Source organism: Oceanicaulis sp. (assembly GCF_965284345.1).
Taxonomy (GTDB): Bacteria; Pseudomonadota; Alphaproteobacteria; order Caulobacterales; family Maricaulaceae; genus Oceanicaulis; species Oceanicaulis alexandrii_A.
The window spans coordinates 2821435-2877900 of the sequence record NZ_OZ260073.1 but is presented as its reverse complement, the minus strand read 5'-3'; the positions used below and the strand labels follow the sequence as shown (position 1 = coordinate 2877900).

Here is a 56466-nt window from a genome sequence, read left to right as displayed (position 1 = left end):
GCGTGCAGCGGCGCTCGCGCATGATCCGCGCCAAGCTGGGGGAAATCCGTCTGGAAGCAGGCGACGTCTTGCTGCTCTTTGGAGGGGCGGACGCCATGCGGCGCTTGCGTGCGGATCGCGACGTTCTTTTGATGGATTGGGCGACCTCTGATCTGCCCGACATCCGCAAGGCCTCAATTGCACGCGCGATTCTGGGCGGTGTGGTGCTGGCCGCGTCCACGGGTCTTTTGCCCATTGTCGCGGCCTCCTTGATAGGCGCTGCGGCCATGATCGGCACAGGGTGTCTGAATGTGCGTCAGGCGGCGCGTGCGTTTGACCTCAAGCTCTATCTCCTCATCGGCTCAGCCTTCGCGCTTGGAACGGCGATGGAAGCCACGGGCGGCGCGACGGTGCTCGCCATGGGCGTGGTGCATGTGTTCTCGCCGCTGGGCACCACGGCGCTCGTCTCGGCCTTGTTCTTCCTGGTGATGGTGTTGACCAATGTATTGTCCAACAACGCCACCGCCATTCTGTTCACCCCCATCGCGGTGACGGCGGCCAATTCCGTCGGCGCAGATCCAACCTTGTTCGCCCTGACCGTGCTGTTCGCCGCCAATACCTGCTTTGCAACGCCAATCGGCTATCAGACCAATCTTCTGGTGATGGGCCCTGGAAAATACCGCTTTGCGGATTTCTTCCGAGCTGGCGCGCCCCTCGCTGTGTTGATCTGGCTTGCATACACAGTTTTGGTGGCGATCAGTTTCACCTTGGCCTAGCTCAGGTTAGGATGGCCGGACCTTAGCGTTTGAGAGGATGCTCGTGACTCGCCCGTTTGCGACCCGTCAATTGCCCTTCTTCCTGACGGCGCCCACCGCCTGCCCGTATTTGGAGGGCCGGATGGAGCGGAAGATTTTCACGCGTGTGGATGGCGAACAAACAGCGCATCTGAACAATATCCTGACCCATGCCGGCTTCAGACGCTCACAATCCATTCTGTACCGGCCGGCCTGCGAGATGTGCTCGGCGTGCAAATCCGCCCGCATCCCGGTGTCTGAATTCAAGCCCTCGCGCACGCAGCGCCGTGTGCTGAAACGTAATGCCGGGCTATTGCGCCTGCCCCGTCCCGCCGAGGCGATGCCTGAACAGTTTGCGCTGCTCAGCCGGTATCTCAACGCCCGTCACGGCGATGGCGATATGGCGGGTATGGATTTCTTCGACTTCGCGTCCATGATTGAAGACGGCGCTGAACACACAGAGCTGGTCGAATACCGGGACGCGCACGGTCAGCTGATCGCGTGTGTGCTGGTGGATCGGCTGATTGACGGCTTCTCACTGGTTTACAGCTTTTTTGCGCCCGACCGGGCCAAGGACAGCCTCGGCGCCTACATCATCCTCGATCACATCGAGCGCGCCCGCGCTGAGAACCTACCGTTCGTCTATCTGGGATACTGGGTGCAAGGCAGTCCGAAAATGGACTACAAGGCACATTACAAACCGCTTGAAGTGCTTGAACCTGAAGGCTGGCGGACCTTACGGCCGCCCTCACACGCACAAGAGCGATCAAAAGCTGACATCACGGACAAGAACTGAGCCATAATCAGTCTGTCCGGCCTGGGGAGAAATAGATGGATCGTCGTACATTTTTGTCCGGCGCCGCGGTGGTCGCCGCTGGCGCCGCATCGGCCTGTTCACAAGACACGGGCGCGGAGACGGCGACTGCCGCGCCGGCGGTGAACCGCAATCGCACGCGACGCCTGCGCATGGTCACCACCTGGCCCACCGGTTTTCCAGGTCTTGGTTCTGCAGCCGAGCGTACGGCGCAATTCATCACCGAGATGACCGGCGGCGCGCTGGAAGTCGAGGTTTACGGCGCAGGTGAAATCGTCGGCGCGTTTGAAGTCTTTGACGCGGTCTCCAACGGCGTCGCCGACATGTATCATGGCGCTGAGTATTATTGGCAGGGCCGCTCGCCCGCTTTCAACTTCTTCTGCGCGGTGCCCCTGGGAATGACCGCCCATGAAATCATGGCGTGGGTGGAATATGGCGGCGGTCAGGCGCTGTGGGAGGAGCTTTCGGGGCAGTTCGGCCTGATCGCCTTCCAGGCCGGCAATTCAGGCCACCAGATGGGCGGCTGGTTCAAGCGCGAGGTGAACACGCTGGAAGATTTCCGCGGCCTGCGCATGCGCATTCCGGGCCTTGGCGGCTCGGTGCTGCGTGAGCTGGGCGGCGCCGCGGTGGCGCTGTCAGGCGGGGAAATCTATCAATCGCTTCAATCCGGCGCGATCGACGCAACGGAATGGGTCGGACCCTGGAATGATCTCGCCTTCGGATTTTACCGCGAAGCGCCGTATTATTACGGTCCCGGCTTTCATGAGCCGGGCTCGTCTCTGGCGGTCGGCCTTAATCGCGGCGTCTGGGATTCCCTGCCCGCCGATCAGCAGGCCGTCGTGCGCGCCGCAGCCCGCGCCGCCAATAACCAGTCGCTCGCTGAATTCACCTACCAGAACGGCCTCGCCCTGCGCACGCTGACCGGCGAGCACGGCGTGCAGCTGCGCGAATTCTCCGACGAGATCTGGCGAGAAGTGGGACGCATATCAGAAGCCGTGGTCTCCGACACCGCCAATGCGGATCCTTTGAGCCGCCGGGTCTATGAAAGCTATCGCGATGCGCGGCGTCTGGGTCGGGACTGGGCCAATGTGTCTGAAGCGCCCTATTACCAGAAACGTGAAATGGTGCTTGGCCGATAGACCATGAAACTTGCGGATCGCCTTCTGCTCGCCGTGATCGCCGTCACGGCTGTGATGCTTATTGCCGACGCCCTGACAGGGGGCGAGATCGGCGCTGTTTTGGGCGGCCATATCAGCGCGGTCGCTGCACTCACAGGGCGCATTCTGGGCTTTGTCGGCTGGGCGATCAGCCCCTTCCTGTTGATCGCCCTGGCGTGCGCACTCTATGGACGGTTCAAGGGTCTGCCTGCGCCGGTGTCCAAGCTGTTGCGACGGCTGATCGCGGTCTTTGACACGATCTCCGTGACGGTCGGCGACATGGTGCGATGGGCGGCGTTGGCGCTTGTGCTGGTGACCGGGCTGATCGTGGTGCAGCGCTACGTGTTCGGCGTCTCGCTCACCAAGCTGCAAGAGAGCGTGATCTATCTGCACGCCATCCTGTTCCTGCTGTCGAGCGCCGCGACGCTTTATAATGGCGGTCATGTGCGGGTGGATATCGTCTATTCCAAGCTTTCTGAACAAGGCAAAGCCTGGACAGACCTTCTGGGGGTCTATCTCGCCCTCATCCCCATGTGCTGGCTGATCCTTATCACTGCAGAGAGCTATGTGGGCGGCGCCTGGCGCATCCTCGAGCGATCCCGCGAAAGCGACGGCTTGCCGCTGGTCTTCTTGCTGAAAACCGCCATTCCCGTCTTCGCCATTATGATGATCGGCCAAGGGTTCGCCCTGGCTTCACGCGCCGCGCTGACGCTATCAGGCGAAACGCCGCCCCTTGCGGGTCATGATAATGCAGAACATGAGCTTTAGAGACTAAATTATGGATTTAATTGTTAGTCTCCTGCCTTTCGCCATGTTTGCGGCGGCCTTTGTCGCCTTGCTGCGCGGCTTTCCAGTGGCGTTCACCCTGGCGGGTGTCGGGCTCGCTTTCGCCCTGATCGGTCTGGCGCTGGGTCTGTTTGACCCCTTCCATCTGCGCGCTTTCCCGCAGCGGATCTACGGCAACATCATGGAGATGGACAAAGCCATCCTGGTAGCCGTGCCGCTCTTTGTCTTCATGGGCGTGATGCTGGAAAAATCGCGCATCGCCGAGCAATTGCTCGACGCCATGGGTTCGCTGTTCGGCACGCTCCGCGGCGGGCTGGGCATCTCGGTCGTCATTGTGGGGGCGCTGCTTGCGGCCTCCACCGGCATTGTCGGCGCGACCGTGGTGACCATGGGACTCATGTCCCTGCCCACCATGCTCAAGCGCGGCTATTCGCCCTCACTCGCCGCAGGCTCCATCGCCGCGGCCGGCACGCTGGGCCAGATCATCCCGCCCTCGATCGTTCTGGTGTTGCTGGGCGATCAGCTGTCGTCCGCCTATGCCGAGGCGCAACGGGCGCAAGGCATATTCTCTCCGGACATTGTGTCGGTTGGTGATCTCTTCGCCGGCGCGCTCATCCCGGGCCTGCTGCTGGTCGCGGTGTATATCCTCTATCAGGTCGGCGTCGCCATCCTGCGCCCAAGCGCGTCCCCGGCGATCCCATCTGAAGAAACCCATGCGGACTGGGGCAAATTGCTCGGGGCCCTGATCCCGCCGCTGATCCTGATCATCGCTGTTCTGGGCTCGATCCTGGGCGGGCTCGCCACGCCCACGGAAGCGGCCGGCGTTGGCGCGCTGGGCGCGATCTTGCTCGCTGGCTATCGCAATAGCGGCGGCCAGACCAATCCCGCCTTTGGCCAGGCCGTGATCGTTATCGGCTCTGTTGCGCTACTCTTGTTATTGCTGTCGCCGCTTGTGTACGACCTGCGCGCGGGCGGTACGGCGCTACAGATGGCGCTGGCCTATGGGCTCTCGGCGCTCTCGGGTCTGGGGGTCGTGTCCGCTTGCATCCGTCTATTCCGGACCGAGGTTCTGGATCAGGTCATGCGCTCGACAGCGCAGATTTCTTCCATGGTCTTCGTCATCCTCATTGGCGCCAGCCTGTTCGCCCTGGTCTTCCGCGAGCTGGGCGGCGATCACACGGTCCGCGCTGCGCTCGAGGCCGCCCCCGGCGGCGCGACCGGCGCGCTGATCGTGGTGATGGTGGTGATGTTTCTTCTGGGCTTCTTCCTGGATTTCATCGAGATCACGTTTGTGGTCGTGCCCATCGTGGCGCCTGTCCTGTTCATGATGGGGGTCGACCCGGTCTGGCTGGGTGTGATGATGGCGCTGAACCTTCAGACTAGCTTCCTGACGCCGCCGTTTGGCTTCGCGCTGTTCTATCTGCGCGGCGTGGCGCCGCCCACACTGAGCTCGGGCGCGATCTATCGGGGCGCTGCGCCTTTCGTCATAATTCAGCTTCTGATGATCGCTATGGTCGCGTTAATGCCATGGCTGGCGACCGCGCTTCCAGGATTGCTGTATGACTGATCAGACCGAGACCGACACATCCTCCAAGGGCAGCAACATCTCCGCCCTGATGTCTGATCGCGAAGCCCTGCAGCGTCTGTTTATCGTGGTGCTGGCGCTCGGCATTTCGGTCATCTTCATCTGGATGATCCGCGGCTTTCTCAGCCCGCTCTTCATGGCGGCTGTGTTCGCCATGTTCCTGCATCCTGTCCACCGCTTCATGAGACGTGTTCTGTTCGGCTCCAGCTCCGCCGCCGCCGGGGTGGTGCTGCTTTTGGCTGTGGTGGTCGTGCTGATCCCGCTGGCCGCCATCCTGGTGATTGTCGCCGATCAGGCCGTACAGGTGACCGGCGCGGTCGCACCCTGGCTGCAAGAGCAGATCGCCGCGATCCGCGAAGGCGGTCTTGAAGCGCTGCCCGCCTGGCTGCCCTTCCGCGAAAGCCTGGCCCCCTATCAGCAAGACATCACCAGTCAGGCCGCGCAATTCGCGTCGAACGCCGGCGGTTGGTTGGTGGACGCCTTGCGCCGGGCGACCTCGGGCACATTCGGCGCCTTTCTCAATCTGGTGGTGATGCTGTTCGCCTTGTTCTTCTTCCTGACCCAAGGCCCTCGGCTCGCCAGTCAGGGCCTGAATCTGATGCCCATGCCGTCTGAAGACCGCGACCTGCTGGTCGAGCGCGCCATGTCCACCATCCGCGCCACGGTGAAAGGCACATTCGTCATCGCCATCATTCAAGGCGTTCTGACGGGCGGCGCGCTGGCGCTGGCTGAGGTTCCCGGCGCTTTGTTCCTGGCGACGCTCACCGCCGTCCTGTCGGTCATTCCCGGTATCGGCCCGCCGCTTGTGTGGGGGCCGGCCGGGCTCTGGCTGATCGCTAGCGGCCGGTATGTCGAAGGCGGCTTGTTGATCGCCTGGGGCGCACTGGTGGTGGGGTTGATCGACAATCTCCTGCGACCGCGTCTTGTGGGGCAAGACGCCAAGCTGCCCGATCTGATGATCCTGATCTCGACTCTGGGCGGTTTGACGCTGTTTGGCGCGGTGGGTCTGATCGTAGGGCCGATGATCGCGGCGCTGTTCGCCTCGGTCTGGTATCTCTACGCCCAGTCCTATGCGCCGCTTTTGAACGAAGACCACCCCGAAGACGGCGTCGTACCGGGCAAGGACTAGACGGACGGGATTGAGGTTTCGCGCTGGCGACGACGCCCGCCCGCATAGGTCTCAAGCACCTCGATGCGTTTCTCGATCGGCGGATGGGTGGCGAACAGGCCGGCGAAGCTGACCTTGGATTTGTTCTCGATAAACATCTGTCGCACCTCTTCGGGCGCGGACTTGATCTCGCTGCGGCCTGAGATTTTCTCCAGCGCCGAGATCATGGCGTCAGGGTTTTTCGTCAGCTCCACAGCCCCGGCGTCCGCCATGTATTCGCGCGAGCGTGACAGGGCGAAGCGGATCACGATGGCCAGCCCATAGGCGACCGCCACGATCAGCGCCGCCACCAGCAAGATCACACCGGCATTGCCTGACCGTCCGCGACGCCCACCACCGGCGCGCGCCAATGAGCCATGAAACAGACCCCGCGCGGCGATCTCGACGGTGAAGGAGATGATCCCCACAAAGATCACCGCGATCACCAAAAGCCGCACATCACGGTTGATCACATGGCTCAGCTCATGAGCCAGGACCGCCTCTAGCTCGTCCGTGTTCAGCGTGGTCATCAGGCCTCGCGTGACCGTGATGACGGCTTTCTTTTCGCTCAGCCCCGACGCATAGGCGTTCAGCGCATCGGTCTCGATGATACGCAGAGACGGCATGGGCATGCCGCGTGAAATCGTCAGGTTTTCAAGAAGGTTATAAAGTTCGGGCTCATCGGTGCGGCTGACTTTACGCGCGCCGGTCGCCGCATCAATCATCGCCTGATGGCCCAGCCAGGCGATGACGAACCAGATCGCGACGCCGATCATCACGAACGGAAAGGCGCTGAGCGTCCAGTCGAACGCCGCGAGCATCACGCCCTCACCCGCCCCGCCCTTGACGGTTGGCGCGCTCGGCTCGGCCAGGATCAGCGCGGCGGCGAAGACCAGCGCCAGCACCAGAACCGGAAACCCGGCCAGCAGCGCGATGGATTTGAGATTATTGTTCCAGATATGGGTGCGCAGGCCGGCGGCGGCGATCATGATGCGCCCTCCTCCAGCCTGCGCATGGCCCTAGAACTTCACGGACGGGCCAGCATTGACCGCGGCGCGTTCATTGGCGGCGACTTCAAAGAAATCCGCCTCGTTAAAGCCAAAGGAGTTCGCCAGAACCACGGCGGGGAATTGCTCGCGCGCGGTGTTGTATTCGCTGACCGCATTGTTGAAGAAGCGGCGGGCGGCGGCGATCTTGTTCTCAAGATCGGCCAGCTCGTTCTGCAGCGACAGGAAGTTCTCGTTCGCCTTCAGATCGGGATAGCTTTCAGACAGGGCGAACAGCTGACGCAGCGCGCCGGACAGCACATTTTCAGCGGCGGCCAGATCCTTGACCGAGCTGGCGTCCACGGCTTGCTGGCGGGCCTTCACGACGCTTTCCAGCGTCTCTTTCTCATGGCTGGCGTAGCCTTTGACGGTCTCAACCAGGTTCGGCACCAGATCATGGCGCTGCTTGAGCTGGACGTCGATATCGCCCCAGGCCTGGCGCGTGGTCTGACGCAGCGCCACCAGACGGTTGTAGATCGTCATGACGAACAGGCCGATCAGAACGATCAGACCGAGGAAAACGATCGAAAATTCCATGAAACGCTCCTTAAAGGCGCTGAGGGGAAACCGGCTAAAGCCTTACTCCGATTGCGGGTGAAGGCCAAGTGACAGCGCGGTGAAGGGCTTAAGCCTCTTCGTTTGTGGTTACCGTCCGCCAAAGCTCTTATTGGCGAAGCCGCGCGGGGCGAGTTTGCCGGCGCTGGCGCGCTTGCCTTCATAATAGCGCCAATCCTCAACCAGATGACGACGGCCAGCCGGATCGACGCGCACCAGGCCCTCTTCTGAGTTGAAGATGCTGATATCGGCTACATCGCCGGACTTGCCGCCCAGCAGGCGCACGCCCTTGCCGCGCACCATTTCGGGGATTTCGTCGGCGTTAAAGACCAGAAGCTTCTTGTTCTCGCCCAGCACCGCGATCCGGTCGCCCGCAATCGGCAGGGCCATCATGGCCTTGTGACCGTCGATCACATTGAGGACCTGACGCCCGGCGCGCTTGATCGCCGGCAGGTCTTTTTCCGCCACCACGAAGCCATGCCCTGAGGTCGAGGCGAGCAGCAGCTTGCGGTCCGCCTTGTATTTGAACAGGGCGATCGGCTCGGCGCTTTCATCCATGTCGATCAGCAAGCGCACCGGCTCGCCAAAGCCGCGCCCGCCGGGCAGCTTGGACGCGTCGAGCGTATAGACGCGGCCATCGGTGGTCAGCATCAGGATCTTGTCGGTGGTCTCGGCTTTCAGCGAGAACAGCGTCTCATCGCCATCCTTGTGCTTGATTCCGGTCACATCGTCGGTATGGCCCTTCAGCGCCCGGATCCAGCCCATACGCGAGAGGACAATCGTGATCGGCTCGCGCGGGATCAGCGCCTCTTCCACCATGTCGGCGAAGTCTGCGTCCGGCGCGTCGGCGAAGGTCGTGCGGCGCTTGCCCAGCGGCGTGTTCGGGCCAAAGCGCTTCTTGACGTCAGCGACTTCGCTGTCGACCTTTTTCCATTGCAGCTCTTCATCGCCGATCAGGGCCGTCAGCGCGTCGCGCTCGCCTTCAAGCCGGGTCTGCTCGTCGCGGATCTCCATCTCCTCAAGCTTGCGCAAGCTGCGCAGACGCATGTTCAGGATGGCTTCGGCCTGACGATCGGTCAGCGAGAAGGTGGTGATCAGCTGGTCTTTGGGATGGTCCTCGAACCGGATGATGCGGATCACTTCATCGAGATTGAGATAGGCGACCATGAAGCCCGACAGGACTTCCAGCCGGTCCTCCACCTGCTCCAACCGGCGGGTGGCGCGGCGCACCACCACTTCACGGCGATGGTTGAGCCAGATCTGCAGCGCTTCTTTCAGCCCCACCACGCGCGGCGCGCCGGTCGGGTCGAGCACGTTGAGATTCAGCGCAAACCGGATTTCGAGATCGGTCAGCTTGAAGACGGATTCCATCAACAGGGCCGGATCAATCGTGCGCGATTTCGGCTCCAGGATCAGGCGCACATCTTCCGCACTTTCATCCATCACATCGGCCAGCAATGGCAGTTTCTTCTGGTCGAGCAGCGAAGCGATGCGCTCGATCAGCTTGGCCTTCTGGACGAGATACGGGATTTCGGTGACCACGATCTGCCATTGACCGCGGCTCAGCTCCTCAACCTCCCAGCGGGCGCGCAGGCGGAAACCGCCCCGGCCCGTCTCATAGGCGTCGAGAATGTTCTCGCGCGTCTCCACGCACACCCCGCCCGTGGGGAAGTCTGGTCCTTGCACATAGTTGAGCAAGGTTTCAGTGGCCGCGCCGGGCGTCTTGATCAGATGGCGCGCGGCGTCGCACAGCTCTGCGGCGTTATGGGGCGGGATATTGGTCGCCATGCCAACCGCAATACCCGCCGAGCCATTGGCCAGAAGGTTTGGAAAGGCGGCGGGCAGAACCAGTGGTTCGCGGTCTTCGCCGTCATAGGTCTCGCGAAAATCGACCGTGCCGTCGTCGTAATCCTGCAAGATCAGCTGGGCGGCTTCGGTCAGGCGCGCTTCGGTATATCGCATGGCCGCGGCGCCGTCGCCGTCCACATTGCCGAAATTGCCCTGGCCTTCGACCAGCGGATAGCGCGAGGAGAAATCCTGCGCTAGACGCACCAGCGCTTCATAGACGGCCTGATCGCCATGCGGGTGAAAACGGCCGATCACATCGCCGACCACACGGGCGCATTTTTTGAAGGCGGTGTCCGGCGCCAGTTTCAGAAGGCGCATGGCGTACAGCAAGCGCCGGTGAACCGGCTTCAGGCCGTCGCGCGCATCAGGCAGCGCCCGCTGGGTGATGGTGGACAGGGCATAGGCGAGATAGCGCGAGGAGAGCGCGTCATTAAAGCTCTCATCAAAGATACGGCCGCCATCGCCCGGAAATTGCTCGCCCATCCAAATGCCCTCAGGTCACCTTAGTGATTCGATTGGGAGCCAGTATGGAGCGGATCGCCCTGTCAGGGCAGGCCATGACGCAGGCTTTTCAACAGTTGAGCCGCGACGGGTTACAGACGCCCTTCGGTCTCAAGCCGTTCGATCATACGGGTACGCGCGTCCGGCAGCATGCGGTCGGTGGGCCAGAGCACGCGGCGCTCGATGAAATGGGCGGTGAGCTTTAATCCCGCGCCCACATCGCCTTCGGTGATCGCGCCGCCGCCCTTCATGAAGTCCGGCAGCACCAGCATGCGGTCCTTATAGGGCGCGCCCGCTTTTGCGCTGACAGCGCGGCCTGACTTGGGGCTCACATAGACCAGATCCGTCTCAACGCCCGTCGCCGCACAGCGGCGCAAGTCCAGCCCGTATCCAAGGTCAGAGAGCAGCCCCGCCTCCCACCGCACATAGAGCGCGGGCCAGACGCCGGGGTCTTCCAAAGCGGCGATCAGAACTTCAAACGCGTTCGCGACCGCCGGATGCTCTTCGCGTTCGGGCAGACACAGGGACGCCATGGCGCAGGCGGCGTTGAGCCCCGACAGAGCCAAGGGATCATCCATGACCACGCCGGCGGACAGGTCTTCACCCTCGACCTGAAACCCGCCCAGATGGCTTTCAAGCCGGGCACGCCAGACGGCCCGCACGCGGTTTCCAGGCTGAAGGATGGGGCGCATGGCGCGAGAGCGCCCGCCCCGCACCAGACCCGCATGCCGCCCATGCTCCGCCGTCAGAACCTCGATCACCGCGCTCGTCTCCCCATGAGGGCGAACGGCGACAATCCGGCCTGAGGCGGTCCACTCCATCAGGCGTCGAAATCGAGCCCGAGCGCGTTGAAACGGGCGCGCTCATCACCCCAGTTCGGACGAATTTTGACGAACAGGAACAGGTGCACCTTACGGCCCAGCTGTTCTTCCAGATCGGTGCGCGCGGCGGTGGACACCCATTTGATGGTCTGCCCGCCCTTGCCCAATATCATCGGCTTGTGAGCTTCACGCTCGACATAAACCGTCTGCTCGATCCGAACCGAGCCGTCACGCTGATCCTTCCAGCCTTCCGTCTCCACCGTCAGCGCGTAAGGCAGCTCGTCATGAACGCGCAGATAGAGCTTCTCGCGGGTCACCTCGGCGGCGAGCATGCGTTCAGACAGATCCGCGATCTGGTCTTCAGGATAGAGATACGGGCTTTCCGGCATCAGGGTGACCAGGAAGTCCGCCAGATCCTTGATCCGGTCGCCATTGCTGGCGCTGATCATGAAGACATCGCTGTAAACACCCGTTTCAAATAGCTTTTGAGACAAGGATAGCAATTCATCACGCTTGATCAGATCAATCTTGTTGAGCACCAGAACGGCTTTCAGATCATGCGCCTTCAAGCCGTCGATCACGCGCTCCACATCTTCCACCGTGCGGCGCGCCTTGCTCAGCTGGGCGGCGGCGTCCACCACATGCACGATAGCGTCCGCGTCATCGGCGCCTTCCCAGGCGCTGGCGACCATGGCGCGATCCAGCCTGCGTCGCGGTGCGAACACGCCAGGCGTGTCCACCAGCACCAGCTGGGCTGCGCCATGCATCATCACGCCGCGCACCTGAAAGCGCGTGGTCTGGACCTTGGGGGTGACGATGGAGACCTTGCGGCCCACCAAAGCGTTCACCAGCGTTGATTTGCCCGCGTTCGGCGCGCCGATAATGGCGACAAAGCCTGCACGCGTGGCGTTCTGATCAGCCATCTACGGCCTCCCGTTTGAGCATTTCCGAGGCCGCAGCGCGCTGGGCGTCCTGTTTGGACCCGCCCTCGCCGCGCGCCGGCGCGACACCGTCGAGCCGGACTTCAATTTCAAACATAGGCCGGTGGTCCGGCCCTTTGCGCGCCACAGTCTCGTAGACCGGAACACCATAGCCTTTTTGCGCCGCCCATTCCTGAAGTTGGGATTTGGCGTCCTTGGGGCGGCGGGTCAGCTTATCAAACTCGTCCGCCCAGAAGGTGGTGAAGAACGCACGCGCGGCCTCCAGACCGCCATCCAGATAGAGCGCGCCGATCACCGCTTCGCAGGCATCCGCGATGATGGATTCTTTCTCGCGTCCGCCCAGGCGTTCCTCGGCCGCGGACAGACGCAGCCCCTCACCCAGATCACAGCGGCGAGCGGCGCGGGCGCAAGCGGATTTGTTCACCACTGCATTCAAACGCTGGGCCAGCCCGCCTTCTTCAAGATGGGGGAATGTCTCATAGAGCTTCTGGCTCGCCATCAGGCCCAGAACCCGATCGCCGAGAAACTCAAGGCGTTCATTCGAGGACGCTCGCGAGCGGCCATCGCCGTGCGACGCATGGGTCAGCGCGCGCTCGAGAAGCTCCCGGTCCTTGAACCGGTAGTCGATGCGCGCTTCAAAATCTTTGATCCGATCACTCATGATACGGGGGTTCATTCTCTCAAGTGTCTCTTGGGTCAACCGCTTCAATCACCACAAAAGCCTGCGCATAGGGCGGCTCATCGCTCATGGTGAGATGAATGCACGCGCTCTGCCCGTCAGAACACAGGGCGTCGAGCTGGCTTTTCGCTGCGCCGTAAAGGTCGATGCTCGGTTTGCCGCCTTTCAGGTTCATCACCTCGATATCTGTGAAGCTCACCCCGCGCCACAAGCCGCCGCCCAGAGCTTTCGCACACGCCTCTTTTGCGGCAAACCGTTTTGCATACGTGTTTATTCGCCCGGGCCTGGCTTCCGCCCGGGCCTGTTCAGCGGGGGTAAAGATCCGATCCAGAAACCGCTGCTCAAACCGGGTGATCGCGCGCTCTATACGGCGAATATCGGTCAGGTCTGATCCAATCCCCAGGATCACCGGGCGCGCTCCGCCTGCGCTTCATCCATCAGGGCGCGCATACGTTTCACGGCCTGATCGAGACCTGTAAAAATCGCCTCGCCGATCAGGAAATGACCGATATTGAGCTCGGCGATCTCCGGAATGGCGGCGATCGGCTTCACATTGTCAAAGGTCAGGCCGTGGCCGGCATGGGGCTCGAGCCCGCGTTTGCGCGCCTCGACGGCGGCCAGACGAATACGCTCCAGCTCAGAGGACGCCGCGTCCGCACCGCCTTCCAGCCACAACTCTGCAAAACGCCCAGTATGCAGCTCAATCACCGGTGCGCCGAGCACTTCCGCCACAGCGATCTGCACGGGGTCGGGCTCGATAAACAGAGAAACCCGGCACCCCGCATCCGCCAGTCGCCGCACCATGGGCGCGATCTGGTTATGCAGGCCCGCCACGTCGAGCCCGCCCTCGGTGGTGCGCTCCTCGCGCTTTTCCGGGACAATGCAGGCGGCGTGCGGCTTGAAGGCCACCGCGATCTCGGTCATTTCCTCGGTCGCGGCCATCTCAAGATTGATCGGCAGGTCAGACGCTTCACGCACTTTTTGCAGATCCGCGTCCTGGATATGGCGACGGTCTTCGCGCAAATGGATCGTCAACCCGTCCGCCCCGGCCGCATGCGCCATAGCCGCCGCCCGCGCAGGGTCGGGATGAACGCCGCCACGGGCGTTCCGAATGGTCGCCACATGGTCGATATTCAGTCCCAGGCGCTGGCGCGGCTCCGTCATCAGGCGAGCCCCCGGCTGCCCGGCTTGATCGCCGGAATGCGTTCCAGCTCTTCAGGCAGAGCATCCGCAGGATAGGCGGGGAAGTTCACCGTCGCGAGCGCCACCAGCGGCACGCCCACATCGGCTTTGCCGCCGGACCGGTCCACCAGACACCCCTCAGCCACGACTTTGGCGCCGGATTTCTCAATCGCGGTGATGCATTCGCGCGAGGACAGGCCCGTGGTGACGATGTCTTCAATCACCAGAACCCGGTCGGCGGCGGTCAGCTCAAACCCGCGGCGCAGAGCGAATTCGCCATTCTCGCGCTCTACGAACATGAAGGGCAGTTCCATGTGACGGCTGGTTTCATAACCGGGAATGATTCCGCCCATGGCCGGCGAGACAATGGCGGTGAACGGGCCGTGACCGGCCGCTTTCAACGCGTCCGCCAGCGCTTTGCACAGGCGCTCGGTGCGCGCCGCATCGCGAAACACCAGAGCCTTTTGCAAAAAGACCGGGCTGCGCAGCCCGGACGAGAGAATGAAATGACCTTCAAGAAGCGCACCCGCCTCTTTGAACTCCGCCAGCACGTCCTCGGTGGTCATGCGGTCTCCTTTAACGCAGGGTCTTCAGTGAAGCGCGCGCGCTCCGCCGACACCACCCGGTCACTGGTTTTCAGCGCCGAGACAATATTGGACAGATGGCGCGCGTCGAACACTTCCACATCGAACGCCATCTCGAAAAAGTCACGCGTGCGCGACAGGGTTTTTACATCTGTGATGTTGCCGCGCGCATCGCCGACCACGCCGGCGATCTCGGCCAGCACGCCCGGCTCGTTGCGCACGGTGGCGTGTATGCGTCCAACGGAGACGCCGCGCGTATCCGCTTCCGGCGTCCATTTCAGATCAATCCAGTTCGCCAGGCTGGCGTCGTCTTCAAACTCAGCCAGACGTTCGCAATCAATCACATGAACCACGACCCCGCGCCCCGGCTGCATCACGCCGACGATCCGGTCGCCAGGCATGGGCGAACAGCATTCGGCGAAATGCAGCGAGACGCCCGGCGTCAGCCCGCGACCGTGAACAAAGAGCGAGCCCTTGCCATCTTCAATCCGCTCGCGATCAGACAGTGTGTCGCCGCGATATTCGCGTTGCCCGGGAAAGACCGCGTCCAGCATTTCAGATGAGCTGACCGTGCCCCGCCCCAGAGCGATCATCAGGGCTTCGACACTGTCGAGCTCAAGCCGTTTGAGCGCATCGCCAAGCGCGTTGTCTCGGAACTCCTTGCCCTCGCGCGCGAAAGCATGTTCCGCGATCACCCGGCCGATCCGAGCGAACTCTTCGCTTTCAGATTCGCGGATCAGCTTGCGGATCGCGGCCCGGGCGCGGCCCGTGCTGACCATGTCCTCCCACCCTGCGGGGGGATGGCGCTCGCCGCCTTTGACGATCTCGATCACATCGCCATTGCCCAGACGCGTCCGCAAGGGCCGCTCGCGTCCATTAATGCGCGCGCCGATAGCGGAATAGCCAAGCTCGGTATGAACGGCGAACGCAAAGTCCAAGGGCGTCGCGCCATTGGGCAAAGCGATCAGGCGACCCTTGGGGGTGAAGCAATACACCTGGTCTGAGAACATCTCGAGCTTGGCGTGCTCGAGAAACTCGTCCGGATCGCCGCCTTGCTCAAGGATTTCCACGAAGGGACGCAGACGATCCAGCGGGTCTCCCCCCGCCTCGCGCGCCGCCTTGGGATCATAGGCATAGCCGTCGTCGGTTTTGTAGCGCCAGTGCGCCGCGACGCCGGTATCGGCCACGAGCTCCATCTCTTCGGTGCGGATCTGCAATTCAATGCGGACATTTCCCGGACCGATGATGGTGGTGTGAAGCGAGCGATAATTATTGGGCTTGGGCGTTGAAATATAATCGTGAAACCGCTCGGGCACGCAGCGCCAGGTGCGATGGACGACGCCCAGGGCGGCGTAACAAGCCTCAGCATCCTCCGTCAGGATCCTGAAGGCGTAAATGTCAGCGATATCGTCAAACGAAACGCCTTTTTTCTCCAGCTTGCGCCAGATCGAGTAAGGCCGCTTTTCACGCCCGAAGACGCGGCAGTCGATGCCCGCCTCTGTCAGTCGTTCCGAGAGTGTTGAAGAGACGATCGAGACGGCGTCCGCGCGAGTTTCGCGCAACTCGGTCAGACGCCGGGTGACGGATTCATACGCCGCCTGATTGACGTTCTGGAAGGAGAGGTTTTCAAGCTCGACGCAAACCCGGTTGACCCCAATCCGCCGTGCCAGAGGCGCATAGATTTCAAGCGTTTCGCGCGCAATCCGCTCTCGCTTTTCAGGCTTGGGCACATAATGCAGCGTACGCATATTGTGCAGCCGGTCACACAGCTTCACCAACAGGACGCGCACGTCGCGAGTGATGGCGACGACCAGTTTTTGCAGGTTTTCCGCCTGCTTGGTGCGCTTGGAGCCCAGCTCCATCTGCCCCAGCTTGGTCACCCCGTCCACCAATTGCGCCACGTCCGCGCCGAACAAGCGCTCGATATCGGCAAGCGTCGCCGGCGTGTCCTCAACCGTGTCATGCAACAGGCCGGTACAGATGGTGGAGACATCCAGACGCAGCTCGGCGAGCAACATGGCGACGGCGACGACGTGGGAATAATAAGGGTGACCCGACTGACGCGACTGCCCTTCATGGCTGTCGCGCGCAAAGTCATAGGCGCGTCGGATCAGATCCGCGTCAGCTTGCGGATAATAGGCCTGAACGCGCGCGATCAGATCGTCGGCGCTCGGGATCGCGTCGGCGGAAGCGAGCGCAGACGGAGACGCCAGCGCACTCATAAGGCTTAGAGTCGGCCGTCAGCGGGGCCGTCACGGTCAGACTGCAACGCCTTGAGCATAGCGGTCTCATCCATTTCAGGCGCAGGCAAAGCCGGGGCGGCAGGCGCTTCGGTCTGCGGCACGCGCTCTTCAATACCGCCGTCTTCATCGTCAGACGGGATCACGCGCTGCAGGCCGGAGACCAGGCTTTCACCCAGCGTATCGAGATCGAGCTTTTCATCAGCGATCTCACGCAGGGCGACAACCGGGTTCTTGTCGTTGTCACGATCAAGGGTCAGCTCGGCGCCGGCAGAGATGTTCCGAGCGCGGTGCGCGGCCAGAAGAACCAGACGGAACCGGTTGTCGACCTTGTCAATGCAATCTTCGACGGTAACGCGAGCCATGCCGGGGCGCTCCTTGAATACGTAAAACTTGAAAGACTGCTGATAGCTTATGTGGCGCCACGCTTCAACCTGTGCGTCGCAGCATGAAGCACACCCCCCGCAGGGCGGCAGCCCTTGCGGTCATTCCAGCTCAGCCGACTGATCAGCGTGTCGATGAACGCCCCGCTGACCGGACAGCGCCAGTGTGGCGCAATTTCGCGCAGAGGCAAGAGCACGAAGGCGCGGTCATTGGCGCGCGGATGAGGCAGAGAGAGGCCATGCGCGGTCTTTGGCGCCTGAACCCTTGTTTTGAAATCAATCAGGTCAAGATCAAGGGTGCGCGGCGCATTGCGAACAGACCGAACGCGCCCGCAAACCGTTTCAACCTCGTGCAAGATCTGCATCAGGGTCGCCGGGTCTTCCCCCGCCCAGTCAATCCGGGCGACGGCGTTCAGAAAAGGCGGTTGAGACGGATCCGGCCAGGCTGGCGTACGCCAGGGCCGAGAGCAGGAAAGGATCGAAATCTCACGCTGGGATAGCAGTTGCAGCGCATGATGCAGGTTTTCAAACAGCGTGTGACGGCGATAAGGTCGATTGGCTCCCAGGGCGATAAATATGCCCCGCTGAGCCTCATTGAAACATAGAGATTGTTGGAAAGGCATAGACATGACCTTCTACCCGAACGAGAAGCTCGGTTTATTCATTGATGGCGCAAATTTGTATTCCGCCGCCAGAAACCTTGATTTTGACATTGATTACAAACGCCTGCTTGAAGAATTTCGCAAGCGCGGCCGTCTGATCCGGGCCAATTACTACACCGCTTTGATTGAAAGCGAAGAGTACACGCCCATCCGCCCTCTGATCGACTGGCTGGACTATAACGGCTTCAAGGTCATCACGAAGGCCGCCAAGGAATATACCGACGATTCAGGACGCCGCCGCATCAAGGGCGACATGGATGTGGACCTGGCCATCGATGTGATGGAAGCCGCTGATTACCTTGATCATATCGTGCTGTTTTCCGGCGATGGCGATTTCCGCAAAGTGGTCGAAGCCGTCCAGCGCAAGGGCGTTCGGGTCTCCGTCGTCTCGACGCTGAAGTCCTCTCCCCCCATGGCGGCCGACGATCTGCGCCGCCAGGCCGACACCTTCATCGAGCTTCGTGACCTGGGTCAGCTGGTCGGTCGTGAACGCCGCCAGCGCGAGTTTGACGACAGTGAAAACGGTGATGATGAATAGTCCGGTCCCGGCGGAGCCCGCGCCCGATTGCGCGCTGTGCCCGCGCCTGGTCAAATATCGGCTTGAAAACATCGCCGCTGAGCCAGACTGGTTCAACGGCGCCGTGCCCAGCTTTGGCGATGAGACCGCACGTCTTCTGATCGTCGGACTGGCGCCGGGCCGAGGCGGGGCCAACCGCACCGCGCGTCCCTTCACGGGCGACTGGGCGGGGGATCTGCTCTACCCGACGCTTGAGACGTTCGGCTTTTCAACGGGAGAGTTCGACCCCGACGGCGACGATGATCTGAAGCTCAAGGACGCCATGATCACCAACGCCGTGCGGTGCGTGCCGCCGCAGAACAAGCCCATCGGCGCGGAAATGAACACTTGCCGGCCGTTCCTGACGGCCCGGATCAAGGCCCTGCCCCGGCTTTCGACATTGATCTGCCTCGGGCGCGTCTCACACGAAAACACGGTCAAGGCGCTCGGCTATAAACAATCCGAGTTCACCTTCGGTCATGGCGCGCGTCATTATTTGGAAGGCCCGAACGGATCTCTGTCCCTGTTCGACAGCTATCATTGCTCGCGCTACAACACGAACACCGGACGACTGACCGAAGCCATGTTCCACAACGTGTTTCGCGCCGCGCGGGCTCATTTGGACGAAAGCTGAACGTCCCTAGCCGAAATTCTTCATGAGGCGCGATTTCTGGCGCTGCCAATCGCGTTCTTTCTTGGTCTCGCGCTTGTCCACGGTCTTCTTGCCCTTGGCGAGCGCGATCTGAAGCTTGGCGATGCCGCGTTCGTTGAAATACAGGCGCAAGGGCACGACCGTACGGCCGTCGCGCGCGACTGAGCCTGCGATCTTGTTGATCTCTTTTTTCTTCAGCAGCAATTTGCGACGGCGGCGCGGCGCATGGTTGAAGCGATTGCCATGATCATAGGGCGGGATATCGGCGTTAATCAGATAGATCTCGCTATCTTCCGGGCTGACATAGGATTCCGCGATATTGGCCTTGCCTGCGCGTAAAGACTTCACCTCGGTGCCCAAAAGCTGGATGCCGGCTTCAAACGTGTCTTCCAACTCATAGTCGAACCGGGCGCGCCGGTTGACCGCCACCAGACCGTTATCATCTTTGTTCTTGCTCATAGCAGACCACAGCTTTCCATCGCCGCGCGGACTTTCACCTTCACGGTGTCAGGGCACGCAACCAGCGGCAGACGCACCTCTTCATCACACAAGCCCAGAAGCGACAGCGCATATTTGCTCGGACCCGGGCTCGGCGCTGCGAACAACGCCTCATGCAAGGGCTGCAGGCGATCATTCATCGCGCGCGCTTCATCCCAGCGGCCTTCAAGGCAGGCGTTCTGGAACTGAGCGCACAAATCGGGCGCAACATTGGACGTCACAGAGATCGCGCCATGGCCGCCATGGGCGTTATAGCCCAGAGCCGACGCATCCTCACCCGACAGCTGGATGAAGTCATCGCCGATCACATTGCGATGCCGGGTGACGCGCTGGACGTCGCCCGTCGCATCCTTCACGCCAATGATATTGGGATGACGCGCCAGCTCCGCCATGGTCTCAACTGTTATATCGACGATGGACCGGCCCGGAATATTGTAGACGACGATCGGCAGGGCCACCGCGTCCGCGATGGCGGTGAAGTGGGCGATGATCCCGTCCTGAGACGGTTTGTTATAATACGGCGCGACCACCAGACCGGCGTCGGCCCCGATTTCTTTGGCGTGCTGCTGCAACTCAACCGTGGCCGCTGTCGCGTTCACCCCAACCCCTGCGATCACAGGAACCCGCCCGGCTGCAATCTCCACGCACAGCTCGACGCTGCGTAGCCGCTCGGCCTGGGTCAGGGTCGGCGTTTCCGCTGTGGTGCCAGCCGGAACAAGCCCAGCCGTTCCGGCCGCGATCTGACGCTCGATCAGGGCGGCGAAGGCTGTCTCGTCAACGGCGCCGTTCTTGAACGGGGTGACGAGCGCTGTCAGGGAGCCTTGGAACATGGGACGGACCTTCATCGGAACTTCAAATTCGGGCGCGGACCATACGCGCCGCACTGATTTGCGCCAAGTGCAGAGGACAATCATGGACAGCGGCTTGCACTTGGCTCACCCTGCCGGTTATCCGGCTCTTACATAGGACATACAGACGTGACCCTGGCCCGCGCCGCGCTGTTCCTGCTCGCCCTTTCCCTGTCGCCGTCGACCGCGACGGCCCAAACGCCTGAACCGCGGCTGAAACCGCCTGTGCCGAACCATTCGGTCTTGCTGTCAGACGCCGACTTCACGGCGTTCAGGCACGGCATGCGCGCCGCCGATGATGACGACTGGGATGATGTACGCGCCGCCATGATTACGCTGGAGAATCCGGTAGCGGATCATGTGCTGCTGTGGCGGATCGCGGTCAGCGACGCCCGTGCGCCGTTTTCAGACCTTGATCGCGCCATCGATGAGCTGGACGGCTGGCCACGTCATTGGTCCATCCTGCGCGAAGCGGAGTGGAAGATCGAGGATTCAGGGCTCAGCCCGGCCTTGATCGTCGCCTGGTTTGAAGATCGCGAACCGGTCACCGGCGAAGGCCGCATCGCCTTGGGCGAATCGCTGATCGCGCTGGGACGCGAGGATGAAGGCGCCGAGCAGATTCGCACCGCCTGGCGTACGCAGAGCCTGCGCCTGTCTAACCAACGTGATGTGCTGCGCGCGCATGGGGATGTGTTGACCGCTGAGGATCACACCGCCCGCGTCGACTATTTGCTCTGGGCGGGTCAACGCACCGCCGCCAGCCGCCTCTTGCCGGAGCTTTCTGCTGGCGAACGCCGCGTTGCGGAAGCGCGCATCCGGCTGGCCAGCCGCTCCAGCGGCGTGGATGGCGCGGTGTCCGCTGTCCCTGACTCGCTGAGCGACACGCCTGGCCTGGTGTATGAGCGCGCCCGCTGGCGTCGCCGCCGGGGCTTGGACACGTCTCTTGAGCTGCTGCTGGAATTGCCGGACAGCTATGACAATGACGCCGCGCTGGAATCTATGTGGACGGAGCGCAAACTCATGATCCTCGGTCTGATCCGGGATCGCGAATTCGAGACCGCTTATGAACTCGCCTCATCGAACGGCATGGAACGCGGTGTGGAATTCGCAGACGCCGAGTTTCTGGCCGGCTGGCTGGCGCTGACCAAACTGGATCAGCCAGGTGTCGCCTTCGCCCATTTTGAACGTCTCGAAGACGGCGTCACCACGCCGGTCTCCACCTCGCGCGCGCTGTATTGGCAGGGCCGCGCAGCGGAAGCCTCCGGCGAACTGGAGCTGGCCTCAGACCGTTTCACCGCTGCGGCCGGCTACCCCACAGCCTATTACGGTCAGCTCGCCATCCTCGCGCTCGGGCCTGAAGCCGCGGAGCTTGATCTGCCGCCCGATCCCGATCCCAGCGAAGAGGCCCGCGCCGCCTTCAACGCCCGGCCTGAAATTCAGGCCCTGAGGCTGCTGGCGGAAGTGGATGCGGATTATCTGTTCCGTGTCTTCATGTATCATTTCGACGACGAAATGCAGACGCCTGAGGAACAGGCGATGATCACAGACATCGCGCTGGAATACTTCCAGATTCGCCAGGCCGTGCGGGCCGCCAAGGCCGGGCGTCTTCAAGGCATGATCCTGGCCGAGCGCGCCTATCCCATGATCGATCTGCCAGACGCCGCGCCCAGGGCGCCTGAAATCGCCTTGACCTATTCTGTTATCCGTCAGGAGACCGAGTTTGACCCTCAGGCCGTCTCTGGCGCCGGCGCCCGCGGCCTGATGCAAATGATGCCCGCCACCGCGCGCCAGACCGCGCGTCAGTTGGACATGCCCTATAATTTCCAATGGCTGACAGATGATCCCGACTACAACCTGACCCTGGGCATGGCCCATCTTGAGGAAGTGGTCACAGATTACGAAGGCTCGCTGGTGATGGCGCTCGCCGCCTATAACGCCGGCGGACACCGGGTGCGCCGCTGGGTGAACAATTACGGCGATCCGCGCACCGATGACATCGACCCGATCGACTGGGTGGAGTCCATTCCGTTCTCGGAGACGCGCAATTATGTTCAGCGCATCATCGAGAACCTGCAGGTTTACCGCGCGCGCCTGAACAATGGCGAAGCGACGCCGCTCAACATCACCCAGGATCTGTCCGGACAGTTCTCACGCGACCTTCCGGCGCTGCCCGATGATTTCGTCGCCGCTTTGCGGGAAGCTCAGGCTCTTGAGAGCGCGCTGGAAGACGAGGCGGACGCCGCCGCCCCGGATGCTCCGGTCCTGATCGACCCGAATGAAGAGCCAGAAGGCGGCGCCGAGGGCCGTTAGATCTAGCTGGACAGCGCGTGTTGAAAGACGGCGCTGTCCACATTGCCGCCCGTCAGCACCACGACTGTGGTCTTGCCCTTCGCGTCGATCTTGCCGGACAGGAGCGCCGCCAAGGCCGCCGCCCCGCCCGGCTCAAGCACGAGTTTCAGTGTTTCAAATCCGAAGCGCACCGCCTGCAGCGCTTCCAGATCACTGACCACGCCAACGCCTGCGAGGCGCGGCTGGTTGATGGCGAAGGTCAGTTCGCCAGGCGTTTCGGTCAGAAGCGCATCACACAAGGATCCCGCTTTGCGGACATTCTCGACCTTGTGGCCGCTGGCCAGAGATCGGGCGTGATCATCAAACTCTTCCGGCTCCGCGCCATAAATTGCGGTGTCGGGCGACAGCGCGTGCGCCGCCAGGTTGATGCCGGCGATCAGGCCGCCGCCGCCGACGCAGCAAATCAGCTGATCGGCCTGAACCCCGTCAGCCTTGAGCGTTTCAAAGATTTCCAGCCCGCAAGTCCCCTGCCCGGCGATCACGTCAGGATGATCATAAGAGGGGATCAAGGCCGCACCGCTTGTCTCACATAACGCTAGAGCGATCTCTTCGCGGCTTTCGGTGGCCCGGTCATAGGCGCGGATCTCGGCGCCGCGCGCCAGAACGCCCGCTTTTTTCACTTCCGGCGCATCTTCGGGCATCACAATGATCGCCTTGATCCCCAGAATACGCGCCGCCTCGGCCACGCCCTGGGCGTGATTGCCGGACGAGAACGCGACGACACCTTTGCGCGCTTGCGATTCGCTGAGTTTAGACAGGGCGTTAAAGGCGCCCCGGAATTTGAAAGTGCCAGTGCGCTGCAAGCATTCCGCTTTTAAAAAAATTCGTCCGCCCACATGGTCATCCAACGCCGCATTGGTCAGCAAGGGCGTGCGGACCGCCTGATCTTTCAAGCGTGCGGCGGCTGCACGGACATCATCAAAGTCAGGAAGTGAAGACGTCATGGCTGCAAAGCCTTTCGAACTTTTGTGCGGCTGCAAGAAACTGGTGCGAAAGGGATTGCGTACTGCGCTTCCGGGCCTTTTGATAGGCGTAACAACAAAACGAACCAGCGCTTAGCTCGGCTGAGCGTCAGGTTACAGGGGAGGACTGAGCCTTGCTACGCGGTCAGATGATGAACCGTCCGCTCATGATTGCGGACATTTTACACCATGCAGCTCTCAACCATGGCCAGCGCGAAATCGTATCGCGCCTGCCCGATACGGGCGAAATTCACCGCTATGGCTATGCCGATTGCTATAAGCGCACCCAACAGCTCGCCAATGTCCTGACAGGACCGCTGAAGGTGAAACCCGGCGACCGGATCACCACAATCGCCTGGAACACGCATCGCCATATGGAGCTGTATTACGCTGTGTCCGGCGTTGGCGCGGTGATCCACACCGCCAATCCGCGGCTCAGCCCCGAACAGCTCGCCTGGATCATTGATCACGCCAAGGCCAAGCACGTTTTCTTTGACGTGACCTTCGCGCCGCTGGTGGATGCGGTGGCCAAGCATTGCAAGACGGTCAAGCGCTGGATCGCCATGACCGGCGAAGCCACCAAGCCGCAGACCAAGACCAAGGTCGACGTCTACGAGACCCTGCTTGCGAACGCGCATGACGAGTATGATTTCCCCGAGTTCGACGAGAACTCTGCTGCAGGGCTTTGCTATACCTCCGGCACCACGGGCGATCCCAAGGGCGCGCTCTATTCACACCGCTCCACGGTGCTGCACGCCATGGCCTGCTGCAGCGTGGACGCGATCGGCGTCGGCGCGGACGGGGTGGTGATGCCAGTGGTGCCCATGTTCCACGTCAACGCCTGGGGGGTGCCTTACGCCGCCGCCATGGCGGGCGCGAAACTGGTCATGCCGGGCGCGCAACTCGATGGTGAAAGCCTGCAAAGCCTGATCGAAGGTGAAGCGGTGAACCAGGTTCTGGGCGTGCCCACCGTCTGGCTGGGCCTGCTTCAGTATCTGCGCGACAGCGGCAAGCGGATCGATTGCGTCCAGAAAGTGCTGATGGGCGGCTCGGCCATGCCTGAAGCGCTGATGCGCGCTTATCAGGACGAGTATGACGTGGAGATGCAGCAAGGCTGGGGCATGACCGAGATGAGCCCGCTGGGCACGGTCGGCAAACTCCTGCCCAAGCATGAAGACCTGACCGAGGACGAGAAGGTCGGCGTCAAGCTCAAACAAGGCCGCCTGCTGTTCGGCGTGGACATGCGAACCGTGGATGATGACGGCAATGTGCTGCCGCGCGACGGCCAGTCCGCGGGCCATATCCATGTGCGCGGCCCCTGGATCATCGACAGCTATTATCGCGGCGCAGGCCCTGACAGCTTTACAGACGACGGCTGGTTCAAGACCGGCGATGTGGGTCATATCGACCAGGACGGTTATATGACCATCACGGACCGCTCCAAGGACGTCATCAAGTCCGGCGGCGAATGGGTCAGCTCCATCGATCTGGAAAACGCCGCCATGGGCCATCCGGATGTAGCCATGGCCGCAGCCGTGGGCATGCCCCACCCCAAATGGCAGGAGCGCCCGCTGCTGATCGTTCAGCCCAAACCCAACACCACGCCGACGCCGGATTCCATTCGCGAGTATCTGTCGACGCGGGTTCCAAAATGGTGGCTGCCAGACGGCATCGAATTCATCGACGAAATGCCGATCGGCGCCACGGGCAAGATCCTCAAAACCAAGCTGCGCGAGATGTTCAAGGACTACACCTTCCCTGAATAGCCGCTCACGCATGACTGACACGGACAAAACCCCGGTGCGCTGCATCGGGGTTTTTTCTGGCCAACCTTACAGGATCGTCACTTGCAGAATGCGGCCCCCCTCCCCACATTTATCGACAAACAATAAGGAGGTTGGTCATGGACGTAATGATTCTGCTGGCGGTGCTGCATTTCCTGCCCACGCTGATCGCGCTGGTGCGCGGTCACCATAATGGTTTTGCGATTTTCCTGACCAATCTGTTGCTCGGTTGGACCGTCATCGGCTGGCTGATCGCTCTGATCTGGTCCTGCACAGCAGTGGAGCGACGAATTCGGGCCTAGTCACGCCTTGTGAACCAAGCGTTTACCCATCACTGGCTACCCGTATGAATTACTTCATATGGGGAAAAGATATGCTGAGTTTTGGACGCAAGGCCGTTTCATCCGACATGGCCGAGACTGTCGTCTCAACAGACACATTCACAGAGACGCAGGACCTGTCCAGCCAGCTCGCCGCGGCGGTCGCCGCCATCAAAACGGGGCAAAAGCCAGAGCTCAGCGCCTTGCCGCGCGACGTCGCTGAGGCTCTGTCTGACCTGCATCAGGAGTTGACCCGCCGCAATTCCGCTGAGCTTGAGCGGACGGTCAACGCCTCCATGCAGAACTCCAACGCCATGGCTGCGGTGTCGCGCGCCACCGGCGAAGTGCGGAAAATGGATAAGCACGCCAAAGGCATGTCCAGCGCGGTGGAAGAGCTGGATTTTTCGATCCATGAAATCAACAAGCTCGCCAGCCGGGGCGCGGACTCACTGGGCGCATGCGTTGAGCAATCCCAATCCGGTCTGGAAGCGGTGCGGCTGACGCGCTCGGAAAGCGAACAGCTGGGCGGCGCTTTTGAAACCATTACGGGTCGGGTCACCGATCTGGAGCAGGCGTCACGGCAGATCGCCGAGATCGTGGACACGATCGCCGCCATCGCCGACCAGACCAATTTGCTGGCGCTCAACGCCACGATCGAAGCCGCACGGGCCGGAGAAGCAGGCAAAGGCTTCGCCGTGGTGGCTGGCGAGGTCAAGGCGCTGTCCGGTCAGACCGCCAAGGCGACCGAAGACATCCGCCTGCGCATGGAGCATCTGCAGCGTCAGGTGACGGCCATCACCGAGGCGGTGTCGCACTCGTCAAACTCCATCCATGCCGGCATCGACGCCGCCAACTCGTCCGAACAAGCCGTCAACTCGGTGACGGACAGGGTTCGCGAAAGCGCCCAGATCGTCTCTGACATCGCGCGCCTGATCGAGGAACAGTCCAACGCCACAACTGAGCTGTCACAATCTGTGACCCAAATCGCAGACGGCGCCACCAAGGCGCGCGAGCGGGTCGAGAATGTGGTTGAGGCCAGCGCCGGAACTGAATCCACCATCGGTCAAACGCTCAGCGCCTTGAGCGAACGCAATATCGAGAACTTTGTTCTGCATTGCGCGAAATCTGACCATTTGCTGTGGAAGAAGCGTCTCAACAGCATGCTGGTGGGGGCGACCAAGCTGTCTGAAAGCGAGCTGTCCGATCACCGGTCCTGCCGCTTGGGCAAATGGTATGAAAAGGCCCGCAGCCAGTATGGCTCCATCCCGGCCTTTGTTGAGATTGAAGCGCCGCATGCCCGCACGCATGAATGCGGCAAACGCGCCGCCCGTCTCTGCGCACAAGGCGATCTCGACGGCGCGGAAGCCGCGGTTGAAGAGATGGAAGCCGCGTCAGACGATGTGCTGACCGCGCTGGACCGACTGATGTCGCATCTCAGCAAGGCCTAGACATGACAACGCGCCAGCAGGGACGTACCCCGCTGGCGCGTCATTCAGGCCTCAGCGAAAATCGCTGATCTCGGAGAGCGCTTTCTTTTCCAGCGCATGAAGCGGCACCTGAGCGCCCTCGGTCGGATAGCCGCAGACCACAAGCATCATCGGCTTCTCAGACGCCGGGCGTTCGCAGATTTCCGTCAGGAACCCCATAGGGTTGGGCGTGTGGGTCAGGGTGGCGAGCCCGGCCTGGTGCAGGCTGGCGATCAACAGGCCGCAGGCGATGCCGACGCTTTCAGAGACATAATAATTCTTCCGGTCATCGCCCGGTTTCGGCCCGCCGCGGCGCTGCGCGAAGACAGCAATGATCCAGGGCGCGGTTTCCAGAAACGGCTTGCTGGCGTCTGTACCCAAAGGCTCTAACGCTTCGAGCCATTCCGCGCTGGCCTTGCCCTCGTAAAAGGCGCGCTCTTCCGCTTCCGCGGCCTCACGAAGCTGGGTGCGCAACTTCCCCTGCCCCAGAACCGTGAAATGCCAGGGCTGGTGGTTGGCGCCATTGGGCGCGGTGCCGGCCGTCAGGATCGCCGTCTCGATAATCTCGCGCGGCACGGCACGGTCAGAGAAATCACGCACCGTGCGCCGCTGACGCATGGTCTCATAAAACGCGGACGCGCGCGCACGCATTTCCGCTTCGGGCAGTTTGGTGAATTCAAGAGGCAGCGTGTCCATCATTGACCCAGCCACAAAATTATACACAGACCAAAGAACAGAACTCCAAACCACAAAAAAAGCATAGCGATAACAATAGAGGCAACTTTTAAATCACGAACCCAGCCCCCCGTTATCTCGCCAACGAGCACCTTCTCCCCTATATTTTTCGCATAACTGTTTAATCTGTAAAAAATGAGATCAGAGACGGTTGCAAACCCCAAAATATAGGCAAGAGCCAGTAGGGAAATATCACGCCATAGAAACGCCCAGGCCAACAGACACCCTGCGCTCACCAGTGTTCCCGCTACCAAAGTAAGAGATTGCTTGGATATCACACCTCAGTCCAATCGAGGATCACCTTGCCCGCCTTGCCAGAGCGCATGGCGTCAAAGCCGCTTTGAAACTCGGTCGCCGGCAGGCGGTGGGTGATCAGCTGGCTGACATCGAGGCCGGACTGCAGCATGGCCAGCATTTTGTGCCAGGTCTCAAACATTTCCCGGCCATAGATCCCCTTGAAGGTGATCGCCCGCATGATCAGGCTGCCCATGTCGAGAGTGAAGGGTTTGCCCGGCAGGCCCAGCATGGCGATCTTGCCGCCCATCACCATGTTCTCGACCATCTGGTTGAAGGCGGGCTCGGCGCCTGACATCTCAAGGCCCACATCAAAGCCTTCGGTCATCTTCAGGCGCGCGCGAACGTCCTTGAGGTCATCTTTCGTGGTGTTCACCGGCACGGCGGTGGGGCAGACCTTTTCCAACAGCGCCAGGCGATCGGGATTGATGTCGGTCACCGCGATATGACGCGCGCCGCAATGACGCGCGACGGCGGCGGCCATGATGCCGATGGGCCCCGCGCCGGTGATCAGAACGTCTTCGCCCACCAGATCAAAGGCCGTGGCGGTGTGAACGGCGTTGCCCAGCGGGTCGAGGAACGCCGCCTGCTCCATGGAGACTTCGTCGGGCAGCGGCACGGCGTTGAACGCCGGAATCACCAGATATTCCGCGAACGCGCCGGGCATGTTCACGCCCACGCCCTTGGTGTCGGGATCGAGATGGAAGCGCCCCGCGCGTACGGCACGCGATTTCTCGCCCACCACATGGCCTTCGCCGGACACGCGCATGCCAGGGCTAACGCGATGCACGTCAGATCCGACTGCCTCGATCACGCCGCCGAATTCATGACCCACCACCATGGGCACGGGCACGTTTTTTTGCGCCCAGGAGTCCCAGTTATAGATATGCACGTCGGTGCCGCAGATGGCGGTGTTGTGCACGCGGATCAGGACGTCATCCGGCCCGATCTCGGGCTTGTCGACATCTTGCAACCACAGGCCTTCTTCGGCTTTGGCTTTGACCAGGGCTTTCATAGGCGGCTCCCGCATTTAGCGACAGAATAATGGCTCGGTTTGACCATGACCGCACAAGAATGGGAAGGGGCTGCGGCAGCCCCTAGCCTTCTACGCCAGCCACCGGCGGCGGTATGATGCGCGCCAGCGGACCCGTGATGGGAAACGGCGCGGTCAGGATGCGGCGCACCGGCGTCCACGCCACCCCCAACAAGACCACGACGCCGCCCAGCATCAACAGCGTGATCGCCGCCACACCCGCCGCATCCAGTCCCAGCTGGTTGACCACGACGCCCATGGCGATCCCAGCGGTAATCAGCCCCGACACGATCAGCGCCCGACGATTGATCAACAACGAGACCAGTGCAAAGGCGCCAATGACAATCAGGGTTACAACCGCGCTACGCAGCGCTGCAGCGTCATCACCGGCGACGAGCCCCGCCATCATGCCAGCCTCGTTGAAGTCCTCAAGCGATACGCTCCAGCCCGTATTCACGATGGTGATCGCCGCGCCCAGAAGGGTTGGCGCAGCAAAAAAGTGCAGCCAGAACCCGGTGCCTGACAATCGTGTCTGGCGCGCGGGGTCGCGAGCATCGAAAATTATGCCCGCCAGGAACAGCGCCAGCCCGGTTGCAAGGCTGACCACGGGATTGAAAACAATCACGGTATAGGGATCGATAATCAGGGCGATTACGACCGCCAGAGAGGTGAGCGCCACTCCCAGAAGACCACCGGCAAAGGGTAGTCGAAAACTGACATAGTAAGCCGCCACCGGAACCGTAAAGGCCAGGGCCAACGCCACCGGCCAGGTCCGGATGGAGAGTGGCATGTCCGCCAAAGCGGCGGAAATTTCGGCGCGCGACAGTTCGCCCATGCCTTCAAATCCGGCAAATGCCTGCTCAAAACCCGCCTCGCCGACCACACCGACCACTAAACGCGAATAGAGCCAGGCAAGGACGAATCCCAGGCAGCCCACCGCCGCAAGTGAGAGGAAAATCCCTGGCAGGATCCGGCGCTGCTTGCCCACCAGGATAGCCGATAGCCCCCAGGCGATCAGACCGATGCCGCCCACCAGTCCCAGCAGCACCGCCTCAGCGGCCAGACTGTTAGAGGCGAGATCAAGCGCGCTGTAGAGCTGGCCGGCGCCCAGGCCAAGCCCGGCGAACAGGATAAAGACGCCGATCGTGGTGAAGATGTCATGGAAATTGTTGAGAAACGGCAGCATCTCGTCGCCCGGCCGGGCGCTAGAAGCGCCTTGCACGGTGAAATCATTCATGGTCGCGTCGGTCATGGCGTCCCCCTTGCCTGATCGAGACAGGGTTGGAGCTTCGCACACTCAAATGGAGAGCGCATCCGCGAAATGATCGACACAGAAGCATGAGCCGCTCCTCAGTACCCCCACGCCAGTGGACGACCTTGGAACCCGGCCTGTCAGATCACCCCCAGCTCCTTGCCAACCTTGGTGAAGGCGGCGACGGCGCGGTCAATCATTTCAGGCGTATGCGCAGCGCTCATCTGGGTGCGGATGCGGGCCTTGCCCTTGGGGACGACCGGATAGAAGAAGCCGATCACATAGACGCCCTCCTCCATCAGCTTGTCGGCCATTTGCTGGCTCAGGGCGGCGTCGCCCAGCATCACCGGAATGATCGGGTGCTCGCCCGGCAAAAGATCAAAGCCGGCGTCTGTCATGCCGGTGCGGAAGCGTTTGGCGTTGTCAAACAGCCGGGCGCGCAGATCATCGCCCTCGCGCACCATTTCCAGCGCTTTCAGGCTGGCGCCCGCAATGGCCGGGGCGAGCGAGTTGGAGAACAGATACGGGCGTGAGCGCTGGCGCAGAATGTCGATGACCGGCTTTTTAGCGGCGGTGAACCCGCCCATGGCGCCACCGAGCGCCTTGCCCAGCGTGCCGGTGATGATGTCGATACGGCCCATGACGCCGCAATGCTCGTGTGTGCCGCGTCCCTTTGCGCCCATGAAGCCATGGGAATGGCAATCATCCACCATGGTCAGCGCGTCATACTTGTCGGCCAGATCACAGATGGATTTGAGATCGGCGATATAGCCATCCATCGAGAACACGCCGTCAGTGACGATCATAATGGTGCGCGCGCCATCCTTGCGGGCCTGTTTGAGCTGGGCTTCCAGATCATTCATGTCCGAATTGGCGTAGCGATAGCGCTTGGCCTTGCACAGGCGCACGCCGTCAATGATCGAGGCGTGGTTCAGCGCATCGGAAATGATCGCGTCTTCCGGGCCCAGAAGCGGCTCGAACAGGCCGCCATTGGCGTCAAACGCCGCCGCATAGAGAATGGAGTCTTCATGGCCGGTGAAGTCGGCGATGGCCGCTTCCAGCTGTTTGTGGACTTCCTGAGCGCCACAGATGAAGCGCACGGAAGCGACGCCAAAGCCATACCGGTCGAGCGCCGTCTTGGCGGCGTCGATCAGCTCGGGCCGGTTCGCCAGGCCGAGATAATTGTTGGCGCAGAAATTCAGCACATGACGCTCTGCCCCGTCGGTCCCGCGCACGTCGATCTCTGAATACTGCTGCGACGTGATAGTGCGTTCGCGCTTGTAGAGCCCGTCCGCATCGATCTCGGCGAGGGTTTCGGTCAGGCGGTCATAAAAGCTCTGGGACATGGGGTGGACTCCCTGCAGGTCGGACACTGTTGGCTATGACTTAGCTCAGAGTGAGCGTCTTGCCCGGCGCAATATCAGCCAGGCTTTGTTTGACGTGGATCAGGGCGGGCCGACCCGCCCTGAGGGCCTGATCAAGGGCCGCGGCGAAGTCTTCTGTCTTGTCGACATAATACCCGGCGCAGCCACAGGCCTCGGCCAATAATTTGAAGTCGGGATTTGAAAGGTCGGTGCCGCTGACCCGGCCCGGATAAGATTGTTCCTGGTGCATGCGGATGGTGCCGTAGGCGCCGTTGTCAAACACGCACACGACGATGTTCGCACCATGCTGAACCGCCGTCGCCAGCTCGGGCGCGGCCATCATGAAATCGCCATCCCCGCACACCGCAATCACCGGACGGTCTGGGCAATGCAGCTTCGCCGCGATCGCCGCCGGCAATCCATATCCCATGGCCCCCGAGGTCGGCGCGAGTTGGCTCGGACAACATTGATGCACCCAATACCGGTGCAGCCAGGCCGCGAAATTACCAGCGCCATTGGTCATGATCGCCTGACCGCCGAGCTTGTCTGACGTCTCACGCCAGATGATCGACGGGTTCACATCGCCCGTCACCTCAACCGGTTCAATCCAGGCGTCATAGGCGGCGCGGCATTGCTTGACCCAGTCAGCGCGAGAGGCCGCATTGTCTGGCTTGGCGGCGGCGTTGACCGCGCTGAGCGCCGGTCCCGCCTGGGCGGTGACGGCCAGTCTCGGTCGATAGACCCGGCCCAGCTCTTCGCCCCCGGGATGAATATGAACCAGACGGTCCGCGACGCCTTCGGGCACGTCGAACAGATCATAGCTCTGGGTGGTCATCTCCCCCAGACGCGGGCCGACCGCGACGATCAGGTCCGCTTCGCGCAAAGCCGTCACCACGGCCGGACAGGCGCCAATGCCGGCCTCCCCGCCATAATGGGAATGCGTGTTATCAAACAGATGCTTGACGCGGAAACTTGTGAGAATGGGACAATTGGTGCGCACCGCGAAATCATGCAAGGCGTCACGATCTTCATCGCGCCAGCCCGGACCGCCCACCATCATCACCGGGCGCTCGGCCGCGTCGATCATCGCGGCGATTTCATGCGCCGTCTGAGCGGAGACTTCGCTGCGCGCAGGAACCAAAGCCGCAGCGTCCGGCGCGTCCGCAATCTCGGTCAGCATGTCTTCTGGCAAGCCGACGACCACCGGCCCGGGTCGTCCATTCATGGCGAGCGCGAAGGCCCGCATCATCATTTCAGGCACACGCGCCGGATCTCGAATCTCAAACGCCGCCTTGGCGAGACCCGCAAAGGCCTGCGCATAATCAAGCTCCTGAAACGCTTCGCGCCCCTCATCCTCCCGACGGACCTGCCCGACCAGCAAGATCATCGGCGTAGAGTCTTGCAGCGCCGTGTGAACCCCGACCGCAGCCTGGGTGGCTCCGGGACCCCGGGTTACAAAACAGATGCCCGGACGCCCCGTCAGCTTGCCATGGGCTTCCGCCATATTGGCGGCCCCCGCTTCGTGGCGGCACTGGACAAAGGGAATATCCACTTCAACCAGTGCATCAAGAGCTGCCAGGTAACTCTCACCTGGAACGCCGAAAATTCGCTCGACGCCATTGGCGGACAGAGCGTCGATAAGGTGCTGGGCGCCAGTGCGTGAAGGCATGATCGGGATCTCCGCAAGAATGGACCCGGTCTGCTAACGCGCACCGGTGGCGCCTGGCAAGCGTCAGAGCGCGGGCGCCGAAGATCTCAGCGTATCCGCACCCTGGTCAAAGCGCTAGAAGCTGAGGCCGGCGGACAGGCTCAGCGTTCGCGGTTCGCCGGGGAAATAGCGATAGCGCCCAAAAGCGAAATCCGCCCGCTCCGCATAGCGTTCGTCGAGAAGATTTCTCACCGCAAGGCTGATCCGGACCTGATCATTGATGTCCCTGGACATCCGTAGATGCAGCAGGTCGTGGCCGTTATACAGCGCCGTATTGCCGGCATCGGCGAAGTATTCGCCCACATGCGCCCATTCGGTCTCGACAAGCACCCGGTCGACCGGACGCCAGAGCAGGCGAACACTGGACAGCCAGTCCGGCGCCGTGTCGATGCGTGCGCCCTCGATGATGCGTTCAGATCCCGCACCTGCCCCACCGTTGAAATCATATTCATGCACCGCCCAGCTGACCGCGCCCGAAAGCGAGAGCGTGTCGGTGATCGACCAAACGCCGTCGAGCTCAATCCCGTGATGGCGCGTCTTCGCGCCGGTGACGGTCAGCCCGTTCGCATCGCGCAAGATCACATTGTCCTTGCGCATGACATATCCGGTCAGCTCAAGCTGCGCAGCGCCCCCGACATCAAGACGCAAGCCCGTTTCCGCACTGTCCAGAGTTTCCGGCTCAATACCCTCAACGCTCTGCCCCGGTTGCAGCCGGTACAGCTCGGCGGTCTGCGGGGCGCGAACACCGCGCGCGACGCGGCCAAACAGCGATACGGAGTCGCTTACATCAAACACCCAGCCCGCATGCGGCGCCAGTGTGTCAAAGGCGTCATCGCGATCCGCCAATCGCAGATAGCGCCCCACCGCACCGACGGGCGCCCGGTTTGAATACGCATAACGGGTGTTTTCCCAACGCAATCCGGCGTCTAGCCTCAGTCTTGGCGTCAGCTGATGTTCGCCCATGGCGAAGGCGGCGACGGTGCGCGATTGAACGGTATAGTCATAGTGAAGCCCCTGAACGAAAGGGCCCACCGTCGGGCGGGTCTGGAACTCTCTGAGCGCGCCCTCAGTGAAATCCGTATCCAGGCCGAGCCGGAAGACGCTGTCACCGAGCGTCCAGACCAGAGCGGACTGAAAACCCACCGAATCATGGCCGCTGGTTTCGAGCGCTTCAGAGGGCAGGAAGTGCATGCGGAACTGCATGTCATTGCTGCGCGCGAACAGGGCTGCCTGGGCGCTGAGCGTCTCGGTGATCGGGCGGTTCAGATGCAAGGCGGCGCGCAGGGCGTACGCATTGCGAAACGCTTCCGGATCAGCATTGCGACGTGAGGCGGCTTCATCCTTATAGGCCTCAAATCCGCCCACAAAGGTGGCGGTCTCTTGCTCCAGATCAACGCCGGAGAGGCGCAAGGACCAATCAGTCTCTCCGATTTCACCATCCAGCCGGGTCTGAAGCACACGGCGATCTAGCGACGCATCGTCTCGCCAGCCATCCTCATGGCGCACGCTGAGACCCAGCCATCCCGCGCCAAATCCGGTCTCGCCAGCGAGGTTCAACCGCGCCGCCGCCCGACCGTAAGAGCCCGCTTCCAGCCAGATAGAGCGCTCCGTGTCTTCCGGGTCCGGGGTGATGATATTCACAAGACCATGCAGCGCGTTCGAGCCATAGGCCGCAGAGCCTGGCCCGCGCACCACTTCAATCCGGTCCGCCAGCCCATCCGCGCCTTCAAACAGGCCGTTGATATTGGCGAACCCGGCAGCGCGCAGCGGCACGCCGTCTTCAAGATATAAAAAGCTGCCGGCGCCTTGCCCGCCAGTGAAAACCGGAGAGCGGATCGCCGTCAGGTGTTCTGCGCCATTGCCGCGATTTATGTTGACGCCGGGCAAGCGATTGAGCGCCTCGCTGATATGATGCGCGCCCACCCGGTCAAGGGCCTCGGCATCCAGAAGCGCGGTCGCCAGCGTGCTGTCGCTGCGCAGGGTTTCCGTCCGCGCGCCTGTCACAACCACCACATCACGCGCAACGGGCGCCTCTTGCGCAAAGGCCACGCAAACGCTGCCGCTGACGCTTGCATATCCGGTGACAGAGCCAAGCAAGGCAAGGCGAAACAAGCGAAACATCACGGCGTATCCTCAGGCGGCTGACAGTGTTTGACAGGCTTTACTACAGGGCTTGAGCGCCAAGATAGAGCGGTCGCGGCATCCAGACATGCTTGACCGGGGCCGCGGCCTGTTTACCGTTACAAATTAACAACAAAGGGGAGCTGTCTAAATGCTGCGCGTGCTTGCACTGTCTCTGGCCCTGGCCTTGCCCACGGCGGGGGCCGCTTCGGCCTATGATCCCAAACCGGTCGCTGAACTACTTAATTTCGACGTCCGATATAACGCTGACATTCCCACGCCCGAGACTGTGCTGGGCTTTCAATCGGGTGAAATCATTTTCACCCCTGAAATGCACGTCGCCTATATTCGCGCCCTCGCAGCTGCGTCAGACCGGGTGAGCGTCGAGACGATCGGACAGAGCCATTTCGGCCGCCCCATCCTGCGCGTGACCACCACCTCTCCCGCAAATCAGGCGCGGCTGGATGAGATCCGCGCAACTCAATTTTCACTCGGTGATGCCGGCGCAGCAGCCCCGGCGAACCATCCCGTGATCGTGCAGCTGACCCATGGCGTCCATGGCTCTGAACCTTCAGGCTACGATTCTGCGCCGCTGATCCTGTATCATCTGGCCGCCGCGCAAGGCGCTGATATCGAGACCTTGCTCGATGAAACCGTCATCCAGCAGATCGTCATGATCAACCCTGACGGCGCGAACCGGTTCGCCCAATGGACGAACATGCACAACGCCAATGTGGCGGTGGCCGATCCGCAAAGCCGCGAGCATTTCTATGAATGGCCCTGGGGCCGCACCAACCATTACTGGTTTGATCTGAACCGCCAATGGCTGCCCGTCACCCAGCCTGAATCACGCGCGCTTGTGAGCACCACCCAGGACTGGCGCCCGAATGTGGCGGCCGACCTTCATGAAATGGGGCGAAACTCCACCTTCTTCATCTCGCCCGGCCCCCGCGAGGGCTTTCACCCCTTGCTCAGCATGGAGGGTTTTGACCTCAATCTGACGCTGAACCAGTCGATCAATGCGCAGTTTGATGACGCAGGCGAGGTGTATGTGAGCGAGGAAGTCTTTGACGACTTCTATCTAGGATATGGCTCGAGCTATCCGGGCCTGATCGGCTCCATCCCCTATCTGTTTGAACAAAGCTCGGTGCGCGGCCTGATTCAGGAAACCGAATACGGCATCCAGCGCTATGACGACAAAATCGCCCAGCAGGCGCGCACCGCTATCGCCCTGATCGCATCCGCGCACGCCAACCGCGCAGAGCTGCAAACGCATATGCGCGACTTCTTCAACGAGAGCCGCCAGATGGCGAATTCCGATCCGGTGCGCGGCTATGTCTTCGGCTCGTCAGATCGCGGGCGTCTGTCCGATTTCCTGCAGATGCTCGAAACCCACCGGCTTGAGGTCTATGAGCTGGCGCAACCCTTCACCCATCAAGGCCAGGATTTCGAGCCGGGCGAAGCCTTCCTCATCCCCTTGCGCCAGCAGCAATACCGACTGGTGCGCGGCCTGTTTGAAACCCGCATCATCGAGGACAAGGTCGAGTTCTATGACGTGTCGGGCTGGACCCAGCCGCTTGCCTATGACCTTGATTACGCCGAATTGCGCGGCGGTCAGTATCGCAGCCAGATCGTCGGAGATCGCGTCACAAGCTTTGATATGGCCGAAGCGGCGCCGGATGTCAGCGCCATCGGCTATGTGATGGAGTGGGACAGCTATTACGCCCCGCGCGCGCTCTATCGCCTGCTCGACGCCGGCGTGTTCGCGCGCGTCATCCCCGATGAGATCAGCGTTCAGACGACCGCTGGTGAAACCGAACTGGGCCGCGGCGCGCTGATGATCGAACTCAGCCGCCAGCCGGTCGACGCCGAGGAGATTCACGCCCTGCTCAGCCAGGCCGCTGAGGAAGATGGCGTGAAGGTTCACGCCGTCACATCCAGCAGCACGTCGCGCGGCTCCGATCTGGGCGGCTTCAACCTGTCCAATGTGGAGCGCCCTGACGTCTTGCTGATCACCGGTCGCGGCATCAGCATGGGCGATGCGGGCGAGCTGTGGCATCTGCTCGACCATGACATGCGCATGCCGGTCAGCATGATTGACCAGTCCGAACTCGGCGGCGCCGATCTCAGCCGCTACACCCATATCATCCTGCCCCATGGCCGTCTGAGCCGGATGGGCGATGACATGCCCGAAACGCTGGGCGCCTGGGTTCGCGATGGCGGCACGCTGATCGCCACGCGCGGCGCGGCGCGCTGGGTGATCGATCAGGAGCTGACCAGCGCCACGATCGCAGAGCTGGAAACCCCCGAAGCGGACGCCGCCCGGCCTGAAAACTATGACGCCATGTCAGCGTGGAACGCCGAGCTTCAGATTTCCGGCGCGATCTTTGAAACCCGCATCGACATCACCCATCCGCTGGCCTTTGGGTATCGCGATGACGTCCTGCCCAGCCATCGGATCGGCAGCATGGCGTTTGCGGGCGGCGACAATCCCCTCGCCCTGCCCGTGCGCTACGGCGCGGATGACCCGCTTCTCAGCGGCTATGCGTCTGAAGAAGTGCGTCGGGCGCTGTCAGGAACCGGCGCGGTCTTCGCCGAACGCCGTGGCTCAGGCTCAGTTATCCTGTTCTCCGATGATCCCTATTACCGCGCCTATTTCCGCGGACCCGCCAAACTGATGATGAACGCGATTTTCTTCGGAAACGATTTCCGAAACCCCTCGCGCCGCACCGTCGACTAAGACATGAAAAGGCCCGGTCAAAAGACCGGGCCTTTTTTTAATTTAAGTCCGCAACGACCGTCGCCTCACCCCTTCGCTTTATGCCTTTGCGCCAGCAGCGCCGTCACGTCCGCCAGCGACAGGCCGCGGGCTTTCAGGGTCACCATCAAATGGAAGACCAGGTCGGCGGCTTCACCCAGGAGCGCGTCGTCATCCTCAGCGGCGGCGGCGAGCGCGGTCTCAACCCCCTCCTCGCCCACTTTCTGCGCGCATTTCAAAACGCCTTTCGACAAGAGTTTGGCGGTGTAGCTGTCTTCGGGAGCGTCCTCGGCGCGGGTGTCGATCACGTGGGAGAGCTGCCCCAGAAAGCCGATTTCCGGGCCCGGCGCTTCGCCAAAACAGCTATGGCTGCCGGTGTGACAGGTCGGACCGGCCGGGCGCGCGCGCACCAGAATGGCGTCTGAATCACAATCGGTCGCCACCGAGACCAGAGAGAGCGTGTTGCCCGAGCTTTCGCCCTTGGTCCAGAGCCGCGCCTTGGAGCGCGACCAGAAGGTGACCAGGCCCCGGGTCTGGGTTTCATCGAGCGCCTTGGCGTTCATATAGCCCAGCATCAGCACTTCGCCGGTGTCGGCGTGCTGAACAATGGCGGGGGCCAGGCCGCCGCCCTTTTTCCAGTCGACCTGAAACTGACTCATACGCGCATCTCCACACCTTCGCTCGACAGCCAGGACTTGAGCTCCGGAATGGCTATCACGGCTTTATGAAAGACGCTTGCCGCCAGGGCGCCGTCTACATTCGCCTGCTCGAACACATCGCGGAAATGCTCACGGGCGCCCGCCCCGCCTGACGCGATCAGGGGCACGGAACACGCCTCGCGCGCGGCGGCGAGCTGGTCGATGTCATAACCTTCGCGTACACCGTCCTGATCCATACAGTTCAGGACAATCTCGCCAGCGCCGCGGTCTACGACTTCGCGGATCCAGTCGAGCGTCTTGCGGTGCTCGGTGGAGGTCTTGGAGGGATCGCCGGTGTTCTTGTGGCAACGCCAGTCGCCGTCGATCACCCGGCTGTCAATGCCGACCACCACGCATTGCGAGCCGAACTCGGTCGCCAGCGCATCAATCAGGTCGGGGTGTTCCAGCGCGGGGGTGTTGATGGAGATCTTGTCGGCGCCGCCAAACAGGCGCGCCCGCGCATGCTCAAGAGAGCGGATGCCGCCCGCCACACAGAAGGGAATATCGATCTGGCGCGCCACACGGCCCACCCATTCGGGCTCCACCGTGCGGCCAGACGGGCTGGCGCTGATATCGTAGAACACGAGCTCGTCCGCGCCTTCCAAGGCATAGCGGCGCGCCAATTCCTCAATCCCGCCCACATCTTCATGATTTTGAAATTTCACGCCCTTCACCACGCGGCCATCGCGCACATCCAGGCAGGGAATAATACGGCGCGCTAGCATGCCAGCGCCTCTTCCAGCGTGAACCGGCCTTCAAAGAGCGCTCGCCCGATGATGACGCCGGACAGCTTGTTCGCCTTGAGCGCACGGAGATCATCGAGCGACGACACCCCGCCCGACGCCTGCCAGTTCATGTCAGGCCGGATTTGGGCCAGGTCTTCGTAGAGCTCGAGGTTCGGACCTTCGAGCATGCCGTCGCGCGCCACATCGGTCGCCAGAGCATGGCTCAGCCCCGCCAGGCGGTATTCAGACAGAAGGTCCGCCAACGGCGTGACGGACTGCTCGGTCCAGCCCTTGAGCGTGGGATAGGCGACGCCATTGTCGGCGATCTTCACGTCAAACGCCGCGGCGATCTGTTCAGCGCCGTATGCCGCGATCCAGCCGATCACGGTCTGGGGATCACTGACCGCGAGACTGCCGATCACCGCACGGCTGGCGCCAGCGTTCAATATGGCGTCCACATCCTCACGCGTCCGCACGCCGCCGCCTGTCTGAACCTTGAGGCCCACATCCGCGATGGCGCGCACCAGATCCTGCTGACGCCGGGCGCCGTCGCGCGCGCCGGACAGATCCACCAGATGCAACCAGTCGGCGCCGGCGCTCTTGAACTGCTCGGCGACCGCGACAGGATTATCGCCATACTCGGTGACGGCGTCGAAATCGCCCTTGGCCAGCCGCACCACGCGGCCATCCAGAACATCGATGGCGGGATAGAGGATCATGCAGCGCCCTTTACAAAATTGGTCAGGATTTGCGCACCGGTCTTCGCCGAACGCTCGGGGTGAAACTGGCAACCGGCCACATGGCCCTTGCGCGCGATGGCTGTGACCTCAGGCCCGTATTTGGTGGAGGCGACCGTGTGCGCGCCGACGGGCACATAAAAGCCGTGGACGAAATAGACGTGCGCCCCCTCATCAACACCTTCGAGCAAAGGCTCGTCGGCGCTCTTATGGGTCAACGTATTCCAACCCATATGCGGCCACGGCCCGTCTGCGCCTGGATCCAGTCGCTCAATGCGCCCCGGGATCAGCCCCAGAAGCTCGCATTCGCTCTCGACCGAATACTCAAACAAGAGCTGCATTCCAAGGCACACGCCCAGCAAGGGACGTTCGTCTGTTTGCAAGGCTTTCGCCCAGCCGGTCTCACGCAAACGCTTCATGGCGGGTCCCGCCGCGCCCACGCCCGGCAGGATAATGCGGTCACAATCCTGCGCTTCGTCCGGCCTCTCCGTCAGGCGATAGCGCGCATCCAGGCGCTCCAGCGCATAGCGCACCGAAGCGATGTTCGCGGTCGAGGTGTCGATGATCGCCGTGGTCATCACAAGACACCTTTGGTGGACGGCAAGGCCTCGCCTTCAACCCTGGACGCCATGCGCAAGGCGCGACCGAACGCCTTGAAACAGCCTTCGATCATGTGGTGGGCGTTTTCCCCCTCCACTTTCACGTGCAGCGCCGCTTTCAGGCTTTCCGCGATGGAGCGGAAAGCGTGCGCGCACATCTCGACCGGAAAATCACCGACGCGCTCGCCGGGGATGTCGCCCTCGAACACTGCATAGGGGCGTCCTGACAAATCGATCCAGACGCCCGCGCGGGTTTCGTCCATCGGCACTTCAAAGCCGAAACGGCCAATGCCGCGCTTGTCGCCAAGCGCTTCTTTGAGCCCTTCGCCAAGCGCCAGACACACATCTTCAATCGTGTGGTGGGAATCCACGTCCAGATCGCCTTCACACGACACGTCCAGCGCCAGCCCGCCATGGCGGGCCACTTGCTCAAGCATGTGATCGAAAAAGGCGAGTCCGGTGTCGATCCGGGCGCCTTCCTGATCCAGATTGACGCTTAGCGTAATCTCCGTCTCCTTGGTGACGCGGCGAACTGTGGCCGTGCGTCGCTGGGTGCGCAGGCCCAGAAAATCGCGCAATTCGCGGGCTGTCTGCGCATCACGAACATGGCCCACCAGCCCTTCACCGTCTTCGGCGAGCACCAGACCCAAGCGGCTGAGCGTTTTGAGATTGGTGTGTTCATAGACCAGCCCCCGTGCGGTGACCTGTCCCACTTCGCCCAGTTCTTCAGCCAGCGCCTGACCGATATCAATCAAGATGGCGTCGCGCTCCTGACGGTCCTTGCGCGCGGCAAGCCGCGCGCCCGGGCTCAACTGCGTCATGCCCGCTTCAAGCAGGCAACCGGGCACCGCATTCAGCTTGGTGCGCAACAGCGCAGCCTGTTCTTCATCCATGGCGGACAACACGGTCACAGGCGTTTGAAGACCGCCGATCCTGTATAGCGTCAGGCCACGCTGGGCCGGTTCGTCCAGCGCAATCACACCGTCCGCGCCGAAGTCGTTGACCAGGGTCAAATCACTGCTCCAGACCGCCTGACGCGCTTCGTCCGTGCTGGAGGCCAGCGACAGGTTCACAGCCGGGACTTCCAGTAGGCTCGCCAAGCGTTCAAGCAACATGGCCTCACCCATGGCGCGCATGTCTTCAGGCCGTTTGGAGAGGTCAAATACGCCGCTCATTGATCCGTCTTTCTGTTCCGACGCAACGCCATCGCCAGGCGGTGCGCGTCCAGTCCTTCAAGCGCCGCCAGGCGTTCAACCACGGGCGCGATAGACTCAAGGCTCTCTTCACTCAGTTCCAGAAGCGTTGTCGTCTTCTGAAACATCTCCACCGTGACGCCGCCATAGGCGCGTGCGGCGCCGGCGGTCGGCAAGGCATGGTTTGGCCCTGCGGCGTAGTCACCCGCCGCCTCCGGCGTCCACGGCCCCAGGAAAATCGACCCGGCATGACGTATACGGTCGGAGAAAGCGCGTGGATTGCGGGTTTGAACGATCAAGTGCTCACTGGCGTAGGCGTTGGTCGCCTCCACCGCTTCATCCTCCGAAGCGACGATGACCGCGCGAGAATTGGCCAGCGCAGCCCGCGCCGTGTCCGCTCGCGGCAATTGTGTGAGCAAGACATCGATTTGCGCTTCCACCTGAGCGGCGAAATTTTCGGAGTAAGCCACCAGCACAACTTGCGCCATCCGGTCGTGCTCGGCCTGGCTGAGCAGGTCGATGGCGACAAGCTCGGGGTCGGCGGCGTCATCGGCCACCACCATGACTTCGCTCGGCCCCGCCGGCAAATCCGCAGCGGCGCCGTTCGGGCTTTGCGACAACAAAGCCTTGGCGGCGGCGACATAGGCGTTCCCCGGACCGAAAATCTTGTCCGCCTTCGGCAGTCCCGCCACCCCAAGTCCAAGCGCCGCCACGCCGTGCGCGCCGCCAATGGCGTAGACTTCCTCAACGCCCAGAAGCTTCGCGGCGGCCAGAACCGTCGGCTCGACGCCTTGCCCCTTGCGCGGCGGGGCGATGACCGCGATGCGCGGCACGCCCGCGAGCTGCGCCGGAATCGCCAGCATGATCAAGGTGGAGACCAGGGGCGCGGTGCCTGCCGGTACATACAGTCCCGCTACGTCGATCGGGGTCGCCCGACGGCTGGCGCGCGCGCCCGGCCAGGTCTGAACCTCGTAATCGCGATAGCCCTGTTCGGCGTGAAACGCGCGCACGGCCTGAGCCGCCGCCAGGATCGCGTCACGATCTTCATCGGCCAGGGCTTGCTCAGCCTCGGCCAAGGCGCTGTCAGGAACGCGAAAACCGGCATCTGGCGCCCAATCATCCAGCGAAAGGGCGTAGTCACGCACTGCGGCGTCACCGCGGGCGCGCACGGCGTCCAGGATCTCCTGAGCCACAGCGACCGCGTCAGAACCCAGCGAAGGCCGCTCAAACAGGCGCTGACGCGTCTGCGCGTCTGATGTGTTCCACTCAATTCGGGTCAGCATGTCAGGCCATCATCTTTTCAATCGGCATAACAAGGATGGAGCGCGCGCCAGCCGCTTTAAGCTGCTCGAGCGTGGACCAGAACACGGCCTCAGTGCACACAGCATGAACGGCCACCACATCATCCCGCCCGACTACAGGCGCGACCGTAGGCGCGTCCGTGCCCGGCAGGATGGCGCGAACTTCCTCCAGCCGGTCCTTGGGCGCGTTCAGCAGGATGTATTTTGTCTGGCGAGACGCGATGACGCCCTTGAAGCGCTCGATCAGGCGCTCTGCGGTTTCGGTGACGTCTTCCTTCTGCGCGCCTTGGCGGCGCACCAGAACCGCTTCACTTTCCAGAACCGTCTCAAACGCAGCCAGACCATTGGCCTCCAGGGTCGCCCCTGTAGAGACCAGGTCGCAGATCGCATCCGCAACGCCCATGCGGGGCGCAACTTCCACGCTGCCGCCCATCTCGACGATCTCGGCGTTAACGCCGCGCTCCTTGAGATAGGCCGCCGTCAACGCCGGATAGCTGGTGGCGACCGTCTTGCCCTCAAGGTCTGAAGCCTTGGTGATCGCTCCGTATTTGGGGGCCGCCAGCTTGAGCGTGCAGCGGGCGAAACCCAGCTTCAGCGCGATCTCGAGATCCGCCATGCGGGCCGTCTTGTTCTGCGCTTCATAAAGGACATTCTCGCCCACAATGCCGTAATCGCAGGCGCCTGAGGCGACAAAACTGGGGATGTCGTCATCGCGGATCAGCATCAGGTCGATAGGCTGGTTTTCAGAGCGGCGCAGCAGATCGTCCCGGCCATAGGCCAGCTTCACGCCCGCGCGCTTGAGCAGGTCCAGCCCGCCCTCGGCCAGTCGTCCCTTTTTCTGAACGGCCAGGGTCAAACGGGTTTCATTCATTGGCCTTTTTCCTTCAAACGGTCCAGCACGAGCCGGTATCCCTGATGATCTTCCTGACTGAGAAAGCGCGCTACGCGCGTGACTGTCGTGGTGCTGACGCCCGTATCCGCACTGATCTCGCGGTAGGATTTTTCCCCCGCAGACAAGAGCCGCGCCACGCGCCAACGTTCCGCCAGCGCCTGCATTTCACCCGGCGTCGTCAGGTCGCGCAGGAACCGGCGCATCTCGTCGCCATCTTGCAAGGTCAAAAGCGCCTCACACAGGGCGCTGACGTCCTCGGGGCCGCCGACACGGGTTTCGGAAATAGGATCAGCCATCACTCGCCTCCAACTCGAGGAGACGTTATAGCGTGTTAGCGTGATAAAACAATGGTGCGGATGCAGTGTCCGCTACTTGAAGAGAATATTTTGAAAATTCAGGCCAATTCGCTCAGCGCGCTCAAAGAAGAAATCAGCCGCTTCCGCGCTTGGCGCCCGGTCTTGAAGGGTTTGACGAAACAAGGACAGCCAGATCGAAAAGTGTTCAGGCCGAATCTTGTCCAGATGCTTGTGGTGGGCCGGAATCGGACGACCGCCATATGTGCCCGCATTCAATGCGATGGACGCCCAGAACTGCTTCATGGTGACCAGATGCCCGGACCAGTCATCTCCAATCGCCGCTTCGAACACGGGCCCAAGATCGTCATCCGCCTGTATGCGCGCATAAAACGCGTCAACAAGGTCAGAAATGAACGCCTCGTCCACGCCCATGCTGTCGGCCTGACGGGCGATGTCGGTCTGGCGGGCGGATGCGGTGCGAATAACAGGTTCCGTCATGAAATCCCTCTTGATCCCCTAGCCACTGCCTGCCGCCTGACAAACATACAAGCGCTCGTCCCGCGTCAAATCGCACCATTCATGACACGCATGAACTGGCATGTTTTCGAAAATATTCATCAGATCGCATTTCTTGCCAGAACAAACACAGCCTGAAAGCGACAAAGCTTAAGCGGCACTATTTAATCGATATAACATCAGATTAACTCCGGCCCTTTCTTGCAGTTATCTGCATTCTTTTCTGCACATTGGCTTGACCAGAGCCCAGATATTCCTATGTGTTATTCACAATCACTCTATCATTCATTTAGAGCCGCTGGCAGCGGCAGGAGGACATGTGGCTTTTTCCAAACCCAATGCACGTCAAAATCGAATCGATCTTACGCACCTGGGCGCGTCCGGCGACATCGCGGTTCTCGCGGTGGACGGATTTGACGCCGGTGATCTGACCGATATCGCCGGATCGGCCGAACGCGCCGGATACCGGACCGTGATGATCAGCCCGAAAAAAGGTTTGATCACGGGTCGCCCCGAAGGCGGCGATGAAATGAATTTCGTGGTCGACGCCCAGCCGGGCGAGAAGACCGCAAGTGCGTTCACAGGCCTTGTCATTCCTGCTGGCGCCGCAAGTATTGAGCGGCTGCGCAATGATCAGGACTCGCGCCTTTTAATCGCTGACTTCCTGCGCGCCGGCGCGCCCGTTTGCGCGCTGGGCGAAGCTGTGGCGATGGTCGCGGAAATCGCAGAGACCACCAATCCTGAATCGGATGCGGTCTTGGCGCTGAAGGGCGATCTGTTCGCTGCTGATGGTGAAGATGCGCGTTCTGATGCACGCAGCCTGTTCATCAAGGCGATGTCGATGACAGCCGCCGCCGCCTGATTGTTCAGGCCAACTGCTGAATACGCAAACGCCCCGGCTTATGGCCGGGGCGTTTTTCGTTTCAGGTTTCAGACGAAGCCTAGGCCTCTTCCCAATCCCGAACGATGGTGCGGGACCCGATCAGGAACAAGCCCCCCGCCACAAGATAGAGCGTCGCGCCGATCATGATGGAATAGCGCAAGGCTTCCTCGCCAAAGTTCGGGGTCAGCAGCGTTGAGAGTTCGCCCAGCGCGTACACGCCCACGCCAATCCCGAGCAGGTTATTGATCAGCAAAAAGATCGCTGAAGCCATCGAGCGCATGTTCGGCGGGACCAGATGCTGGAAGGCTGACAGCGTCGGGCCAAGCCAGGCCAGGCCCAGACCGGTCGGAATCATAAAGAGCAAGACCGCCATAAGCGGCGTCGGGGCCAGAACGCCCGCGATGTAGAAGGGATAGGTGACGAAAAAGGCCACCGCCGGCACTATCGCATACATGCGCTTGGAGCCCTTGCCCATCAGATCGCCCAGAACACCACCCAGGATAATCCCGAGGCTGCCGCCGACGAACAGAATGGCGCCGAACAGCCAGCCCGACTGGATGATCGCGTCCTGCAGACCGAGATCTGAGAAGAAGCTGCGACGGAAGAAACTCGGCACCCAGAAGAAGACGCCATAGCCCATCATCGAGCTGCACGACGCGCCCAGGGTTAGAAACCAGAAGCTCGGCTTTTTGGACAAAACCGCGAGCACCTTGAAGATGCCCGGCTTCTCCGGCGCTTTGACCGGCTCGCCAGCCGCAGCGGCGTTTTCAGCCAGCTCGGCCTCCACCGCGGGCCGTTGCGGCGCGTCCAGGCCGCCACGCTTGGGTTCGCGAACGGTCAGCTTGAATAAGGGCGCAATCACGATGCCGGCGACACCGACGATAATGAAGGCTGCGCGCCAGTCGAGATTGTCTCCCACCGCGCCGCCTGCGATCAAGGCCCCAGCGACCACGCCAAAGGCGGATCCGATGGGAATGCCCAGCGAGTAAATGGCGAGCGCCCTCGCCCGGCTTTGCGGTGGGAAATAATCAGCGATCAGCGAATAGGACGGCGCCACGCCGCCCGCTTCGCCCACGCCCACCCCGACGCGCGCCAGGAACAGCTGGGTGAAGTTGGTTGCGAAGCCGCATAACGCTGTGAACCCGGACCAGACGGACAGTGAAATCGTGATGATCCAGGTGCGTTTGGTGCGATCGGCAAGCCAGGCGATCGGGACGCCCAGCGTGGAATACAGCAGAGCGAAAGCGATGCCGCCCAGAAGACCGAGTTGGCGGTCCGACAGGCCAAGCTCTTGCTGGATCGGAATGGCGAGAATGGAAATGATCTGACGGTCCAGGAAGTTGAACGCGTACACGATGAACAGCATCGCCAGCACCCAGGCGCTGTACTTTGCGCTGGTCGGGGGTGACGGCTGGCCCAACTCTGTCTCGGTCTGAGTGGTCATATCTCTCCCCTGGTCTTTTCTATGGATCGCACGTCGACATGCGCTCAGTGCATACTGAAGGCGTAAACCATCACTTTGCAAAGAAAAAACGCCGCCAACCCGGACAGGTTGGCGGCGTTCTCACCTTGGGCGCGACTAGTAGCGGTACGTGATCGAAGCCGTCACGGTGCGCGGATCGCCGTAGAAAGCGGTCAGCGTGCCTTCAAGGCCCAGAGTCGGGGTGAACGGACCGCTATTACTTGAGTAATCGACGAAGTCATAGCCTGCGACTTTGTACCGTTCGTCGGTCAGGTTGCGGCCGTACAGACCCGCAGACCAGGTGCCGTCGTCGGAATTCCAGACGGCGCTGGCGTTCCACAGCGTGTAGGCGTCCTGATCGATCAGCGGGCTCGCCAGCTCGAACTGCTGGGACTCGCTGCGATAGGAGATCGTGCTCAGAAGGTTCAGCTCACCAGAGTAAACCGGCACGCTATAGCCCAGCGACAGAGACGCGGTCGTATCGGGCGTGTTCTGGATCGAGGCCTGGTCTGAGATGTCCTGACCGAAAGCATTGATGAACTGATCATACTCACCGTCCAGCAGACCCACAGTCGCGTTCAGGCTCATGTAATCGCCGTCGACGAAGGCGTTGGTCTCCCAGGCGCCGGAGAGTTCGAACTCCACGCCGCGCAAGGTCGCTTCGCCGGCGTTGGTGGTGACGCCCGTGAAGGTGTCGGCCACGCCGTCGCCATCGGTGTCCACGCCGACAGAACCTGGAACCTGAACATCGGTGTAATCCATCTGGAACACGGCCAGAGAGTGGCGCCAGCCATTGCCCCAATCGGCTTTCCAGCCCAGCTCATAGCTGTCCACGTCTTCAGGGTCGAACTGCATGAACTGGAAGACTTCGCCGCTCGACACCGAACCATCGCCGTCAAAATCCGGTGCAGCGCTGGTCTGGCCGCGCGGATCGAACCCGCCGCCCTTGAAGCCTTGGGAATAGGTCGCATAGACGTTCTGACCGTCTGCAAAGGACCAGGCCAGAGACGCACGCGGGGAGAAGTCGTCAAAATCCGCCGTGCCATTGAAGTCAGAGGTCACCGCAATCGGAACCGCGCTGCCGCCAAACAGGTCGGAGGCGCCGCCGATAAAGGTGGTGCGGCGCACGATGGAAGACCGTTCGTCCTCGGTGTAGCGCGCGCCCAAAGACAGCTCGAGCGTGTCAGTCAGGTCATAGGTGAAGTCTGCGAACACAGACCAGGTTTCCGTCGACACATCGCCAAAGGTCTGAGCGTTCAGACCCGGCAGACCGATGATCGCGCCGGTGGTCGCCAGGATCACGTCAAACGCCGTGGAGGCGTTGGCGTCCAGATAATATGCGCCGACAACGCCGTTCAGGCGGTCGCCGGAATACTGCATCTGGAATTCCTGAGAGAACTGGTCGTTCTCGTAGATCGCCGGCACGTCCAGATCCGCTTCAGGCAGCGAATCAAAGTCGATGGGCGTGGTGCTTTCATCTTCGCGATAGGCGGTGATCGACTTCAGTGTGATGGAGTCATTGACCATCCATTCCGCCGTGATGGAGCCGCCATACGCTTCAACAGACTGCTCGGGGAAATCGAGACCGGCGCGCGTATCAAACTCGTCATCGAGAACCGGATAGTCGAAGGTCGGGAACTGATCGGGGATCAGACGATGGCCCTGACGCGCATTGGATGCGTCATCGGTATAATCAGCCGCGACCCGAACCTGGAAGTTTTCGGTGAGATCAAACTCCGCTGAGAGCCGTCCAGCCCAGACTGATTTATTGTAGTTATCAATGCCGTTGTAGAGATTGTCGCCATAACCTTCGTGCGACAGACGCGCCAATGCGCCGCCGACACGCACCGTATCGGTGAGCGGGGTAGACGCGGATGCAATGACGTCCAGCTGGTTATAGCTGCCCACATTCACGCGGACGCTGGCGGTCGGCTCGTCTGACAGGCCGCGCGTGACGTATTTGACGGCGCCGCCAATAGTGTTGCGGCCATAGAGCGTGCCCTGCGGACCACGCAGAACCTCGATACGCTCCACGTCATAGATGTCCAGAACCGCAGCCTGGGGCCGGTTCAGGTAGACGTCGTCGAGATAAATCCCCACGCCGGCTTCAAAACCTGCGACCGGATCCTGCTGGCCCACGCCGCGAATAAAGGCGCTGAGCGTGGTGTTGGTGCCGCGCGACACTTCCAGCGTCACGTTCGGGGTCACCTGACCGACAGCCGTGATGTCCTGCGCGCCAAGAGCGTCCAGCTGATCGCCGGAGAAGGCGGTGACGGAAATCGGAACATCTGTGAGCGTTTCTTCGCGGCGGCGCGCGGTGACGGTCACAACGTCGCGGACCGGGCCGTTGGAAGCGCCGGTCTCCTGGGCGATGGCCGTAGCGGCGAAAGGCAGGGCGGACGCAGATACGAGCAATGCGGCCGCACTCAAAACGGTGCGTTTCATAGTCATGGGGTTATCCCTCCCTGTGAACAGAAGCCTCTATGAGCTTTTGCATGAGGTAAATTCAACGTTGAATGAAAAGTCAAGAACCATTAGGACTTTGGTCACAACAAACAGAAGGGCTGAGGCTTCCCAGACACAGGCCCGGACACAGGCAAAGTCTGGTCAATCCAAGGCTCCGGGCTCTAAAAGGGCTTATGGGAGGACCAACATCATGACTGACGCCGGAGGAACGCGCCGGGGCGAACGCACCCGCACTCGCCTTCTTGACGCTGCAGAGTGCTTGTTCGCCGAAAAGGGCTTTCATGGCGTCACGGTGCGCGCCATCGCCCGCCAGGCGGACAGCGACCCGGCGCTTGTGGCCTATTATTTCGGCGGGAAGCGCGAATTGTTTGACGCTGTCCTTCTGCGCCGCGCCGAGGAGCTGAATACGATTCGCCTCGCCGAGCTGGAAGCGTGCGAGGCCAATGCCGGCCCGGACGGCCCGACGCTGGAAGCGATCATTCACGCCTTCACTCATCCGCTCTTGGACCGCAGCGCCAATGGCGGCCCAGGCTGGAAAAGCTATTTCGCGCTTGTGGGCCAGGTCACCAACTCGCCCGAATGGGGCGTGGCGATCATGTCCAAATATTTTGATCCGATCGTTCGTCATTTTCTGGACGCCGTCCGGCGCGCCCTGCCCGACGCCCCTGAAGAAGAGCTGTTCTGGAGTTATCACTTCCTGTCCGGCGCGCTGGTTCTGACCTTCGCCGACACCGGGCGCGTAGACGCCTTGTCTGGCGGTCTGTGCAAATCGAGCGACCTTGAAGCGGTGACCGAGCGCATGCCCGAATTTCTGGCAGCCGGCTTCCAGCGTCTGGCGCAGCGTCAATCGAACAAGAAGCAGGAGGCCGAGACGGTTTCATGACCCCGTTTTCAGAGCATTACTTCACCGCTCCCGATGGCGTCCGCACCTATTACCGGCGCTATCCCGCACAGGGCGACAGCGGCAAGACGCCGGTCATCTGCCTGCATGGCCTGACGCGCAACAGCCGCGATTTCGAAGATCTGGCGCCGATCATCGCCGAGATGGGCCGCACGGTCGTGGCTGTGGATGTCCGCGGACGTGGCAAGTCGGACTATGACACCCAGATCGAAAACTATAATCCGGCTAAATATGTCGAGGATGTTCAAGGCATTCTGCATGAGCTGGGCTGGGAGAAGGTGATCTCCGTCGGCACCTCCATGGGCGGTCTGATGACGATGATCCTGTCCACGGTCGCCCCCGGGCTTCTGACGGGCGCGGTGATCAATGATATCGGCCCGGAGCTCGACCCGGTCGGCCTGACCCGCATCCAGGGCTATGTGGGCGGGGCCGGACGCTTCGCCAATTGGGAAGAAGCCGGCGAAGCCTTGCGCGCCATCAACGGCGTCGCCTTCCCGAACGAGACCGGCACGGAGTTCTGGATCGCGTTCGCCAAACGCACCTGCCGGTCCATCGACACCGGCGAGATCGTGCTTGATTACGACGCCAACATCTCCAAACCCGTCAAGGACGGCGATGTGGCGCCGCCGGACCTCTGGCCGTTCTTTGAAGGCTTGAAGGGCACGCCGCTCTTGCTGGTGCGCGGCGCCATTTCCGACCTTCTGGCCATGGAGTGTGTCAATGAAATGTCACATCGCCATGGCGCGATGGAGCTGGCCCAGGTTCCCGATGTCGGCCATGCTCCCCTATTGACCGAACCGGCGGCGCTGGAGCCGATCAAGGCCTTCCTGACCCGTCTGGACTGAGGCATCTGAGGAATGACTGACATGCTGCTGCGTATTCTGGGCGGGTTGATCCTGCTGGCGGTTCTGGTGATCGCCTTTTTCGCCTGGACCTTCCGTCCGCTCGACATGGACGCCGTCAGCCAACAGTGGATGACGGAGCAAGACCGCTTCGTCACAGTGAGCGGCGAAGACTGGCGCGTGCGCGAAAGCGGCCCTGAAGACGCTCCGGCCCTCGTCCTGATCCATGGCTTCAGTCATTCACTTGAAGCCTGGGACGCGATGGCCGCCGAACTGGACACCGAGCATCGCATCATCCGGTTTGATCTGCCCGGTCACGGATTGACAGGGCCGCGCGCCGATCAGGCCTATTCGGTGACGGACACGGTTGCACAGGTCAGCGCCCTTCTGGATGTGATTGCGCCGGAGAGCTTCGCCATCGGCGGCAACTCGCTGGGCGGGCTGGTGGCCTGGCGCTATGCGGCGGAGCATCCTGATCGTGTGGATGATCTGATTTTGATCGATCCGGGCGGCTATCCCAATCTGGGTGTCGGTGACGAGCCCGCCCCGCTTCCAGACGCCATGCGCGCCTATCTCACTCTGGCGCCGGAAGCCGGCGTCGCCTATGCGACCTCCACCCTCTACGCCGATCCCTCACGCATCACGCCCGAGCAGCTTGAGCGCATCCGCGCCATGATGCGGGTCGAGGGCAATGGTCAGGCGCTGATCGAGCGCATCGAGCAGTTCACCCTGCCCGATCCGAACCCGGACCTCGCCCGCATCGCCGCACCGACCTTGATCGTATGGGGGAGCAATGATGCGATGATCCCGGCCACCCATGGCCCGCGCTTTGACGCCGCCATCGCGAATTCGCGGCTGGTGCTGATGCAGAACACCGGCCATGTCCCCATGGAGGAATGGCCGGTTGAGACCGCCGAACTGGTGCGCGATTTCCTCAACGACTAATCCGGCGCATCCTCCAACAATAAAGGGCGCGCAAATGAATGCGCGCCCTTTTTCGTTTGAAAACTGAGCCTGTCAGCTTTTCAAAACCATCTGCCCGGTAGACGGTTCGATCTGGTAATAGGCGAGCCCAGACGCCTTCCACGCGCCCATGCCGCCTTCCATATGCGTGATCACTTCAGACCCGGCGGCGGCGCACGCCTGGAGGGCCTTGCCGGAGCGACCGCCCGCCGCGCAATGCAGCACCACCTTGCGCCCCTGCCCGGTCGGCAGCGCCGCCGGATCAAAGGTCGACAACGGCAAGAGCAGCGCGCCGGGAATGCGCTCGTTTTCATACTCGCCCGGTTCGCGCACATCCACGAGGATGATCTCGCCTGCCTTCAGGGCTTTCTCGACCTGCTCCGGGGACCAGTTTTCCATTTTCAGCACTCCATAAAGCTCGTGCGCGCCGCGCGCTCCATCAATTATCAATTTTGACAAGTTTGAGAGCGCGCACAAGCCCCGCGGCTGTTTTTCAAGCCTGAACGTTTTGCGTCGCTGAGAGGGGCTGGATTTGTTATGCTGATCCCCCAACAGGGGAGGTGCATATGGCCTATGTTGAAGGTGTGGCGGCAGCTGTTCCGAACGCGAACAAGGAGGCCTATCGCGAGTTTGCACTTCGATCCGGTGAAATCTTCAAGGAGTACGGCCTGCTGTCGCTGGTGGAGTGCTGGGGCGACGATGTTCCGGCAGGTCAGCTGACGTCTTTTCCCATGGCTGTGAAGCTGCAGGAGGGAGAAACCGTGATCTTTTCCTGGATGATCTGGCCAGACAAGGCGAGTCGAGACGCCGGCTGGGCAAAAATCATGGAAGACCCGCGTATGGACGCCTTGGGCGATATGCCGTTTGACGGCAAGCGCATGATCTTCGGCGGCTTCGTTCCGATTGTAGAGCTTTAGTCTTCGAAGACGATTTCGGGCGCCGGCCGGTGCGCGCCTTCAAGGGCATGCAACATGCCCGACGCGGCGCGATGGAAGGCCTTGGCGACCGGGCCGTCGCCTGACGCCACCAGCCGGCCTTCATCGCTGGCTTCACGCAATTCGGGATGCAGCGGAATCTCACCCAGGAAAGGCACGCCCAGAAGCTCGGCTTCCGCACGCGCGCCGCCCCGCCCGAAAATCTCGGTCCCCTCGCCGCAGGACGGACACAGGAAAAAGCTCATATTCTCGACAATGCCGAGGATCGGGATAGCGGTGCGGTCAAACAGCGCCACCGCCTTGCGCGCATCATCCAGCGCCAGGGTTTGCGGGGTGGAGACGATCACCACGCCCGAAATTGGCGCGCTCTGAGCGATCGCCAGCTGCGCATCGCCGGTGCCGGGCGGCATGTCGATGATCAAAACGTCAAGGTCGCCCCAGTTCACCTCGGTCAGGAACTGACGGATCGCGCCTGTCACCATAGGACCGCGCCAGACCACCGGATCGCGCTCGCCTACTAAAAAGCCCATCGAGACGAGCTTTACGCCATGCGCTTCCAGCGGCTCGATGCCGCCATCAGTCTTTTGCAAACCGGGCGCGCCCGTCAGGCCGAAAATGCGTGGCGCGCTCGGGCCATAGACATCGGCATCCATCAAACCCACCGACAAACCCATCTTCACGCACGCCGCCGCCAGATTGGCCGCTGTGGTGGATTTACCCACCCCGCCCTTGCCCGACGCCACAGCGATGACGGCTTTGGCCGGCGCTTTTGGCGCGGCGGCTTCAGACTTGGCGGGTTTTGGGGTTTTGGCGCTCAACGACGCCTCGATGATCACGCGCGCCCGCTCGATCTCGGGGTGCGCGGTCAGCGCCGCCTGGATGGCCTGCCGCAAGGCGCCCGCATCTTCATCGGCCCCGCCGGGTTTGAGCACCAGCGTCGCCACGCCGTCGCGCAAATCCGCGCCGTCAATGCGGTCAGACCGGTTCAGAGGCGCCCCGGTGGCCGGATCAGCGACGGAGGCGAGAGCGTTGAGCACGATATCGTTCATGCAGGTGAGATAGGCGAGCCAGGCCCTGAACGCAAAGCCAAGCGCACTTATAACCAGCCCATTGCAGCATAAACTGCAGCTGAGGGGCGCGAGCGACTTGATCGCAAGGCGCAAGCCCGGCTACACCGGTTAGTGGAGACGTGGCCGAGTGGTCGAAGGCGCTCCCCTGCTAAGGGAGTATACCTCAAAAGGGTATCGAGGGTTCGAATCCCTTCGTCTCCGCCAGCCTTCTTTTTCCTAGATATATCAACAGCTTACCGAATACGTACCGTGTTGACTCGCACCCCACCGGTACAATAAATTCGGAGCATGAGACCGTTGAATTGGGACCTGAAGAAGCGCGGTAAGAAGAATCTCTACTCCATCCGCGTCTACATCCCACCTGAACTCCAGCACATGCACCTGACATCCGCTGGCAACCCAAAGTCTGAAATTGTCCGGGCTTTAGGTACTGGCGACCGTCAAGAAGCGCGACGAAAGGCGGTTTCGATGCTGCCTGAGTTAACGCGCGAAGTGTTCAGCCTGCCTAATCCTCAAGGTTACGTCTTGAAGGCACCCTTAGTGCAACACGAAACGGTCGAAAAAGATGGCCGCCAGGAAACCGTGCAGACTTATGACAGCACCCATCCACTGGCATACGACATAGCTGAGGAAATTGCTGAGACCCATGGAATTGAGACAGCCAGAGCCTGGCACCGCGAAGCCTCAGGCGTACTCACATTAGAGAGCGTAGCAGATCAATTCGAAGCGTATCTTAGGATACAGGGCAAGCTAAAAGAGAGAACCATCAAGAAAAGTCGGCAAGCAATCTCAGAATTTGCGGACTGGTGGTGGGACCCGTCGGCTGAGCTAACTAGCATAAGGGTTCAAGACGCTGATGACTTTGTGGCTCATTTGAAAGATTCAGGCGCTGCACCTCAGACCATAAACTCGAAAATCTCAGCCCTTTCATCACTCTGGAAGTGGGGAAAGAGACGCGGTCATGCGACCGACAACATATGGGCTGGACTAAGCGTAAGGAACGAGAGCACACGAGACCCACGTCCCTTTAGCCCAGAAGAAATCAAAGACATCCACAAACACCTACATTCTAAACCAGACACAGTTCATCAAGACCTTTTTCAAGTTCTAGTTTTCACCGGTTTGAGGATTGATGAAGTCTGCTCGCTTACGGTCGAGAGGATTACGTTCAATGATCTTGGATGCATAACAGGTTTTCACGCCCTACACGGCAAGCCTGGCGAGAAAAGTAAACACTGGATACCGGTTATCGAAAAAGGTTCATTAGCTATCATTGCCCGTCGGATAGAAGGGAAAACCGCCAAGGATCGGTTATTTGATGAATTGGTAGCTGGCGAGCAGGGCTACTCGCATAATGTCGCCAAGACTTTGAGATATCGCTACAGGAAAGCTCTTGGAATGCCCCTGGATGGCCCATGTGAGGTCGACAACCATTCACTTAGGCGCGTCCATGCGACCGCTGCCGAGAATGCTGGTCTAATGCCTGAGGAAATCGACCGCCTTCAAAGGCGCAAATCAGGATACTTGGCTCTAGATACCTATTCGGCAGGCCCTCACGCCGAGAGAAAATCTGAGATGCAAGC

General features: G+C 61.6%; 53 protein-coding genes and 1 tRNA gene (2 of these 54 cut by a window edge). 20 read left to right on the top strand and 34 right to left on the bottom strand.

The window, feature by feature from the left end; translation table 11 throughout:
* The 6 genes in view from ACQ66J_RS13940 to ACQ66J_RS13915 are tightly spaced (at most 37 nt apart) and all read left to right on the top strand, a layout consistent with a single transcriptional unit that may run on beyond the window.
* A protein-coding gene (locus tag ACQ66J_RS13940) for an SLC13 family permease (protein WP_375549136.1) crosses the window boundary here: on the top strand, nucleotides 1–755 show its 3' end. It extends 1078 nt beyond the left edge of the window; only the last 755 of its 1833 coding nucleotides appear in the window; its start codon lies beyond the left edge, outside the window; its stop codon occupies nucleotides 753–755.
* 37 nt (nucleotides 756–792) lie between these two features.
* Nucleotides 793–1569: an arginyltransferase gene (locus ACQ66J_RS13935; protein ID WP_430432104.1), complete on the top strand. Its 777-nt coding sequence runs from the start codon at nucleotides 793–795 to the stop codon at nucleotides 1567–1569.
* A gap of 35 nt (nucleotides 1570–1604) precedes the next feature.
* Nucleotides 1605–2726, top strand: a complete 1122-nt coding sequence (locus ACQ66J_RS13930; RefSeq protein WP_430432103.1) for a TRAP transporter substrate-binding protein — start codon at nucleotides 1605–1607, stop codon at nucleotides 2724–2726.
* Between the two features lie 3 nt (nucleotides 2727–2729).
* Complete coding sequence (locus ACQ66J_RS13925) at nucleotides 2730–3512, top strand: TRAP transporter small permease subunit (protein ID WP_430432102.1); 783 nt, start codon at nucleotides 2730–2732, stop codon at nucleotides 3510–3512.
* A gap of 10 nt (nucleotides 3513–3522) precedes the next feature.
* Nucleotides 3523–5097 (top strand): TRAP transporter large permease, encoded by a 1575-nt coding sequence (locus ACQ66J_RS13920; protein WP_430432101.1) that lies wholly within the window; start codon nucleotides 3523–3525, stop codon nucleotides 5095–5097.
* Entirely contained in the window at nucleotides 5090–6244 is a 1155-nt protein-coding gene (locus ACQ66J_RS13915; protein WP_430432100.1) for an AI-2E family transporter, read from the top strand. The genes ACQ66J_RS13920 and ACQ66J_RS13915 overlap by 8 nt, the downstream gene beginning before the upstream one ends.
* Here ACQ66J_RS13915 and ACQ66J_RS13910 read toward each other — a convergent pair.
* From ACQ66J_RS13910 to folK, 12 genes are all read right to left on the bottom strand, one after another.
* A complete protein-coding gene (locus tag ACQ66J_RS13910; RefSeq protein WP_430432099.1) occupies nucleotides 6241–7251 on the bottom strand; it encodes a M48 family metallopeptidase in 1011 nt (336 codons plus the stop codon). The genes ACQ66J_RS13915 and ACQ66J_RS13910 overlap by 4 nt on opposite strands.
* Before the next feature lie 30 nt (nucleotides 7252–7281).
* Nucleotides 7282–7845 (bottom strand): LemA family protein, encoded by a 564-nt coding sequence (locus tag ACQ66J_RS13905; protein ID WP_430432098.1) that lies wholly within the window; start codon nucleotides 7843–7845, stop codon nucleotides 7282–7284.
* Nucleotides 7846–7953: 108 nt separating this feature from the next.
* Nucleotides 7954–10194, bottom strand: a complete 2241-nt coding sequence (gene parC, locus ACQ66J_RS13900; RefSeq protein ID WP_430432097.1) for a DNA topoisomerase IV subunit A — start codon at nucleotides 10192–10194, stop codon at nucleotides 7954–7956.
* Nucleotides 10195–10304: 110 nt separating this feature from the next.
* Nucleotides 10305–11033 carry a DNA repair protein RecO gene (gene recO, locus ACQ66J_RS13895; RefSeq protein ID WP_430432096.1) on the bottom strand — a complete coding sequence of 243 codons (729 nt, stop codon included), beginning with the start codon at nucleotides 11031–11033 and terminating at the stop codon, nucleotides 10305–10307.
* A complete protein-coding gene (gene era / locus ACQ66J_RS13890) occupies nucleotides 11033–11956 on the bottom strand; it encodes a GTPase Era (protein WP_160091761.1) in 924 nt (307 codons plus the stop codon). The genes recO and era overlap by 1 nt, the downstream gene beginning before the upstream one ends.
* A complete protein-coding gene (rnc, locus tag ACQ66J_RS13885; protein WP_430432095.1) occupies nucleotides 11949–12635 on the bottom strand; it encodes a ribonuclease III in 687 nt (228 codons plus the stop codon). The genes era and rnc overlap by 8 nt, the downstream gene beginning before the upstream one ends.
* A gap of 19 nt (nucleotides 12636–12654) precedes the next feature.
* A complete protein-coding gene (gene acpS, locus ACQ66J_RS13880; RefSeq protein ID WP_430432094.1) occupies nucleotides 12655–13062 on the bottom strand; it encodes a holo-ACP synthase in 408 nt (135 codons plus the stop codon).
* Entirely contained in the window at nucleotides 13059–13817 is a 759-nt protein-coding gene (locus ACQ66J_RS13875; RefSeq protein ID WP_430432093.1) for a pyridoxine 5'-phosphate synthase, read from the bottom strand. Before ACQ66J_RS13875 ends, acpS begins: the two co-directional genes overlap by 4 nt.
* Nucleotides 13817–14401 (bottom strand): orotate phosphoribosyltransferase, encoded by a 585-nt coding sequence (gene pyrE / locus ACQ66J_RS13870; protein WP_375549148.1) that lies wholly within the window; start codon nucleotides 14399–14401, stop codon nucleotides 13817–13819. The genes ACQ66J_RS13875 and pyrE overlap by 1 nt, the downstream gene beginning before the upstream one ends.
* Nucleotides 14398–16641, bottom strand: a complete 2244-nt coding sequence (locus ACQ66J_RS13865; RefSeq protein WP_430432092.1) for a RelA/SpoT family protein — start codon at nucleotides 16639–16641, stop codon at nucleotides 14398–14400. Before ACQ66J_RS13865 ends, pyrE begins: the two co-directional genes overlap by 4 nt.
* Before the next feature lie 5 nt (nucleotides 16642–16646).
* Nucleotides 16647–17024 carry a DNA-directed RNA polymerase subunit omega gene (gene rpoZ, locus ACQ66J_RS13860; protein WP_022702173.1) on the bottom strand — a complete coding sequence of 126 codons (378 nt, stop codon included), beginning with the start codon at nucleotides 17022–17024 and terminating at the stop codon, nucleotides 16647–16649.
* A 47-nt stretch (nucleotides 17025–17071) separates the two neighbouring features.
* Nucleotides 17072–17671: a 2-amino-4-hydroxy-6-hydroxymethyldihydropteridine diphosphokinase gene (folK, locus tag ACQ66J_RS13855; protein WP_430432091.1), complete on the bottom strand. Its 600-nt coding sequence runs from the start codon at nucleotides 17669–17671 to the stop codon at nucleotides 17072–17074.
* Between folK and ACQ66J_RS13850 the strand changes: the two genes are divergently transcribed.
* Both ACQ66J_RS13850 and ACQ66J_RS13845 read left to right on the top strand, forming a co-directional pair.
* A complete protein-coding gene (locus ACQ66J_RS13850; protein ID WP_022702171.1) occupies nucleotides 17670–18242 on the top strand; it encodes an NYN domain-containing protein in 573 nt (190 codons plus the stop codon). The genes folK and ACQ66J_RS13850 overlap by 2 nt on opposite strands.
* The gene (locus ACQ66J_RS13845; protein WP_430432090.1) at nucleotides 18232–18894 is read left to right on the top strand and encodes a uracil-DNA glycosylase; all 663 of its coding nucleotides are present in this window, start codon (nucleotides 18232–18234) and stop codon (nucleotides 18892–18894) included. Before ACQ66J_RS13850 ends, ACQ66J_RS13845 begins: the two co-directional genes overlap by 11 nt.
* A gap of 6 nt (nucleotides 18895–18900) precedes the next feature.
* Here the strand turns inward: ACQ66J_RS13845 and smpB are convergent, their stop codons facing one another.
* Together smpB and dapA are read right to left on the bottom strand one after the other, a co-directional pair.
* Nucleotides 18901–19371, bottom strand: a complete 471-nt coding sequence (smpB, locus tag ACQ66J_RS13840; protein ID WP_375549152.1) for an SsrA-binding protein SmpB — start codon at nucleotides 19369–19371, stop codon at nucleotides 18901–18903.
* Nucleotides 19368–20240 (bottom strand): 4-hydroxy-tetrahydrodipicolinate synthase, encoded by an 873-nt coding sequence (gene dapA / locus ACQ66J_RS13835; RefSeq protein WP_430432089.1) that lies wholly within the window; start codon nucleotides 20238–20240, stop codon nucleotides 19368–19370. The genes smpB and dapA overlap by 4 nt, the downstream gene beginning before the upstream one ends.
* Before the next feature lie 147 nt (nucleotides 20241–20387).
* Between dapA and ACQ66J_RS13830 the strand changes: the two genes are divergently transcribed.
* A complete protein-coding gene (locus ACQ66J_RS13830) occupies nucleotides 20388–22568 on the top strand; it encodes a lytic transglycosylase domain-containing protein (protein ID WP_430432088.1) in 2181 nt (726 codons plus the stop codon).
* Nucleotides 22569–22570: 2 nt separating this feature from the next.
* On the opposite strand, the gene ACQ66J_RS13825 is transcribed toward ACQ66J_RS13830, so the two are convergent.
* On the bottom strand, nucleotides 22571–23551 hold the full coding sequence (locus ACQ66J_RS13825) for a threonine ammonia-lyase (RefSeq protein WP_375549155.1): 981 nt from the start codon (nucleotides 23549–23551) through the stop codon (nucleotides 22571–22573).
* 167 nt (nucleotides 23552–23718) lie between these two features.
* Between ACQ66J_RS13825 and ACQ66J_RS13820 the strand changes: the two genes are divergently transcribed.
* From ACQ66J_RS13820 to ACQ66J_RS13810, 3 genes are all read left to right on the top strand, one after another.
* Complete coding sequence (locus ACQ66J_RS13820; RefSeq protein WP_430432260.1) at nucleotides 23719–25335, top strand: long-chain-fatty-acid--CoA ligase; 1617 nt, start codon at nucleotides 23719–23721, stop codon at nucleotides 25333–25335.
* 137 nt (nucleotides 25336–25472) lie between these two features.
* Nucleotides 25473–25655 (top strand): superinfection immunity protein, encoded by a 183-nt coding sequence (locus tag ACQ66J_RS13815; RefSeq protein WP_430432087.1) that lies wholly within the window; start codon nucleotides 25473–25475, stop codon nucleotides 25653–25655.
* A gap of 71 nt (nucleotides 25656–25726) precedes the next feature.
* Nucleotides 25727–27121 carry a methyl-accepting chemotaxis protein gene (locus ACQ66J_RS13810; protein WP_430432086.1) on the top strand — a complete coding sequence of 465 codons (1395 nt, stop codon included), beginning with the start codon at nucleotides 25727–25729 and terminating at the stop codon, nucleotides 27119–27121.
* 51 nt (nucleotides 27122–27172) lie between these two features.
* On the opposite strand, the gene ACQ66J_RS13805 is transcribed toward ACQ66J_RS13810, so the two are convergent.
* From ACQ66J_RS13805 to ACQ66J_RS13780, 6 genes are all read right to left on the bottom strand, one after another.
* The gene (locus ACQ66J_RS13805) at nucleotides 27173–27838 is read right to left on the bottom strand and encodes a nitroreductase family protein (RefSeq protein ID WP_430432085.1); all 666 of its coding nucleotides are present in this window, start codon (nucleotides 27836–27838) and stop codon (nucleotides 27173–27175) included.
* A gap of 310 nt (nucleotides 27839–28148) precedes the next feature.
* Nucleotides 28149–29183, bottom strand: coding sequence for an L-threonine 3-dehydrogenase (tdh, locus tag ACQ66J_RS13800; protein ID WP_430432084.1), 1035 nt, complete (start codon nucleotides 29181–29183; stop codon nucleotides 28149–28151).
* Nucleotides 29184–29265: 82 nt separating this feature from the next.
* A complete protein-coding gene (locus ACQ66J_RS13795) occupies nucleotides 29266–30453 on the bottom strand; it encodes a hypothetical protein (RefSeq protein ID WP_430432083.1) in 1188 nt (395 codons plus the stop codon).
* Between the two features lie 140 nt (nucleotides 30454–30593).
* Nucleotides 30594–31799, bottom strand: coding sequence for a glycine C-acetyltransferase (locus tag ACQ66J_RS13790; RefSeq protein ID WP_430432082.1), 1206 nt, complete (start codon nucleotides 31797–31799; stop codon nucleotides 30594–30596).
* Nucleotides 31800–31839: 40 nt separating this feature from the next.
* Nucleotides 31840–33486 carry a thiamine pyrophosphate-dependent enzyme gene (locus tag ACQ66J_RS13785; protein WP_430432081.1) on the bottom strand — a complete coding sequence of 549 codons (1647 nt, stop codon included), beginning with the start codon at nucleotides 33484–33486 and terminating at the stop codon, nucleotides 31840–31842.
* A 114-nt stretch (nucleotides 33487–33600) separates the two neighbouring features.
* On the bottom strand, nucleotides 33601–35646 hold the full coding sequence (locus ACQ66J_RS13780) for a TonB-dependent receptor (RefSeq protein WP_430432080.1): 2046 nt from the start codon (nucleotides 35644–35646) through the stop codon (nucleotides 33601–33603).
* Nucleotides 35647–35797: 151 nt separating this feature from the next.
* Between ACQ66J_RS13780 and ACQ66J_RS13775 the strand changes: the two genes are divergently transcribed.
* Complete coding sequence (locus tag ACQ66J_RS13775) at nucleotides 35798–38386, top strand: M14 family zinc carboxypeptidase (protein ID WP_430432079.1); 2589 nt, start codon at nucleotides 35798–35800, stop codon at nucleotides 38384–38386.
* 65 nt (nucleotides 38387–38451) lie between these two features.
* On the opposite strand, the gene hisIE is transcribed toward ACQ66J_RS13775, so the two are convergent.
* The 9 genes from hisIE to ACQ66J_RS13730 form a co-directional block, all read right to left on the bottom strand.
* Complete coding sequence (gene hisIE, locus ACQ66J_RS13770; RefSeq protein WP_430432078.1) at nucleotides 38452–39063, bottom strand: bifunctional phosphoribosyl-AMP cyclohydrolase/phosphoribosyl-ATP diphosphatase HisIE; 612 nt, start codon at nucleotides 39061–39063, stop codon at nucleotides 38452–38454.
* Nucleotides 39060–39827, bottom strand: coding sequence for an imidazole glycerol phosphate synthase subunit HisF (gene hisF / locus ACQ66J_RS13765; protein ID WP_430432077.1), 768 nt, complete (start codon nucleotides 39825–39827; stop codon nucleotides 39060–39062). Before hisF ends, hisIE begins: the two co-directional genes overlap by 4 nt.
* Nucleotides 39821–40543 carry a 1-(5-phosphoribosyl)-5-[(5-phosphoribosylamino)methylideneamino]imidazole-4-carboxamide isomerase gene (gene hisA, locus ACQ66J_RS13760; RefSeq protein ID WP_430432259.1) on the bottom strand — a complete coding sequence of 241 codons (723 nt, stop codon included), beginning with the start codon at nucleotides 40541–40543 and terminating at the stop codon, nucleotides 39821–39823. The genes hisF and hisA overlap by 7 nt, the downstream gene beginning before the upstream one ends.
* Complete coding sequence (gene hisH, locus ACQ66J_RS13755) at nucleotides 40543–41145, bottom strand: imidazole glycerol phosphate synthase subunit HisH (RefSeq protein WP_430432076.1); 603 nt, start codon at nucleotides 41143–41145, stop codon at nucleotides 40543–40545. The genes hisA and hisH overlap by 1 nt, the downstream gene beginning before the upstream one ends.
* Nucleotides 41142–42338 (bottom strand): imidazoleglycerol-phosphate dehydratase HisB, encoded by a 1197-nt coding sequence (gene hisB, locus ACQ66J_RS13750; RefSeq protein WP_430432075.1) that lies wholly within the window; start codon nucleotides 42336–42338, stop codon nucleotides 41142–41144. The genes hisH and hisB overlap by 4 nt, the downstream gene beginning before the upstream one ends.
* A complete protein-coding gene (gene hisD, locus ACQ66J_RS13745) occupies nucleotides 42335–43639 on the bottom strand; it encodes a histidinol dehydrogenase (protein ID WP_430432074.1) in 1305 nt (434 codons plus the stop codon). Before hisD ends, hisB begins: the two co-directional genes overlap by 4 nt.
* Before the next feature lies 1 nt (nucleotide 43640).
* Nucleotides 43641–44528, bottom strand: a complete 888-nt coding sequence (hisG, locus tag ACQ66J_RS13740; RefSeq protein WP_430432073.1) for an ATP phosphoribosyltransferase — start codon at nucleotides 44526–44528, stop codon at nucleotides 43641–43643.
* Nucleotides 44525–44845, bottom strand: a complete 321-nt coding sequence (locus ACQ66J_RS13735) for a YerC/YecD family TrpR-related protein (protein ID WP_375549177.1) — start codon at nucleotides 44843–44845, stop codon at nucleotides 44525–44527. Before ACQ66J_RS13735 ends, hisG begins: the two co-directional genes overlap by 4 nt.
* 72 nt (nucleotides 44846–44917) lie before the next feature.
* A complete protein-coding gene (locus ACQ66J_RS13730) occupies nucleotides 44918–45343 on the bottom strand; it encodes a group III truncated hemoglobin (RefSeq protein WP_430432072.1) in 426 nt (141 codons plus the stop codon).
* 337 nt (nucleotides 45344–45680) lie between these two features.
* On the opposite strand from ACQ66J_RS13730, the gene ACQ66J_RS13725 reads away from it, so the two are divergent.
* Complete coding sequence (locus ACQ66J_RS13725) at nucleotides 45681–46223, top strand: DJ-1/PfpI family protein (protein ID WP_375549179.1); 543 nt, start codon at nucleotides 45681–45683, stop codon at nucleotides 46221–46223.
* Nucleotides 46224–46302: 79 nt separating this feature from the next.
* Here ACQ66J_RS13725 and ACQ66J_RS13720 read toward each other — a convergent pair whose 3' ends face one another.
* Entirely contained in the window at nucleotides 46303–47688 is a 1386-nt protein-coding gene (locus ACQ66J_RS13720) for a spinster family MFS transporter (protein WP_430432071.1), read from the bottom strand.
* A gap of 135 nt (nucleotides 47689–47823) precedes the next feature.
* On the bottom strand, nucleotides 47824–50151 hold the full coding sequence (locus tag ACQ66J_RS13715) for a TonB-dependent receptor (RefSeq protein WP_430432258.1): 2328 nt from the start codon (nucleotides 50149–50151) through the stop codon (nucleotides 47824–47826).
* Nucleotides 50152–50362: 211 nt separating this feature from the next.
* Here ACQ66J_RS13715 and ACQ66J_RS13710 point away from each other — a divergent pair, with 211 nt between their 5' ends.
* The 3 genes from ACQ66J_RS13710 to ACQ66J_RS13700 are packed head-to-tail and all read left to right on the top strand — an operon-like array spanning nucleotide 50363 to nucleotide 52860.
* Nucleotides 50363–51055, top strand: coding sequence for a TetR/AcrR family transcriptional regulator (locus tag ACQ66J_RS13710; RefSeq protein ID WP_375549182.1), 693 nt, complete (start codon nucleotides 50363–50365; stop codon nucleotides 51053–51055).
* Nucleotides 51052–51918 carry an alpha/beta fold hydrolase gene (locus ACQ66J_RS13705; RefSeq protein WP_430432070.1) on the top strand — a complete coding sequence of 289 codons (867 nt, stop codon included), beginning with the start codon at nucleotides 51052–51054 and terminating at the stop codon, nucleotides 51916–51918. The genes ACQ66J_RS13710 and ACQ66J_RS13705 overlap by 4 nt, the downstream gene beginning before the upstream one ends.
* Before the next feature lie 12 nt (nucleotides 51919–51930).
* Nucleotides 51931–52860 carry an alpha/beta fold hydrolase gene (locus tag ACQ66J_RS13700; protein ID WP_430432069.1) on the top strand — a complete coding sequence of 310 codons (930 nt, stop codon included), beginning with the start codon at nucleotides 51931–51933 and terminating at the stop codon, nucleotides 52858–52860.
* A 72-nt stretch (nucleotides 52861–52932) separates the two neighbouring features.
* On the opposite strand, the gene ACQ66J_RS13695 is transcribed toward ACQ66J_RS13700, so the two are convergent.
* Nucleotides 52933–53277 carry a rhodanese-like domain-containing protein gene (locus tag ACQ66J_RS13695; protein ID WP_375549185.1) on the bottom strand — a complete coding sequence of 115 codons (345 nt, stop codon included), beginning with the start codon at nucleotides 53275–53277 and terminating at the stop codon, nucleotides 52933–52935.
* Nucleotides 53278–53444: 167 nt separating this feature from the next.
* Between ACQ66J_RS13695 and ACQ66J_RS13690 the strand changes: the two genes are divergently transcribed.
* Nucleotides 53445–53795 carry a DUF1428 domain-containing protein gene (locus ACQ66J_RS13690; protein ID WP_430432068.1) on the top strand — a complete coding sequence of 117 codons (351 nt, stop codon included), beginning with the start codon at nucleotides 53445–53447 and terminating at the stop codon, nucleotides 53793–53795.
* Here the strand turns inward: ACQ66J_RS13690 and ACQ66J_RS13685 are convergent.
* Entirely contained in the window at nucleotides 53792–54850 is a 1059-nt protein-coding gene (locus ACQ66J_RS13685; protein WP_430432067.1) for a P-loop NTPase, read from the bottom strand. The genes ACQ66J_RS13690 and ACQ66J_RS13685 overlap by 4 nt on opposite strands.
* 146 nt (nucleotides 54851–54996) lie before the next feature.
* On the opposite strand from ACQ66J_RS13685, the gene ACQ66J_RS13680 reads away from it, so the two are divergent.
* A tRNA-Ser gene (locus ACQ66J_RS13680) sits at nucleotides 54997–55087 on the top strand.
* Between the two features lie 93 nt (nucleotides 55088–55180).
* On the top strand, nucleotides 55181–56466 hold the 5' portion of the coding sequence (locus ACQ66J_RS13675; RefSeq protein ID WP_430432066.1) for a site-specific integrase. It continues 43 nt past the right edge of the window; the window shows 1286 of its 1329 coding nt (coding positions 1–1286); its start codon is at nucleotides 55181–55183; its stop codon lies off the right edge, out of view.

Coding starts and splice junctions, on each gene's coding strand:
- ACQ66J_RS13935 (WP_430432104.1), top strand. CDS start 793: ATGCTCGTGACTCGCCCGTTTGCGACCCGTCAATTGCCCTTCTTCCTG.
- ACQ66J_RS13930 (WP_430432103.1), top strand. CDS start 1,605: ATGGATCGTCGTACATTTTTGTCCGGCGCCGCGGTGGTCGCCGCTGGC.
- ACQ66J_RS13925 (WP_430432102.1), top strand. CDS start 2,730: ATGAAACTTGCGGATCGCCTTCTGCTCGCCGTGATCGCCGTCACGGCT.
- ACQ66J_RS13920 (WP_430432101.1), top strand. CDS start 3,523: ATGGATTTAATTGTTAGTCTCCTGCCTTTCGCCATGTTTGCGGCGGCC.
- ACQ66J_RS13915 (WP_430432100.1), top strand. CDS start 5,090: ATGACTGATCAGACCGAGACCGACACATCCTCCAAGGGCAGCAACATC.
- ACQ66J_RS13910 (WP_430432099.1), bottom strand. CDS start 7,251: ATGATCGCCGCCGCCGGCCTGCGCACCCATATCTGGAACAATAATCTC.
- ACQ66J_RS13905 (WP_430432098.1), bottom strand. CDS start 7,845: ATGGAATTTTCGATCGTTTTCCTCGGTCTGATCGTTCTGATCGGCCTG.
- parC (WP_430432097.1), bottom strand. CDS start 10,194: ATGGGCGAGCAATTTCCGGGCGATGGCGGCCGTATCTTTGATGAGAGC.
- recO (WP_430432096.1), bottom strand. CDS start 11,033: ATGGAGTGGACCGCCTCAGGCCGGATTGTCGCCGTTCGCCCTCATGGG.
- era (WP_160091761.1), bottom strand. CDS start 11,956: ATGGCTGATCAGAACGCCACGCGTGCAGGCTTTGTCGCCATTATCGGC.
- rnc (WP_430432095.1), bottom strand. CDS start 12,635: ATGAGTGATCGGATCAAAGATTTTGAAGCGCGCATCGACTACCGGTTC.
- ACQ66J_RS13875 (WP_430432093.1), bottom strand. CDS start 13,817: ATGACGGAGCCGCGCCAGCGCCTGGGACTGAATATCGACCATGTGGCG.
- pyrE (WP_375549148.1), bottom strand. CDS start 14,401: ATGACCACCGAGGACGTGCTGGCGGAGTTCAAAGAGGCGGGTGCGCTT.
- ACQ66J_RS13865 (WP_430432092.1), bottom strand. CDS start 16,641: ATGAGTGCGCTGGCGTCTCCGTCTGCGCTCGCTTCCGCCGACGCGATC.
- rpoZ (WP_022702173.1), bottom strand. CDS start 17,024: ATGGCTCGCGTTACCGTCGAAGATTGCATTGACAAGGTCGACAACCGG.
- ACQ66J_RS13850 (WP_022702171.1), top strand. CDS start 17,670: ATGACCTTCTACCCGAACGAGAAGCTCGGTTTATTCATTGATGGCGCA.
- folK (WP_430432091.1), bottom strand. CDS start 17,671: ATGTCTATGCCTTTCCAACAATCTCTATGTTTCAATGAGGCTCAGCGG.
- ACQ66J_RS13845 (WP_430432090.1), top strand. CDS start 18,232: ATGATGAATAGTCCGGTCCCGGCGGAGCCCGCGCCCGATTGCGCGCTG.
- smpB (WP_375549152.1), bottom strand. CDS start 19,371: ATGAGCAAGAACAAAGATGATAACGGTCTGGTGGCGGTCAACCGGCGC.
- dapA (WP_430432089.1), bottom strand. CDS start 20,240: ATGTTCCAAGGCTCCCTGACAGCGCTCGTCACCCCGTTCAAGAACGGC.
- ACQ66J_RS13825 (WP_375549155.1), bottom strand. CDS start 23,551: ATGACGTCTTCACTTCCTGACTTTGATGATGTCCGTGCAGCCGCCGCA.
- ACQ66J_RS13820 (WP_430432260.1), top strand. CDS start 23,719: ATGATGAACCGTCCGCTCATGATTGCGGACATTTTACACCATGCAGCT.
- ACQ66J_RS13815 (WP_430432087.1), top strand. CDS start 25,473: ATGGACGTAATGATTCTGCTGGCGGTGCTGCATTTCCTGCCCACGCTG.
- ACQ66J_RS13810 (WP_430432086.1), top strand. CDS start 25,727: ATGCTGAGTTTTGGACGCAAGGCCGTTTCATCCGACATGGCCGAGACT.
- ACQ66J_RS13805 (WP_430432085.1), bottom strand. CDS start 27,838: ATGATGGACACGCTGCCTCTTGAATTCACCAAACTGCCCGAAGCGGAA.
- tdh (WP_430432084.1), bottom strand. CDS start 29,183: ATGAAAGCCCTGGTCAAAGCCAAAGCCGAAGAAGGCCTGTGGTTGCAA.
- ACQ66J_RS13795 (WP_430432083.1), bottom strand. CDS start 30,453: ATGACCGACGCGACCATGAATGATTTCACCGTGCAAGGCGCTTCTAGC.
- ACQ66J_RS13790 (WP_430432082.1), bottom strand. CDS start 31,799: ATGTCCCAGAGCTTTTATGACCGCCTGACCGAAACCCTCGCCGAGATC.
- ACQ66J_RS13785 (WP_430432081.1), bottom strand. CDS start 33,486: ATGCCTTCACGCACTGGCGCCCAGCACCTTATCGACGCTCTGTCCGCC.
- ACQ66J_RS13780 (WP_430432080.1), bottom strand. CDS start 35,646: ATGTTTCGCTTGTTTCGCCTTGCCTTGCTTGGCTCTGTCACCGGATAT.
- ACQ66J_RS13775 (WP_430432079.1), top strand. CDS start 35,798: ATGCTGCGCGTGCTTGCACTGTCTCTGGCCCTGGCCTTGCCCACGGCG.
- hisIE (WP_430432078.1), bottom strand. CDS start 39,063: ATGAGTCAGTTTCAGGTCGACTGGAAAAAGGGCGGCGGCCTGGCCCCC.
- hisF (WP_430432077.1), bottom strand. CDS start 39,827: ATGCTAGCGCGCCGTATTATTCCCTGCCTGGATGTGCGCGATGGCCGC.
- hisB (WP_430432075.1), bottom strand. CDS start 42,338: ATGAGCGGCGTATTTGACCTCTCCAAACGGCCTGAAGACATGCGCGCC.
- hisD (WP_430432074.1), bottom strand. CDS start 43,639: ATGCTGACCCGAATTGAGTGGAACACATCAGACGCGCAGACGCGTCAG.
- hisG (WP_430432073.1), bottom strand. CDS start 44,528: ATGAATGAAACCCGTTTGACCCTGGCCGTTCAGAAAAAGGGACGACTG.
- ACQ66J_RS13735 (WP_375549177.1), bottom strand. CDS start 44,845: ATGGCTGATCCTATTTCCGAAACCCGTGTCGGCGGCCCCGAGGACGTC.
- ACQ66J_RS13730 (WP_430432072.1), bottom strand. CDS start 45,343: ATGACGGAACCTGTTATTCGCACCGCATCCGCCCGCCAGACCGACATC.
- ACQ66J_RS13720 (WP_430432071.1), bottom strand. CDS start 47,688: ATGACCACTCAGACCGAGACAGAGTTGGGCCAGCCGTCACCCCCGACC.
- ACQ66J_RS13715 (WP_430432258.1), bottom strand. CDS start 50,151: ATGAAACGCACCGTTTTGAGTGCGGCCGCATTGCTCGTATCTGCGTCC.
- ACQ66J_RS13710 (WP_375549182.1), top strand. CDS start 50,363: ATGACTGACGCCGGAGGAACGCGCCGGGGCGAACGCACCCGCACTCGC.
- ACQ66J_RS13705 (WP_430432070.1), top strand. CDS start 51,052: ATGACCCCGTTTTCAGAGCATTACTTCACCGCTCCCGATGGCGTCCGC.
- ACQ66J_RS13700 (WP_430432069.1), top strand. CDS start 51,931: ATGACTGACATGCTGCTGCGTATTCTGGGCGGGTTGATCCTGCTGGCG.
- ACQ66J_RS13695 (WP_375549185.1), bottom strand. CDS start 53,277: ATGGAAAACTGGTCCCCGGAGCAGGTCGAGAAAGCCCTGAAGGCAGGC.
- ACQ66J_RS13690 (WP_430432068.1), top strand. CDS start 53,445: ATGGCCTATGTTGAAGGTGTGGCGGCAGCTGTTCCGAACGCGAACAAG.